The sequence below is a fragment of the Micromonospora palomenae genome (assembly GCF_007829925.1).
In the GTDB taxonomy this organism is placed as follows: Bacteria; Actinomycetota; Actinomycetes; order Mycobacteriales; family Micromonosporaceae; genus Micromonospora; species Micromonospora purpureochromogenes.
The window spans coordinates 1587549-1643943 of the sequence record NZ_VIXA01000002.1 but is presented as its reverse complement, the minus strand read 5'-3'; the positions used below and the strand labels follow the sequence as shown (position 1 = coordinate 1643943).

The window sequence follows — 56395 nt, the reverse complement described above, 5'->3', positions numbered from 1 at the left end:
AGCAGCTCGGCACGCGCGCGGCGGCGGCCGAGCGGCGCCTGCGGAAGTCGCTCGGCGACTCGCCGACGATCTGCCGGAACGTCCGGCTGAACGTCCCGAGGCTGCTGAAGCCGACCGCGAAGCAGATGTCGGTGACGTCCCGCTCGCTCTCGATGAGCAGCGACATCGCGCGTTCCACCCGCCGCCGTTGCAGGTAGCGGTGCGGGGTCTCGCCGAAGGTGGCGCGGAAGGTCCGGATGAAGTGCGCCTCGGAGACGAGCGCTATCCGGGCCAGCGCCGGAATGTCCAGCGGCTCGGCGTACGCCCGGTCCATGGCGTCCCGGGCGCGCAGCATGGCCCGGTTCGACTCCTCCACCGCACGACTCATCGGCCCCCACCCGTCGTCCCCGCCGTCAGCGCCAGGCTATCGCCGTCGGCTGGCGACGGGACCGACCGCCGGTGGCGAAGTGACCTGGTCGACCGGCCGCCGGCCGGCGGGAACCACTCGGGCCCGCAGCCGGCACCGAGGGGCAACGCAACGGTATCCATCGATGCAACAATCTTTTATTGTGAACGAGGTTTCCGAATTCCCCACCGTCCGGTACTTCGCCACGGCGAACCCCGTCGGGCCCGGCCAGGACGACGTGCCGGCGCTGCTCCGGCGGGTCGCGGACACCATCGAGGAGCTCGGGCCGGTGTGGATCCAGGACGTGACCTTCGAGAACGAGATCAACGAACACGGTGACTGGTACTCGCTCACCGTCTACTTCCACGAGGAGTCGAACGGCGGCGAGTGACGCGGTTCCCACGCGCGGCCGCCCGGCACCGGCGGCGCGGGCGTCAGCACTCGATCGAGGAGGACCGGACGATGGCCGCCAGCTGGGACCGGGAGGTGATGCCCAGCTTGGGGAACGCCTTGTACAGGTGGTAGCCGACCGTCCGCGGGCTGAGGAAGAGCTGGGCGCCGATGTCGCGGTTGGCGGCGCCACCGGCCGCCAGCCGTACGACTTCCCGTTCCTGGGGAGTCAGGACACTGAGCGGGTCGCCGGCCCTGCGGGGCGCGGCCGGCACGTCCCCGGTCGCACGCAGCTCGGCACGGGCCCGCCCGGCCCACAGCTCCGCACCGAGCCGATCGAAGGTCTCCAGTGCGCCGCGTAGCTGTGCCCGGGCGTCCGCCCGCCTTCGGGACCGTCGCAGCCACTCGCCGTAGGCGAGCCGTGTCCTCGCCTGTTCAAATGGTTGATCGCCGCTCTCGTGGACACGAACGGCCTCCACGAAGTGCGCCTCGTCCTGCTCGACGAGGGCCCGGCAGCGGAGGGCGATCGCGTCCGACGCCGGTTGACCGACGTGCCGCGCCCAGGTCAGGTAGCGCTCCAGCGGCTCCTCGGCCCGTTCCGGCTGGTCACTGCGGACGGCTGCCTCGATCTGGTCGGCGGCGCAGAGGACTCCGATTCCCGTCGGCGGGATCGCTGCCAAGTGCCGCAGGGCGGCCTCCGGGTGTCCCAGGCCGAGTTCGAGCCGGCCGAGCGCCCAGCGCCCGATGCTCGCGGCGAGAACCAGCCCCTGGTCGTCGGCTCGCCGGACCCCTTCCTCGGCCTTCTCGCGGCACCCCGGCACATCCGCCTGATGGGCGAGCACCCAGGCGATGCAGCAGGTGAGGTGGGTGACCCGGTGCTCGTGACCCAGCTCCGTCGCCAGCCGCAGCCCCGCGTCGAGCGTCGCCAGCGCCTCGCCGTACGAGCAGAGCAGCCCCTGTGCGAACCCATGGTCCTGCAGCGCGAACGACAGCCAGCCGATCATGCCGCTCTGCTGGCATTCCGCCACCACCCGTCCGGTGATCTCTGCGCACAGGGCGGCACGGCCCGCGGGGAGGCAGACACCGGCGGTGAAGGTCAGGCCGGGCACGCCCAGCCCGGCGAGCGCAGGTACGTCGAGCACCTCGCTGATGAGCCTGATCCCGCCGGGGATGTCGCCGCGCAGCAGCCGGGTCAGCCCGATCGCCTGGCTGACCAGCGGCGAACCGGGAAGCGCATCAAGCTTCGCGGCTGCCTGCTCCGCCAGCCGCGGGTCACCGGCGAACCAGGCGCAGCGCACGGCCTCCACCAGCAGCCAGTGCGCCTGCTCGGTGGCGTGGGCCGCTACGCGCGGAACGGTGTCCATGATGATTCGGCCCGCCGCCAGCGGGGTGCCCAACTCGAATTCCCGATGGGCGCGTACCTGGGTCAACGCCAGGATCATCGTGGGGTCGTCCACGTCGGGGGTGGCGCGGTCGGCGAGGGCGGCGGCACGGCGCATCAGGCCGGCGTCGCTCGCGGCCAGTGCGGCGGCGGCCAGCCGCGCGGATCGGCGTACCGGATCGGCGGTGAGCTCGGCGGCCCGTTCGTAGGCGGCCGCCATCGCGGCGTGCCCACCACGGGTACGGGCTCGCCCTGCCGCCTCCTCCAACTGTTCCGCGACGTCCTCGTCGGGACCGAGCGCGGCGGCGGCCAGGTGCCAGGTCCGCCGGTCAGCGGCATCCGGCGCGGTCGAACTGGTCAGCGCGTCGGCAAGGGCGCGATGTGCGGCGAGGCGTCGGCTGACGGGGGCACCGTGATAGGCGGCAGCCCTGATCAGGGGATGACGGAAACCGACGATCGACCCTCTGATCTCGATCAGCCGGCTCCGCTCGGCCGCTTCGAGACCGGGGAGGGACGCGCCGGCAGCGACCAGCGTCGCAAGCTCACCGGAGCCGCCCGCCGCCGCGATCAGCAGCGCGGTGCGCGCGTGCTCGGGAAGCTCCGCCATCTGCGCGTGGAACGCCGCTTGGACGCGATCGGCCACCGGCATCGCGCCCACCGGCGACAGTCGTCCCGCCCGCTGTTCGGGGCTGAGCGCGGCGGGCAACTCGATGAGCGCCAGCGGGCTGCCGTCCGACTCGTGGATGAGGCGCTCCCGCACCTGAGGCGGAAGGTCGGCCGGGAGCAGGGCGGCGGCTGCGGTGCTGTCCAGGCCGCCCAGCCGCAGCTCGTCAAGCCCCGGGGCAGGGAAACCCGGGCGAGCGGCGAAGATCATGGCGATGCCGTCCGCCTCGAGCCGGCGCGCGGCGAAGACGAGGGCGTCGGTGGACGCCTGGTCGAACCACTGCGCGTCGTCGATGAGACAGAGCAGCGCGCCGTCGCCGGCCAGCTCGGACAGCAGGCTCAGCGTGGCCAGTCCGACCAGGAACCGGCTTTCCGGCGGGGCGTCGCCCAACCCCAGTGCACCGCGGAGCGCGGCGGCCTGCGGGTGGGGCAACGCGTCGATCCGGTCGAGCCCGGTGCGCAGGAGCAGGTGGAGTGCGGCGAACGGCAGGGCCGCCTCGGACTCGACACCGACGCCGCGCAACACCCGCATGCCGGCTGCCCGCCCGGCGGCGTACTCGAGGAGCGCCGACTTGCCGATCCCCGCCGGACCGCGCACCACCAGCGTGCCGCTGTGACCGTTCCGGGCGCCTTCCAACAGCCGTTCGATCTGCGCCTGTTCCCTGGCCCGCCCGTGCAGCACGCCTGGCAACCTACCGTCACGACGACTGATTCGCCGATCGCGCCGACCTTCGTAGCTTCGTGATGAGACGCACGTCAGCACCACGAAGGGACCTTCGAGATGGTTACCGCCGCCAGCACCGTCCAGACCGCCGACGACGCCAAGCTGCTCCGCTTCGCCCTCAAGCAGGACGCGATCGGCTCGGGCGCCAACGGGGTCGTCTACCTCGCCGCTGCGGCGATCTTCGGCGAGATGTTCGGCCTTCCCGCCGCGTTCCTCTACCCGATCGGCGCGTTTCTGGTCGCTTTCGCGGCCGCGCTGCTCTTCCTCGCGTCGAAGCCGACGGTGAGCAGGCCCGCCGTGAGTGTCGTGATCGCTGTCAACACCGCATGGGTGGTCGCGAGCGTGGAGCTGCTCATCGCCGGGTGGTTCCCGCTGACCGGCCTCGGTACCGCACTTGTGATCGCACAGGCGGTGGTGGTCGCCGGCTTCACCGCTCTGCAGCTCGCCGTCCTCCGCAGGACGGTCTGAACCCGCTGCGCATCCGGTGCCCGCCCCGGGACGAGCGGGCACCGGTGCGCATCGGGACGCTGAAGCCACCGCCAGGGTGGCATCGGCGCTGAGGGCGGGATGTAACAAGGACCTGATCAGCCGCGCCTGTAGCGAGGTGAAGTCACGCCTGGGTGAAGGGCACGACTGTGCCTGATGTTTCCGCGATCGCGCGCGAGCGGGCAGCGCTGACGACCATTGCCGACGCGATCGTGGCAGCGTCCGTCGGCCGCGGCCTGCGGGTGGCCTTGGACTGCCCGAATACGCACCTAGCCCTTGTCGACTACCTGGCGCAGGCGCTACACGCCCGCGGCCGGGCCTGCCACTGTCAACCCAACGAGCCGAGCCCCGACGACGCAGGTGGTTCGCCGCGGGATCGGCAAGAGCACGGTTCGACCATCGTCGTGATCACGAGCGGGTTGGCCACCGAGACCGACCGCTTCGCGCAGCGCATCAACATCAGCGTGACTGCCCCTACCACCAAGGCACCCGGCGGGAACGCCGGCTACCAGGAGACTGGCGGCGCCCCTTCGGAGGAGAGCGGTGAACCCCACATCATCCTCGACTACCGCGATCCCGACGGGCCCACCATCCGCTACATGGCGTCCCACCTGAGGACGGGCGACGGGCAGTAACGCCTCGGCGCGCTGCCCCAGCCCGGCCGCGGCGTTCGCCCACCGGCCGTCGGTGTCGGCGGTCGCAACGATCAACGTCCGCAACCGATGCCACGGCCTGAGCGACGCCGACCACGGGCCGCGTCCACTCCAATGTGAAGTCTCTTCCAAAGGTTTGCCCTGCTAGCTGCGGGTAGGAACCAGATGCAAGGCAACCGACAGGAACGAAACAGCTCATGCGCTTGGCACGCCTCGGCATCACTGTCGCTGCGCTCGCGGCGGGAGCGGGTCTCATCCTCGGCGGAGCCGGAGTGCTCAAGCCGCCCCGGTGACGCAGCAAGCTCCAGCCGTCGCACCCACCGCGTCCGATCCTGTCCCTGCTCGGCTGAGCATCAACACAGCACAGCACCACTCGGGGAGCTGAGGGTAAAGGCCGCCGGCAAGAGCCGGCGGCCCTTACCGCGTCCGCGGCGAGCTGGTCGGGTCTGGCCATGTGGTGGATCTGGACGATGACAGCGTGGACCACCGGACGTCGTCCGCTGATCTCCGCCAAACCGCCATCCGGAGGGGATCCGAACACGGGATCCTCCGCTGACGTGGGTCGTGTAAGGCTGCGCGGACACGAGTCGCTGCACGGGCCGACGGGCCGGTGGAGCCGGCGGGCACCGGGGGGGCGACGTGAGCGGCGACGAACGAATCGGCGGGCCGGCCGGGGCGAACGGAGCTCGGCCCGCTTCGCAGGTCGGTCCCGCCCTGGGGCAGGCGGTCGTCGTCGGTGCGGTCGGGCTGGCCGCCCTTCCAATGGTGCTCTTCTTCTGGCTGCTCGTGCCGTCCTACCCTCAGGCTCTGCTACTCGGCGCGGCGGTGCTGCTCGTCGAACTCTTTGGCCTCGGGACGGCCATGCGTCAAGGGTCCGCGCTCACCGCCACGCTCGGGCGCCGGGTCGGCTGGACGCTGCTGGTCGCCACAGGCGGTATCGCGCTTGGCGGCTACTGCCTGGCGCGGCTGCCCGACCTCCTGCCCGGCCTCGGCGGCTCCATGTCCATGTTTCTGCTGCCCGCGTTGGGGCTGGCGCTGGTCTCGGCGGCACTCACCCGGCCCCGCGTGGTCCGGCTGCCGGCCGTCGCGTTGATCGTGCTTCTCGTCAGCGGGATGGCCCTGGCAACGGTGGACCGACGGGCCGACGAACTCGCACAGCGTCTCGACCACGCCGGCGTTGAGGCCGACCTGGTGTTCGTCACCGCGTTGCCCGGCTACAGCGAAGCCGGGCAACGCGCGGTGACGCCGACGAACAAATTCGCCGTCACGTACTCGCCGGTGGACGGGTCGGGTGGCCGGATCATCGTGTGGGCAACCCGTGGTGGGATGCCGGACTGCCTGCCGGAGCCGCCGGGCGGATATCCCGATGGGTACCCCCTTCACTGCGTGCGGGAGGCGCCGGAGCGGTCGTACCAGGCGATACCGCCGGATCTGCATGAATACCTGGCAAGCCGGGGTGACCGGGTGGTGCACGTGCGCGCCACCCGCGACGTGGACCGGGAGACGCTGCGGGTCGCAGTGGACAACGTCCGGCAGGCGACACCCGACGACCTGGAACAACTGCTGCCGCGGTTGCCGCTCCACCTGCGCCGCTGAAGACCGTGCAGCGGGTTGCCGGTCAGCTCACCCTGCTCGAACGACCCGTTCGGCAACCGGATCCGCATGGGCCAGATGCTCCCGCAGGCCTGAGCCGGGCGGACCGGGGCCCGGCGGATCTCCGCCGGGCCCCGGTGACGTTCAGCCGACGGCGGGTGCCTCGACCACGGTGACAGGCGCGGCGGCGCTGTTGTTCTCCGTGACCATGTCCAGCCCGTTGCGGCCCTCGATCCTGGCGATGGCGGTGAGGACGTCACCGGGAACGGCCTGGTCCACCCGCATGGTCAGGGCGAGTTCGGACGCGCTGGCCCCGGCCGGCATCAGGCCCGTGTAGCACGACCAGACGTCCTGGTTGAGCTGCAAGTCCCGGCCGAGGTTGCAGTCCCAGTCCTGCCAGTAGAAGACGTCGACGGGCGTCATGCCGGTCGGGACGTAGATGTTCACCTTCATGTACTCCGCGTCGGGGCCGTTGTTGACGGCGCCGACCTGGTAGGTGACCTGCTCCCCGACGGCCGCGCCGGCCCGGTCCGGGGTCAGGGCGACCGCCAGGTCGGGTTCGACGTACGGCAGGGCGACCTCGTCGCTGTTGTTGTCGAGCACCGGCTCCGCACTGGTGGTGGTCGCCACCGCACCGACCACCGCCGTGCTGCCGGCCTCGCCGGCTGGGAGGGAGAGCCACAGTGGCAGCTCGTCAGCGACCGCGCCCGCGGCCAATGGTCCACGCCGGCAGATCCAGTCGGCATCCCCCACGGCGCAGTCCCAGCCGGGCGGGCTGGTGCTCTCGCCCCAGCCGCCCCACACGGTGCCGGCCGGCCGGGAGATGCTGACGGCGACGCCGTCAGCCGTGGCGGTGCCGACGTTACGCAGGTCGATGGTGAAGTCACGCCAGCTGCCCTGGGTGGGGACGCCGGGCTGGACGGCACTGACGGTGACGCTCAGGTCCGCGCGTTTGGGCGCGGCGGTGGCCGGGGTGACGTGGCCGGTCAGGACGGCGCCCAGGCCGAGGGTCGAGGCCGCCGCGAAGGCAAGGCGACGACGGGTACGGATCGATTTCATGTCTTCCTAACGTCGTGGACTACGGTCGGCAGGATCTTGCCGACATCCATGAGGCGTCGATGGCATGCAGAGGGTTACGGGCGTCGGCCCGCGCCCGATCCAGGCTGGAGTGTCTGATGGATGTCTCGCCTGCTCTACCTGGCCCGCCACGGCGAACAGGAGAACGCGGAGGTGAAGTCGCCCCACACCGGACTCTCCGAGCGAGGCCGCCGGCAGGCGACGCTGCTCGGCGAACGGCCGGGGGGGCTACCGATCGACGCCGTCCACCACGGATCGCTGGGCGGGGCCGCGGCGGGTTATCGCTTTCGCGTCGGCTCAGGGGCAGGCGCTGCGGGTGACCCGGCGTGCGGTCGCGCCATTTGCCGAACTTGACCTATAGCAATTGATTGCCCGCGTCTGCTGCTGCGGGGCACGATCCTGGTTACCACGCGAAGGGGGCAGCGATGAGGCTGCGTATCGGGATCGCCGTCTTGCTGTCCACGCTGGTCGGTGCGTTGGTTGGGGCCGCGCCCGCCCAGGCGGAAGACCTGTCGGTGACGATCACGTCGCCGGCCAACGGGAGCACCGGGCCCAGCGACATCAGCGTCACTGGTACCTCCAACGCCGATCCGAGCGCCTACCGCCTCATCCTGGTCGTTAACGGCGAGGACCGCTACGGCACCCTGCGCGCTGACGACACCTGGGAAATGGTGTACCAGCAGTTCGACTACGGCTGGAACACCTTGTGCGCGCAGATCCGCAACCTCGACCTCAACGTCACCTATGCCAGCTACTGTTCGGCCTACCGGGTGCTGCCGCCGCCGCTTGAGTTGTACATCAACTGGCCCTACGACGGTGCCATCGTTGACCCGACCGTGAAGATCACCGGCTACGTCAACTACGAGTCCAACATGAAGGTCTACGTCAACGGCAGTGGGCCGACCCTGCTGAGCGGCGTCTCGGGTTCCTTCGTCTACGGCGGCGGCTACATCATCGACGGGACGTACACGACGGTCTTCGAGGCCACGGACATCTACGGCAGGACGGCGACGGCCAGCGTCACGTTCACCGTCGACGGCACCGCGCCGCCGACGCCCGTCGTCAGCTCGCCGTCGACGAAGAAGATCATCACGACGAAGACGTTTACGATCAGCGGTACCGGCGAGCCGTCGACCGAGGTGCGGATCCAGCCCGAGTCGGGCCAGGCAGCCACCGAGTCCATCGGGGCCGACGGGACGTGGGCCCATACCTTTGGTAACTACGACCTGGAGTCCTACTACACCGGGCGGCGCACGCCCTTCACGTTCACCGTCGCCGGCTACGACGCGGCCGGAAACTTCTCGCCCGCGGCGTCTTACACGTACACGCTGAAGATCGCGCCGTGACCCGGCAGCAAGGCGGTCACCAGGCTCAGCATCAGCAGGTCGACTGCCAGGCCGGGCACGGCAGCGAACCGGTGGACGAAGGACTTCGCCAGCGGTGTGATCGACCTGGAGAAACGGCGAAGCCCAGGTCATTGACCTGGGCTTCTGCACCAGGCCGCCTGACGGAAGGCGGGGCTCCCAGACGTCCGCTTCCACGATCCGCGGCACACCTGTCTGACGCTCCTGCTCATACCGGGATGGCGGAGCAGACGGAGGCCCTGCGCAAGCTCGGCGAGGCGTCGGCCCGGTCGACTGATGTCAGACATGGATGTCAGCCACCCGCCCGCCAGCCCTTGACGGGCACGCCAGGTGGGATTTGGCTGGTGAAGATCTAGAGCCCCCGGCCGGGATCGAACCGGCGACATCTCGCTTACAAGGCGAGTGCTCTGGCCAGCTGAGCTACAGGGGCGCGTGTGCCGACGTCAGCATAGCGACTGGTGCCCGAAAATCCCGCTCGGCAGGTGTCCCGAGCACGGAAAACGTCAATTTCCCGACCCCTGGGGCCGACGCATCGCCGTGGCCCGCGCGGGTGCCGGTGCCGATTGATGCCCGGCCGTGCCCGACTGACCGGAATGCGTATGCGGTCCATCCCACCCGCCGTCCCCTGTCTTGGCAGGGTGGGCAAAGCCGTTTACCGTGCAGTGACACGGACGACACCCCCGATCGGCTCCGGCCGCCCGGGGACGTCGCCCGAGGACCGGCACCGAGGGTGCCGGTGGCTCCTTCACTCGGATCGTCCGGCACGTTCCTGCCGGTGAAAGGAAGCGCTCCACCATGGCTACGGTCACGTACGCGAAGGCGTCCCGGATCTACCCGGGCACCGAACGCCCCGCGGTCAACCAGCTCGACCTCCAGATCGGCGACGGGGAGTTCCTCGTCCTGGTCGGCCCGTCGGGTTGCGGTAAGTCCACCAGCCTGCGGATGCTCGCCGGCCTCGAGGACGTCGACGACGGCGCGATCTACATCGACGACCGGGACGTCACCCACCTGCCGCCGAAGGCCCGCGACATCGCGATGGTCTTCCAGAACTACGCCCTCTACCCGCACATGTCGGTGTACGAGAACATGGCGTTCGCGCTCAAGCTGCGCAAGACCTCCAAGGACGAGATCGACCGGCGGGTCAAGGAGGCGGCCGGGCTGCTCCAGCTGGAGGAGTACCTCAACCGCAAGCCGAAGGCGCTCTCCGGTGGCCAGCGCCAGCGGGTCGCCATGGGCCGCGCGATCGTCCGCGAGCCGCAGGTCTTCCTTATGGACGAGCCGCTGTCGAACCTCGACGCCAAGCTCCGGGTGCAGACCCGTACCCAGATCGCCTCGCTGCAGGCCAAGCTCGGCATCACCACGGTCTACGTCACCCACGACCAGGTCGAGGCGATGACGATGGGCCACCGGGTGGCGGTCATGCTCGACGGCGTGCTCCAGCAGGTGGACACCCCCCGCGCGCTCTACGACACCCCGGCCAACGTCTTCGTCGCCGGCTTCATGGGCTCCCCCGCCATGAACATCAAGACCGTGCCGCTGAACGAGCAGGGCGCCGCCTTCGCCGACCTGCACATCCCGCTCACCCGGGAGCAGATCGCCGCAGCCAAGGAGGAGGGTGGCAACGGCAAGGTGACCGTCGGCTTCCGCCCGGAGGACTGCGACCTGGTCAGCCCGACCGAGGGCGGCATGCCGGTCGTGGTCGAGCTGGTCGAGGACCTCGGCTCGGACGCCAACGTCTACGGACACGCCGCGCTCGAGGGCGCGAACGAGCGGTTCGTGGTCCGCACCGACCGGCGCACCATGCCGAACATGGGTGACACCGTGTTCGTCAAGCCGCGCGCCGGCCGCAGCCACGTCTTCCACGCCGTCACCGGCAAGCGGATCTGACGTACCGGCTGCACTGACGTACGCGAAAGGGGCGGTCCGCTGTCGGCGGGCCGCCCCTTCTCGTCTGCGTGGGCGCGGGTCGGTCAGACCTCGGCGGCGCGGCGGCGGGCCACCTCGGCGAGGGTGACCGCGGCGGCGACGCTGGCGTTGAGCGACTCCACGTCGGAGATCATCGGGATGCTGACGGTCAGGTCGCAGGTCTCGCCGACCAGCCGGGACAGCCCGCGCCCCTCCGAGCCGACCACCACGACCAGCGGGCCGACGGCGGCTTCCAGGTCGTACAGGTCGGTTTCGCCGTCGGCGTCCAGGCCGACCACCATGAAGCCGGCGTCCTGGCAGGCCTTCAGCGCCCGGGTCAGGTTGGTGACCTGGGCAACCGGCACCCGCGCGGCCGCGCCGGCGCTGGTCCGCCAGGCGGTCGCGGTGATCCCGGCGGCCCGCCGCTCGGGTACGAAGACACCCTGCGCGCCGAACGCGGCGGCGGACCGGATCACCGCACCCAGGTTGCGCGGGTCGGTGACCCCGTCCAGCGCCACCAGCAGCGGGGCGGTGTGCTCCACCGACGCGGCGATCATGTCCTCGAACGGCTGGTAGGCGAACGGCGGCACCTGGAGGCCGACGCCCTGGTGCAGCACCCCGCCGGTCATCCGGTCCAGCTCGGCGCGGCTGATCTCCAGGATGGCGATGCCCCGGTCGGCGGCGGTCCGGATGATCTCGTTGACCCGGTCGTCGACGTCGATGCCCTGCGCGGTGTAGAGCGCGGTCGCCGGCACCTGCGCGCGCAGCGACTCCAGCACCGGGTTGCGGCCGACCAGCAGCTCCGGGGTGTCCTTCGACGGGTTGGACTTGCGGCCCGGCGCGACCCGGGGGCCGGAGCGACCGGTGGGCTTACCACCCCGGCCGCCCGTGCCACGGGCCGCCGGAGCACCCCGGCCACCGCCGCGACCCCAGGTGGTGTCCTTGCTGCCCGGCTGGCCGATCTTGGGGGCGCGCCCCTCCTCGGCCGCCGCCCGGCGCTCCTTGTCCTGCTTCCAGGCGGTGCGCTGCGGCAGCTTCTCGGTGCCCGAGTACGCCTTGTGCCAGGGCCGCTCGTCGGCGGGCAGGGTCCTGCCCCGACCCGCGAGGGAGTCCTTGTTCTTGCCACCGGAGCCCTTGGGGGCACCTGCCTTCGGCGTCAGTCGCCGGCCACGGCGCTGCGAGTTGCCGGCCATCAGTCCTGCTCTCCAATAGTCCAACGGGGGCCCTGGGGGGTGTCCTCGACCACCACGCCGGCCTGCTTGAGCTGGTCGCGTACGGCGTCAGCGGCGGCCCAGTCCTTGCGGCCGCGGGCCTGGGCACGCTGCTCCAGGGCCAGCGCGACCAGGGAGTCGACCACGCCGCGCAGGTCGTCGGCGCGGTCGCCGCCGGTCCAGGCCGGGTCCAGAGGGTCAACCCCCAGGATATCCAGCATGGCGCGCGTGGAGGCCAGGGTCGTGCGGACGGTCACATCGTCGCCGGCGGTCAGCGCGGTGTTGCCGTCCCGGACCACCTCGTGCAGCACCGCGAGGGCGGCGGAGGTGTTCAGGTCGTCGTCCATCGCCGCGACGAACCCGGTCGGCAGCTCGCCGAGCTGCCCGCCGCCGACCCGCTCGGCGGCCCGCTGGACGAAGCCCTCGATCCGCCGGTACGCCACCGCGGCCTCGCGCAGCGCGTCCTCGGAGTAGTCGATCCGGGAGCGGTAGTGCGCGGCGGCGTAGTAGTAGCGCAGCTCCACCGGGCGCACCCCGAGCGAGTCGACGTACGTCAGGTCGAGGGCGTTGCCGAGCGACTTGCCCATCTTGGCGCCGCCGATGCTGAGCAGGCCGTGGTGCACCCAGTACCGGGCGAAGGGCAGCCCGGCGGCCTGGGACTGGGCGATCTCGTTCTCGTGGTGCGGGAACGTCAGGTCCAGCCCGCCGCCGTGGATGTCGAACTCGGCACCCAGGTAGCGCCAGCACATCGCCGAGCACTCGATGTGCCAGCCGGGGCGACCCCGGCCCCACGGCGACGGCCAGTAGGCGTCGGCCGGCTCGTCCGGCTTGGCACCCTTCCAGAGCGCGAAGTCGCGCGGGTCGCGCTTGCCGCGCTCAGGGGCGTCCCCGGCGGACTGCATGTCGTCGGGCGACTGCCCGGACAGCGACCCGTACGCCGGCCAGGAGGCCACGTCGAAGTAGACGTCGCCGGATCCGTCGGTGGCCGGGTACGCGTGCCCGGTCTCGATCAGCTCGGCGATCAGCTGGTGCATCTCCGGGACGTGCCCGGTGGCGCGCGGCTCGTACGTCGGCGGCAGCACGTTCAGCGCCCGGTACGACTCGGCCAGGATCTGCTCGTTGGCGTACGCGATGGACCAGAACGGGCGGCCGTGCTCCATCGCCTTGACCAGGATCTTGTCGTCGATGTCGGTCAGGTTGCGGATGAAGGTGACCTCGTAGCCGGCGGTGAGCAGCCAGCGGCGCAGCACGTCGTAGTTGACGCCGGAGCGAAGATGGCCGATGTGCGGCGGGGCCTGGAGGGTGAGACCACACAGGTAGACCCCCACCTTGCCGGCTTCCCGCGGGACGAAGTCCCGCACCGATCGGGTGGCGGTGTCATACAGGCGTAGCGTCACCGTACAAGGGTAGCCGTCCACGCATTCCGGGGCCGCCCGGAGCCGGGTCGTACGCTGCGTGCTGTGGAGACGACGGCGAGGTCCGGCGAGCCCGGGGACGCGGCGGTCCGGCCCGGAGCCGGTACGACGGCCCGGGTCGGCGCCGGTGCGACGGAACGGGTCGACGCCGGGGCGACGGAACGGGACCGGACGGCGGGCGGCGAGACGGCGGGCCGGCCCGGCGAGACCGCGCAGACCCTGGACCGGGGCCTGCGGCTGCTGCACCTGGTGGCCGACGCTTCCGCCGGGCTGACCGTGACCGAGGCGGCGAACCGGCTGGGCATCGGCCGGGCGGCCGTCTACCGGCTGGTCGGGGCGCTGACCGGGCACGGGATGCTGCGTCGGGACGGCGACGGCCGGCTGCGCCTCGGCGCCGGCGTGCTGCACCTGGCCCGTCGGGCCCAGCCGCTGCTCGCCGAGGGAGCGCTGCCGGCGCTGCGCCGGCTGGCCGAGCAGGCCGGCGCGACCGCGCACCTGACCGTGGTCGAGGGCGGCGAGGGGGTGGCGCTGGCGGTGGTCGAGCCGAGCTGGACGTCGTTCCACGTGGCGTACCGGACGGGTGCCCGGCACCCGCTGGAGCGCGGGGCGGCCGGCCTGGCCATCCTCGCCGGCCGGTCGGGAGTGGCCGACCCGGTCAGCACCGTCGGGGAACTGCAACCCGGGGCGTACGGGGTGGCGGCGCCGGTGCTGGGGGTGCCGGGTCTGGAGGCGAGCGTCGGAGTGGTGGCCCTGGCCCCGCTGGACGCCGACACCGTCGGCGCGCAGGTGCTCGCCGCCGCCCAGTCGATCGCCGCCGCACTCTCCTGACCCACCGACCCTCGGCCCCCTCGCGTTTGCGGCGTGTCGGGGTGTCCCAGGGGCGTCGACACCCCGACACGCCGCATATCGAGTGGATCAAGCGCGGCACCCATAGCAGAGCCGGCTTGTCGGTGGGCACTTTCCACAGGGCAGCCAGAGGGGCGGCGCGTTGTCCACAGGGGTGTCGGGAAGCCGGTCCCGGTACCCACGCTGGTCGGCATGCCTCCTCTCGCACACCGGCCGCGCCTGCTGGCCTGGCAGGTCTTCCGTGGCTCCGACGCGGTCCGGCACGGGGTGCTGAGCCCTGACCAGTTGCGCAGCTCCGCGTGGGTGCGACTGCGTCACGACGTCTACGCCGACGCTCGCCTCGAACGGGACCACCGGTTGGTCTGCCGCGCGGTCTCCCTGCGGGTGCCCCCGGGAACGGTGCTCGCCGGTCCGTCGGCGGCCTGTCTGCACGGCGTCGAACACGCGGCGGGGTTCGCCGACGACGTCCATGTCCTCGCACCGTGGGCGACGAGCATCCGCACTCAACGAGGCCTGCGGGTGCACACGACCCTGTCGCCACGACGGGCGGGCGACGCCGTCGCGGCGGGCCGGCTCGGCCGACGACTCATGCCGGGTGCGGTGGTCGACGGCCTGCCCCTGTCGCCCGACGGGCTTCCGCCGGGCGACGCACCGTCCTTTCACGCGACCGACATGTCGCCCTGGTCGCAGCCGGCCGTCGCCGCCTGGGAGACAGGCGCCTGGCTGGATCCGGTGCGGGCGGTGGGCATCGTCGACTCGATGCTCGCCAGCGGTCTGACCGACCCCGACGCCCTCGCCGAGGTCGCTGGGCGCTTCGCCGACCGGCCCGGTGGTCGACGGGCCCGCCGGGTCTTCGACCTGGCCGACGCAGGAGCGCAGTCCCCGCCGGAGTCCCACCTGCGGGTACGCCTGGTCCTTGCCGGTCTACCCCGGCCGGCCACCCAGCACCCGGTCCGGCTGCCCTCCGGCCTCGTGCTGCACCCCGACCTGTCCTGGCCGGAGTTCCGGGTGGCGATGGAGTACGACGGCCAGTGGCACGCCGACCCGGACCAACTGCACCGCGACCGACGACGCCTCAACCAGTTTGTGGCCGCCGACTGGATCGTGCTGCACGTGACCAGCCGCCGCCTGCGGGACGACTTCCCGGCAGTCCTCCGCGAGATCCGAACCACTCTCGCCGCGCGGGGCTGGCGGCGGTGACGGGTGCCGTTTGCGGCGTGTCGCGCCCTCCGCTCACCAGGACACCCCGACACGCCGCAAACGGGGGCGGACGGCGGAGGGCCCGGGCGACGACGTCGCCCGGGCCCTTCCTGAAGATGCGTTACGGCTGGACGTGCGGCTTGAGCGGGCTCTTCACCGCGGCGTACGCGTCGACGACGCCGTACCCGTAGAAGCCGTTGAAGTTCAGCGAGCCGGCGCAGTACGCGTCGAACTCGGCCGGACGGCCCTCGTTGGTGTAGGTCTGCAGGCGCGGCTCGGGGCAGGCGTGCTCGGCGGCGGTCCGGTAGAGGTGCTGCTCCACCAGGTCCGGCGCCAGGCCGAAGCCGTTGCGGCCCTGCTTCTTGCCGAACTTGCTGACGATCAGGCCGGCGACGCCGCTGACGTGCGGCGACGCCATCGAGGTGCCCTGCAGGTAGGTGTAGTACCCGCACTCACCGTCGGTCGTGCACTGCTTGAAGACCGAGTTCTCGAAGCCGGCGACGATGTTGCCGTCCTCGTCGACCGACCCCTCCTCCTGGAGCACCTTCTTCGGGTACGTGGAGAGGATCATGTTGGCGTCGGTGCGGTAGGTGTCGGTGCCGAAGCCGTCGCGGAACCAGCCACCCGGCGCGGAGACGGAGATCTGCTCGGTGCCGTAGTTGGAGTAGTCGGCCTTCTTGCCGGACGGGCCGAGGGCGGACACGCCGATCACGTTCGGCCCCTCGACCGGGAGGTCCCAGCAGCTGTTGTTGTCGATCGGCCGCGGGTACGGAGTGGAGCCGTAGTCCGGGCTGGAGACGTCGGTCCGGGGCGCACCGAGGTCTTCGTGGTTGTTGCCGAGCGAGCCGACCAGGGTCACACCCTTGCGGTGGGCGTAGTTCAGGGCCCGGGTCATGGCCTTGATGATCGCCCGCTGCTCGGCCTGCGCCTCCGGCGAGTCGGCCGGGTTGGCGGTGCAGTTGTAGAGCCACGGGTCGACGTAGAAGGACATGTTCACCACGTCGATGCCGGCCTTGCCGGCGTACACCAGGGCGTTGACCACCGGGTCGAGGAAGAAGTAGCCGGAGTCCTGGCCGCCCTTGAGCTCGACCAGCGAGACCTTCGGGGCGACACCGGAGAGGCCGAAGCCGTTCGCGGCGGCGCCGATCGTCCCGGCGACGTGGGTGCCGTGCCCGCCGTCGTCGGTGCCGACCGGGTCGAGGCAGCTCGCCACCTCGCAGGCGCCGTCGACGTCCGTCTTGTCCGGCGCGAAGTTGCGCGACAGCGACCAGTTGAAGTTCGGCGCGAGGTCCGGCTGGCTGGCGTCGACGCCGGTGTCCAGGATGCCGACGGTCACCCGCCGGTCACCCGGCTCGATCTTCCGGGCCTGGTCGGCCCGGATCATGTCGAGACCCCAGAGCTTGTCGTCCAGCGGGTCGAGCTTCTTGCCGTGCCCCTTGGCGACCCCCTTGGCCTGGGTGAGCAGGTGTTCCTGCTCGACCCGGTCCAGCTTGGGCTTGCGGCCGATGGCCTTCTGCTCGGCGGCGCCGATCAGCTCGCCGGCGGCGGTCGCCCGGCTGGCGAAGTCGGCCCGGTCGCTGGTCACCTGGAACAGGCCGACGTCGTCGGTACGGGACACCACGGTCCCGCCCGCCGACCGGATGGCGGCGATGGCCGCGTCCGCCGAGACGCCGTCCTCGGCGACCACGGTGAAGGTCCGGGTGCTGGTCGGCTCGGCGTTGGCCGGGGCCACCAGTCCGGTCACCGTGAGTGCCAGGGTCGCCGCGGTCGCGACGGCCCCGGCGGTGAAGCGCTTGCTCACCACATCAGATCCTCTCGTTGAGGGACGTGGCAGCCATCACACAACACCGATGCGGGTTGCGCCAGACGGGCGTCCGGAATGGACGCTTATCCGGCTTTGACCGGCTGGAGGGCGGCCAGCGCGGCCGGGAGCGCGCCCAAGCCGGTGATCTCGGCGTCGGGTCGTACCCCCGGCGGGCAGGGCAGGCCGAGCCGGTTGAGCCAGATCCCGCGCAGGCCGGCGCGCTGCGGGCCGACCACGTCGTGGGCGGGCGAGTCCCCGACGTACGCGATCTGCTCCGCCGGCACGCCCGCGGCCTCGATCACCGCCGCGTAGAACCCGGGGTCGGGCTTCTTCGGCAGGCCGTCGTCGTGCGCGTACCGCTCGAAGGCGAACTCGCCGGCGAGCCCGCAGCGTTCGGCGCGGCTGTTGCCGTTGGTGGCGTAGCCCAGCCGGAACCGGCCGCGCAGCGTGGCCAGCGCGGGAAGCACGTCGGCGTAGGGCCGGGTCAGCGCGAACCGCCGGGCGAAGAAGAGCGCCGCCAGCTCGTCGAGGCGCTCCGCCAGGCCGGCCCGCGCCAGCGAGCGGGCCAGCGCGGCCCGCCGGATCTCCTGCACCGGCGCCGCGCTCATCGCGCCGAAGACCGCGCCCCAGTCCGACTCCAGGTCCGCGAGCGACACTCCGGCCGCCGCCGGGGTCAGCCGCCGCATTTCTTCGAGTACGGCCACCAGGCCGCCGGTGACCGCCGGGCGCAGGTCGAGCAGGGTCTCGTCGGCGTCGAACACCAGCACGGTCAGCACGGCACCGACCATCTCACGTCAGGGCGGGTTCCTCGGCCGGGGTGTCCGACCGTTCCACGCGGTCGCCGCGCAGCTCGTCGAGGCGGACCAGGGCCACCCCGGCGACGATCAGCGCGCCGCCGAGCAGCTGCACCACGGTGGGCAGTTCGCCCAGCACCAGCCAGGCGATGAGCACCGCGAACATCACCTCGGTCAGCCCGACGAAGGACGAGAGCCGGGCGCCGAGGATCCGCGTCGCCGCGATACCGGCCTGGTACGCGATCACCGCGGCGACCAGCGACAGCCCGACGATCGGGACCAGCCAGCTGGTGTGCTGCCCGGCGAACTCGACGTCGCCGAAGGTGGCCCGCAGCGGCAGCACCCCGACCAGCCCGAGCAGGGCGAGGACCGCGGCGCCGATCGCCATGCCGCCGCTGGCCATGGCGACCGACGGCAGCGCGGGATCGACCCGGGCGGCGAGCACGAAGTAGCCGGCCAGCCCCACCCCGGCCCCGAGCCCCCAGAGCACACCCACCGGGTCGAGGCGGCCGGCGCCGGTCAGGTCGAGCACGAAGGCCAGGCCGGCCAGCGCGGCGACCGAGCCGACCACGGTGAGTCGTCGGGGGCGCTGCCCGTGCACCAGCCACATCCAGGCCACCACCAGGATGATGCCGAGGTACTCCAGCAGCAGGGCCACGCCGACCGGCAGGTAGCGGACGGCGTTGAAGAAGCACGCCTGGGCGGTGGCGACGCCGAGCAGGCCGAAGACGCTCACCGGGCCGAGGGTGCGGCGCAGCACGGCGCCCTTGCCGCGCAGTGAGAGCACGGCCGGCACCGCGAGCACCAGGGCGGCGATCCCGACCCGGGCGACGACGACGGCCTCGGCCGACCAGCCGGCCTCGATCAGGGAGCGGGCGAAGGTGCCCGAGGTGGCGAAGGTGACGGCTGACAGCAGGGCCAGCCCCAGGCCCGCGCCGGCGGATCGTTCGTGCATCGGGCTCTCCTCGCCGGTAGTTGTCATGACTGAACAACGCCTATGCTGGTGACGCTAACGGCCGGCTCTGACAGGAGTCAAGTTGCTTTTTGCCCATGACACCGAATGTGGGTTGATCGCCGCGACCGCCCTGGTGAACACCGACGACCCGGCGGACGAAGGGCTGCCCGACGTCGCGGCGCTGGACCGGTTCGTCGTCACCTACGGCTGGACCGGTCGGCACGAACACACCGAGGCCGAGCTGCGGGCGGTACGCGAGCTGCGCCCCCGGCTGCGCCGGATCTGGCACGCCGACGTCGACGAGATCGTCGCCGTCGTCAACGAGCTGCTCCGCGAGTCCCACGCGCTGCCGCAGCTCATCCGGCACGACGACGAGCCGTACCACCTGCACGCGGTGCCCCGGGACGCGCCGCTGGCCACCCGGATGGCGGTCGAGGCGGCGATGGCCCTGGCCGACCTGGTCCGCGCCGGCGAGCTGGGCCGGCTGCGGATCTGCGCCCACCCGGACTGCGAGAACGTGCTGGTCGACCTGTCGAAGAACCGGTCCCGCCGGTTCTGCGAGGCGGGCTGCGGCAACCGGGCCGCGGTCAGCGCGTACCGGGCGCGGAAAGCGGCCACTCGCTCCTGAGCAGCTCGTACTCCACCTCGCCGTGCTCGGTCCCCGGGACCGGGTCGTCGAAGTGCAGGTGGAAGGTGCGCACGTACCGCAGGCCGGACTTCGCCATCACCTGCCGGGAGCGGGTGTTCACCGCCATCGTCTCGGCCCAGATGCGCCGAACGGCCAGCTCGGTGAAGGCGTACCGGATCAGCGCCCGGGAACCCTCGGTGGCCAGGCCGCGCCCCCACGCGCCACGACGCAGCCGGTAGCCCAGCTCCGCCTCCTTGCCGTCGTCGGACGGGTCGAGCGCGAACCAGCCCAGGAAGTCGTCGCTCTCCCGGTCCTCCGCCGCCCAACGCCCCAGGCCGGGGTGCTCGTCGTACTGGCTCAGCAGGCGGGGCAACTGCTCGTCGCGCACCGTGGCGCGCGGGGTCGGCCGGCCACCGGTCAGGAAGCGCATGACCTCCGGGTCGCTGTCCAGCTCGACGAGGTGGTCCACGTCGTCGGGGGTGAACCGGCGCAGCCGCAGCCGCTCGGTCTCCAGCAGCACGTCAGCGGTCATGCCGGGATGATGCCGCGTCCCACGCGCGCCGGTCGACCGATATCCCGCACCGCCGCGTCGTCAGCCCCAGATCCGGCTCCACTTCGGCGACGTGGCGGTATCACCCTGCTCCGGACACCGCCAGATCGGCGCAACGGAGTGGATCAGGTGCCGGTCGGTCCGGGGGTCAGGGGTGGGTCATGCGGAGGAGGTCGAGGGCCTCGTCGAGCTGGGTCTCGCTGAGCTTGCCGGAGTCCACGTGGCCCCGGGCGATCACCACCTCGCGGATCGAGATCTGCTTGGCCAGCGCCTCCTTGGCGATCGAGGCGGCCTCGTCGTACCCGAGGTGGCGGTTGAGCGGGGTGACGATCGACGGCGACCCCTCCGCGTACGCCAGGCAGACCTCGGCGTCCGCGACCAGGCCGACCACCAGGCGGTCGGCGAAGAGCCGGCTCGACGCGGCCAGCAGCCGGATCGACTCCAGCAGGTTGCGGCCCATCACCGGGAGCATCACGTTCAGCTCGAAGTCGCCCTGGGAGCCGGCGAAGGCGACCGTCGCGTCGTTGCCGATCACCTGCGCGCAGACCTGCCGCATCGCCTCGGCGACCACCGGGTTCACCTTGCCCGGCATGATCGACGAGCCGGGCTGGAGGTCGGGGATGCGCAACTCGCGCAGGCCGGCGCGGGGGCCGGAGCCCATCCAGCGGATGTCGTTGGCCATCTTGTAGAGCCCGACGGCGACGGTACGCAGCTGCCCGGAGGTCTCCACCAGCGCGTCCCGCGCGCCCTGCGCCTCGAAGTGGTTGCGCGCCTCGGTCAGCGGCAGTCCGGTGGAGGCGCGCAGCTTCTCGATCACCTTCCCGGCGAAGCCGAGCGGGGTGTTGATGCCGGTGCCCACGGCGGTGCCGCCGAGCGGCAGCTCGGCCAGCCGGGGCAGCGCCCCCTCCAGCCGTTCCACGCCGTAGCGGACCTGCGCGGCGTACCCGCCGAACTCCTGCCCGAGGGTGACCGGCGTGGCGTCCATCAGGTGGGTACGGCCGGCCTTGACCACCGTCTCGAACTCCGTCGCCTTCTCCTCCAGCGCGCCGGCCAGGTGCTTCAACGCGGGCAGCAGGTCCTCGACCACGGCCTGGGTGGCGGCCAGGTGGATGGAGGACGGGAAGACGTCGTTGCTGGACTGCGAGGCGTTGACGTCGTCGTTCGGGTGCACGTCCCGACCCAGCTCGCGGCTGGCGAGGGTGGCGATCACCTCGTTGGTGTTCATGTTGGACGACGTGCCCGAGCCGGTCTGGAACACGTCGATCGGGAACTGGTCGTCGTACCCGCCGTCGGCCACGTGCGCGGCGGCGGCGGCGATCGCGGCGGCAACGTCCGCGCCGATCACGCCCAGCTCCCCGTTGACCTGTGCGGCGGCACCCTTGATCTGGGCCAGGGCCTTGATCTGGGCCGGCTCGATGCCGCGCCCCGAGATCGGGAAGTTCTGCACCGCACGCTGGGTCTGCGCCCGCCACAGCGCCTCGGTGGGCACCTCCACCTCGCCCATCGAGTCGCGTTCGATCCGGTAACCCGCTGCCTCTGGAGTCGTCACGCGTACCATCCTGCCGCGCCCACCGCGGACTCGCAGATGATCGCTCAGTCCAGCTCCGCCAGCAGCCGGACGACCTCGTGCTGGTCCGGCGACTCGACCTGGCGGAACAGCGCCAGCGCCCGCATCCAGTGCGAGCGGGCGGCGGCCGGGTCGCTGGTCCGCAGGCAGCGGGCGATGCCGTCGAGCGCCCTCGCCTGCTCGTAGCGGGCACCCAGCCGGGTGGCGTCGGTGAGCACCCGGCGGTGCAGGTCCAGCGCGCTGGAGACGTCACCCTGGTCGAGGATCGCCCGGGCCAGCAGGTTGCGCGACGCGCACTGGCCGATCCGGTCGCCCACCTCCATCATCGCCACCAGCGCCTCCCGGTGCAGGGCCGCGGCCCGCTCGGGCCGCCCGTCCTCCCGCTCCATCACGCCGATCTCGTTGCGCACCTCCCCCTCGCCGTACCGGTTGCCCGTCTGACGCTTGAGGTGCAGCGCGACCCGCAGAAGTCGGCGGGCGGGTGCCAGGTCGCCCATCCGGTGCCGGATCATGCCGAGGTGCCCGACGGCGTGCGAGGTCTGCCGGATGTCCTGCGTCTGGCGGGCCAGCAGGAGGTGCAGCCGGGCGGTGTGCAGGGCTTCCTCGTACCGGCCCCAGCCGAGCAGTGCCAGGCAGAGGTTGTTCTGCAGGTTCGTCAGCTCGGCCGCGTCGTTCAGGCCGGTGATCAGGGCGAGTGCCTCGTCGAACTTCGCCTTGCCCTGCCGGTACTCGCCGTTGCCCGCGTACGAGGCGCCGAGGTTCCACAGCGTGCTGAGCACCTCGCCCCGCAGCCCGAGCCGGCGGCGCAGGTCCAGCGCCACCTCCATCAACCGGATCGCCTCGGGGAAGCGGGCCAGGCGGTAGTACGCCGAGGAGAGGTAGTTCAACATCATTGCGATGGCCACCTCGTCGCCGAGCTCCTCGGCGACCCGGAGGCCGATCGTGTGGGTCTCGATCAGCTCGTCGAGGTGCCCGCCGTCAAAGTTGGGCCGCCAGCAGGCCCGGGCCAGCTGCCAGCACCGCGCCGGGAAGCCCTCCTCCTCGGCCAGCCGGACCAGGGCGGTGAGCGCGGCCAGGTTCTCCTCGAACCAGGCCCGCCCCCCTGCGGCACAGGCGGCCACCAGATCGGGCCGGGTCGGCGTGACGGCCGGGAGGGTGGGGCGGCTGCCGGCCGCCTCCACCGTCCACGCGATCGCCACGGCCACGTGCAGGTGGTGATCGAGCAGGCGGGCCAAGGCGTCCCGGCGCTCGGCGGCCCGGTCCGCCTCGGCGAGCAGCAGCCGGGCGTACTCCCGGATCAGGTCGTGCAGCCGGTACCGGCCCGGCTCGACCTCCTCGGCCAGGTGCGAGTCGACCAGCTCGTCGAGCAGGTCCTGCGTCTCGGGCAGCGGCAGCTCGGCGAGGGCGGCGGCGACCCGGTTGTCGAACCGTACGCCGGGGTGCAGGCCGAGCAGCCGGAACAACCGCTGGGCCGCCGGCGACACCTGGGCGTACGACAGGGCGAACGCCTGCCCCACCGAGCGCTGCCCGGCGGCCAGCTCGGCCAGCGGGCCGCCCCCGGTGACCAGCCGCTCGGCCAGATCGGCGACCCGCCAGCGGGGCCGGTGCGCCAACCGCGCGCCGGCCAGCCGGATCGCCAGCGGCAGGTACCCGCAGCGGCGCACCACCTCGGCCGCCGCCTGCGGTTCGGCCGCCACCCGCTCCTGGCCGGCCACCCGGCCGAGCAGTTCGATTCCCTCGTCCGGGTCGAGGACCGGCAGGGACGAGGGCCGCCCCTCGTCCAGGCCGACCAGCCGACGGCGGCTGGTGATCAGCACGAGGCAGTCCGGGCCGGTGGGCAGCAGCGGCGCCACCTGGTCGGCACCGGCGGCGTTGTCCAGCACCACCAGGGCCCGCCGGCCGGCCAGCTCGCTGCGCCACACCGCGAGCCGGTCGTCCAGGTCCAGCGGGACCCGTTCCGCCGGCACCCCGAGCTGGCGCAGCAGCGTGGCCACCGCCGCGGCGGGCGTCAACGGGGTCCGTTCGCTGTGCCCGTGCAGGTCCACGAAGAGGTGCGCGTCCGGGTAGCGGTCCGCCAGGGCGGCCGCGACGTGCACCGCCAGGGTGGTCTTGCCGCTGCCGGCCATCCCGTCGATCAGCTGGATCCGGGCGCCCTCCTCCTCGATCTCCTTCACCAGGCGGGCCATCGTCTGCTGCCGGCCGGTGAAGTCGCTGATCGCCCGGGGCAACGACCGGACGGGGGCGACCGCCCGGTTCTCCGGCCCGCCCAGCGCCAGGTCACCGGCGAGCACCCGCTGGTGCAGCTCCTGCAACGCCGCGCCAGGTTCGATGCCCAGTTCCTCGGCGTAGATCCGCCGGCCCTCCCGGTAGACGGCGAGGGCGTCGGCCTGCCGGCCCATCGCGGAGAGGGCTAGCATGAGCTGGCCGCGCAGCCGTTCCCGCAGCGGGTGCCGGTCGACGCTCTCGGCCAGCTCGTCGACCAGGTCGGCGGCCTGCCGCAACCGCAGCTCGACGTCGACGCACTCCTCCAGGGCGGCGAGCCGCTGCTCGTCGAGGGTCTGCGCCCGCCGGCGCACGGCCCGGCTCCGGATGCCGCTCAACGCCGGCCCGCGCCACAACCCGAGCGCCTGCCGGTAGTGCCGGCGCGCCTCGGCCGGCTGCCCGGCCGCGACCGCGGCGCGGGCGGCCTCGACCGTACGGGCGAAGACGTCGAAGTCCAGGTCGGCCGGTTCGACGCGGATGCCGTAGCCGACCGGGTCGGTGACGATCACGTCGGCCGGCAGGCCGAGCGCGGCGAGCCGCTGGCGCAGCCGCGAGACGCAACTGTGCAGCTGGGCCTTGGCGGTGGCCGGCGGGCGTTCCTCCCAGACCGCGTCGACCAGTTCCTCCACCGGTACGACCCGACCGGCGCGCAGCAGCAGCATGGCGAGCACGACCCGGTCCCGGCCCGCGGTGACGGTGGCCTCGCCGCCGCCGACCCGCAGAGGTCCCAGGATCCCGAACCGCATCCGCTCCCCCCGCGCGCCGTGGTGCATCTTCCGCAGCGTAGCCCGCGGGTGCCGGCTCGCCCCGTCCAGGCGATAGCGATCCGATAGCGGAACGACAGCATCGGGACCGACACTGGTCCGGGTTGTCGGTGACGGCATCCGACGGGGGCGGTGCGCCCGTCCGGGTGGGATTTCCGGGCGGGCGCACCGATGTCGATATACGGCAGGCGAGCAGGGACGCTCGGCGTCCCGCCGTCCACCTCCCCGGGGTCCGTGAAGCGCCGGCGTCCGGCCGAAAGTCGAGCCCGCTAGCCTATTCACCCACTTAAGATCATCACGATCCTCTCACTCCCACCGGAGGCTTGCACCTTGCCCGAAAACGGCGGTTCCATCGGCGTGCCCACCGCACGCCGCCGACGCGTACCGCGCCGGTTCCTCACGGCAGGCCTCGCGGCCCTGCTCACCACCACGGGCGCCTTGGCGGTCACCGGCCAGCCGGCGTCGGCCCTGCAGAACTACGTCCAGCCGGTCGAGGTGACCTGGACCGACAACGCCCGGCCCACCCGGTCCTTCCAAGCCGAGGACGCCGCCCTTCCGGTCGGCAGCTGGCAGAGCGCCACTGGGGACAAGCACACCTCCCGGGCGTACTTCACCTTCGACCTCAGCCCCTACCTGGGGCAGCGGATCATCAGCGCCCGAGCGGTGGCCGGCGAGCGGTCGGTCAACGACTGCGACAAGCCGCGCGAGCTCCAGCTCTGGCGGACCGAGAACCCAACCACCGCACCCACCTGGAAGTCTGCGCCCGCTGCCGTCAAGAAGCTCGCCGACCTCGACGTCCCCGGTGCGCCGTGCCCGTCGACCTACCTGACCACTCTGGTCACCAACGAGGTGCGCGCGGCGATCGCGGCGAGGCAGAGCAGGATCACGTTCATGCTCCGCATCGGCGAGCACGAGGACGGCCTCCAGTGGGGTCGGCGGGTGAACACGCTCGGCGTCTCGCTGGAGCACAACCACGCGCCGAACGCCCCCGGCAAGCTCAGCGCCGGTGGCCTCGCCTGCCGGGACGACCTGTTCATCGGCACCACCCGGCCGGAGTTCCGGGCCGAGGTGACCGACCCGGACGTCAACGAGACCGGCGGCGTTGACCAGCTCAAGGCGACCTTCGCCTGGTGGCCGACCGACCGGCCTGCCGAGCGGACCGAGTTGGAGTTCCCCTACACGCTGCCCTCCGGGTCCCGGTTCCAGTACACGATTCCCGACGGGGTCATGACCCACGGCGGCACGTACGCTTTCACCGTCCGTGCCACGGACCAGTACGGCGACACCTCGGACTGGGCGCCGGAGTGCCGGTTCACCGTCGACACCCGGATCCCGGCCCGGCCGGTGGTCACCTCCACCGACTATCCAGCGGCGCCGTATGAGCCGACGGCCTTCGGGCCGGGCATCCCCGGTACCTTCACCTTCTCGCCGAACGGCTCGGACGACGTGGTGAAGTACGAGTACACGAGCTGGGACAGCGGCTTCGGTACGGTGCCCGCCGACGGTCCCGGCGGCACGGCAACCGTTACCTACACCCCGAAGAACCCCGGTTACCACCGGCTCGAGGTGTCCAGCATCGACCGGACCGGCAACCACTCCCAGACCACCCTGTACGAGTTCTACGTCCGGCAGACCGCCCCGCGGATCACCGACGGGAACCCGACCGGCGGATTCGGCGAGCCCCGCGAGCTGACCCTCAGGCCCGGCATGGAGAACGTGGTCGAGTACAGCTGGCAGCTCAACGACGGCGAGCCGACCACCGTGCGGGCCGACGCTGACGGCACCGCGAAGGTGACCGTCACGCCCCGCCGGGGCGGCGCCAACATGGTCACGGTCACCAGCCGAACCTCGGACGACCTGCCCAGCGGCACCGGCGAGTACTACTTCTACCTGGCCAGCACGCCGACCATCTCCTCGCCGGACTTCCCGCTGGACGGCAGTGACGGCCCGCTCGCCGGCACGCCCGGCACGTTCATCTTCGCCCCTGGCATGCCCGGCGTGACCGAGTACGTCTGGTCGGTCGGCGGCGGTGCGCAGCACACGGTAGCGGCGAAGGAGGACGGCACCGCCACGGTTTCGTACACACCGACGGAGGCCGGCTTCCAGTGGATCGAGGTGTTCAGCCGGACCGCCGACGGAGACGAGTCGGAGACGGCCTCAGGGTACTTCGTGATCTTCTCGCACGCCCCCGAGGTCACCTCGTCGGACTATCCCGCCTACGGGGAGAGTGGCGGACCGGGCGTGGCCGGCCAGTTCACCTTCCGCCCGGCCCGCGACGGCGTCACCGGCTACGTCTACGACTTCGGCGACGGCCCGAAGACGGTGACGGCGGCGGCCGACGGTACCGCCACCATCGATTGGACCCCGCAGTCGTACCGGGTGGACACGCAGGGTCTGGTGCGGCTGAAGGTGCGCGAGAAGATCGGCGACATCGTCTCCGACGAGACCGAGTACGGCTTCTACCTCGGCAAGCTGGCACCGACGGTGACCAGCCAGGACTACCCGCCGAGCGGCGAGGTGGGGGGCCCGGGGATCGCGGGCAGCTTCACGCTGACCGCCCATGTGCCGGGCTCCACCGAGTTCGTCTACCGACACGGCACCGAGGAGAAGACCGTGTCGGCCGGTCCGGACGGCACCGCCACCATCACCCTCACCCCGACCGAGGTCGGTGGCAACTACCTGTACGTCTCCAGCCGTACCGACTCGGGCATCACATCCGGTGAGGGTGTCTACTACTTCACCGTGGCCAACCCGAACTAACGGGCCACGCGAAAGGGGCGCCGGGCGGAACTCCGCCCGGCGCCCCTTTCGCGTACGTGCGGGGTCAGCGCCGCCCGACGGTCAGCACCGGCTTGGTGACCTCGGCGAAGAAGTCGTTGCCCTTGTCGTCGACCACGATGAACGCCGGGAAGTCCTCGACCTGGATCTTCCAGACCGCCTCCATGCCCAGCTCCGGGTATTCGAGCACCTCGACGTGCTTGATGCAGTCCTGGGCGAGCCGGGCCGCGGGGCCGCCGATCGAGCCGAGGTAGAAGCCGCCGTGCTGCTGGCAGGAGCGGGTGACCTGGCCAGAGCGGTTGCCCTTGGCGAGCATCACCTGGGAGCCGCCGGCGGCCTGGAACTTCTCCACGTAGGCGTCCATCCGGCCGGCGGTGGTCGGGCCGAACGAGCCGGAGGCGTAGCCCTCCGGGGTCTTGGCCGGGCCGGCGTAGTAGACGGCGTGGTCGCGCAGGTACTGCGGCATCGGCTCGCCGGCGTCCAGCCGCTCGGCGATCTTCGCGTGGGCGATGTCCCGGGCGACGACCAGTGGGCCGGTCAGCGACAGCCGGGTCTTCACCGGGTACTTCGACAGCTCGGCGCGGATCTCGTCCATCGGCCGGTTGAGGTCGACCTTGACGACCATCTCGGCGTCCAGCGTCTCGTCGGTGACGTCGGGCAGGAACCGGGCCGGGTCGGTCTCCAGCCGCTCCAGCCAGACGCCGGACGGGGTGATCTTGGCGACGGCCTGCCGGTCGGCGGAGCAGGAGACGGCGATCGCCACCGGGCAGGAGGCGCCGTGCCGGGGCAGCCGGACCACCCGGACGTCGTGGCAGAAGTACCGGCCGCCGAACTGCGCGCCGATGCCGAAGTTGCGGGTCAGCTCCAGCACCTCCGCCTCCAGCTCCAGGTCCCGGAAGCCGTGCGCGGTCATCGAGCCCGAGGTGGGCAGCGCGTCGAGGTACTTGGCGGAGGCGTACTTGGCGGTCTTCAGGGCGTACTCGGCGGAGGTGCCGCCGATGACGATGGCCAGGTGGTACGGCGGGCAGGCCGCGGTGCCGATGAGCCGCAGCTTCTCCTCCAGGAACTGCATCATCCGCGTCGGATTCAACAGCGCCTTGGTCTCCTGGTAGAGGTAGGACTTGTTGGCCGAGCCGCCGCCCTTGGCCATGAAGAGGAACTTGTACGCGTCCGGGTGCCCGTCCGGGTCCTCGGCGTAGAGCTCCACCTGGGCCGGCAGGTTGCTGCCGGTGTTCCGCTCGTCCCACATGGTCAGCGGGGCGAGCTGCGAGTAGCGCAGGTTGAGCCGGGTGTACGCCTGGTAGACACCGCGCGAGATCGCCTCGGCGTCGGCGCCGTCGGTGAGCACGTGCCGGCCGCGCTTGCCCATCACGATCGCGGTGCCGGTGTCCTGGCACATCGGCAGCACGCCGCCGGCGGCGATGTTGGCGTTGCGCAGCAGGTCGAGCGCGACGAACCGGTCGTTCGGCGAGGCGGCCGGGTCGTCGATGATCGACCGGAGCTGGGCCAGGTGGGCGGGGCGCAGGAAGTGGGCGATGTCGTGCATCGCCTCGGCGGTCAGCGCGGTCAGCGCGGCGGGCTCCACGGTGAGGAACCGACGGCCACCCGGACCGTTGACGACATCGACGCCCTCGTCGGTGACCAGGCGGTACTCCGTCTGGTCCGGACCGGTCGGCAGCAAGGGGGCGTACGAGAACGCGGCGGCACTGCTCATGACGGGAAAGCCTAGGGCAGACCCGTCGATCGGTGGCACCCGCCGGGTGCGTCGTGGGATGCCGCTCTCACCCGGGGCGGGACCGACGCGCTCAGCCGTCGTCGTCACCCGGGTCGGGGCAGAGTTCCCGCTTCGGCCCGCAGTCCGGCTGGTCCCCGGGGCCGCCCCCGGTGGCAGGGCCGGGGGAACCCCCGGTGTCGGGGTCGGGGTCGGGCACCCCGCCATCGTCCGGCGGCGGCTCGGCGCCACCACCGCCGAACCGGACGTACCCGATCTCCCGCCCCTCCCCGATGATCATGCCGTTCGGCCCGACCGCGAGCGCGTTGGCGCTGGTCCGCAGCACCACCAGTTCCCGACCGGTCCGCGGGTCGAGCGCGGCCAGCCGGTTCGGTTTCTCCTGGGTGACGATCGCCGCGTACGGGGTGAGCGCCGCGCCCGGCCGGTCGCCGGCGGGACGGTTCCAGCGGACCCGGTCGACGCCCAGTTCCCGGCCGACGACGGTGTTCTTGTCGGCGGTGCGCACCAGCGCGTACCGGTCGTCGACGGCGAGCAGCTTCTCGCCCTCCGCGTCGACGAGCAGCAGCCGCCCGTCGTACCCGTCGATGACCGCCTCCCGGCCGTCCGGCGCCACGCCGATCAGCACGTTCCGCGCGCCCTGCGGGTCCTCCCGCTGCACGCAGCCGGCGCTGTCGGCGGTGCGCAGGTTGACCCCGGCCTTGCGCCACGCCTCCTGGCCGGTGGCCGGGTCGCGGGCGGAGATGACGTACTGGCAGGTGCCGTCCCGGGAGACCGCGTTGATCCGCAGCATCCGGCCGCCGATCACGGCGAGCCGTTCGTCCCGCCCGGGCTCGACGTTCTGCACCACCCGCCCGGTGGCGGTGTCCACCACGTGCACCCGGCCGTCGACCGGGAAGCCGAGCAGCGGCGGCACCGACTCGGGGCCGGCCACGCCGCCGTCGATCCGGGGCGCGGTGAGCCGGCGGGTGCCGAGCAGGTTGGGGTTGTCGGCGAACAGGCCGGTGCTGACCCCGGGCAGGAACGCCGTCCAGAGTGGCCGGGTGCCGCGCGGGTCCCAGGCGGTCAGGGTGCAGTCGGTCGGCTCGACGCAGTGCGCGTCGAGCAGCATGTTCCGGTACGTCCAGACGGCCACCGCGTCGTCGTCGCGCCGGCGCACCACCCCGGTCGTCGGGTCGAGCAGTTCGTACCCCTTGACCAGCAACTTGCCCACCGCGACGACCGGGTCCCGGGTCCCGCCGGCCACCGCCGCCCAGTCCGCCTTGCGCTCCCAGAGCTGGGTGCCGGTGGCCAGGCTGCGCGCCTCGACCCGGGTCCGCTGCTCGATCACGACGGTGTCCCCGGCGATGGTCACGCTCTTCGGGGTGCCGCCGATGCGCTGCTGCCAGACCACGTCCGGGTCGGAGATCGGCTGTCGGCGGTCGACCCAGTCCCAGATCGCGGGGAACGGGTTCCAGACCCCGGTGGCGGCGAGCACGACCACGGTGACGAGCCCCAGCAGCAACCAGCCGCGTACGCCAAGGCCCTTCACACCGCACACGGTAGCGACGATCACCGAACTCCCCCGACCCCGCGCCGGAGTGTCGCCGCCCTTTCTGCGCGCCGGCTCCGGGCGCCGGGGCCGCCCGCGCGGGAGCGCGGGGCGTCAGCGGGGTGCGGCGGCGGAGCGGACCAGGGGCAGGACGCGGTACGGGATCTGCTCGGCCAGCGCGATGATCGTGGAGGCCCGGCGGATGCCCTCGTAGGAGACGATCTGGTCGATCACCCGCTGGAGGTCGGTGTTGGACCGGGCGACGATCCGGCAGAGCAGGTCGCTGGAGCCGGTGATGGTGTGCGCCTCCAGCACCTCGGGGATGGCCGCCAGGTGGGCGGTGACCGCGTCGTGGCCGTGCCGCTGGCTGATCTCCAGGGTGACGAAGCTGGTCACCCCGAAGCCGATCGCGGCCGGCGAGACGTCCGGCCCGAAGCCGCCGATCACCCGCCGCTCGACCAGCTTGTCCAGCCGGGCCTGGACGGTGCCCCGGGCCACCCCGAGCCGGCGGGAACACTCCAGCACCCCGATCCGCGGCTCGTCGGCGAGCAACTGGATCAACCTGGCGTCCAGCTCGTCGAGCTGTACATCCTGCCCAGCGTTCATGTTTCAACACTCTACCGAATGTGCAGGATGACCAGCGGAAACGACGACGGTTGCCCAGTGCGCCGGATCACGGCGATCCTCCTGGCAAGAGCATCGGAACCACCGCGGCGGCCCACGAGGCCGGCCGGTACGCAAGGGAGGACACCATGACCCAGGCGATCGACCGACCCCAGTCGACCGAGGAGGTCGACGTCGACGCCCTCGTCGGCGCCGTCGACCACGACATCACCCGGGACCCGTTCCCGGTCAAGGGCCTCGACCACGTGCACTTCCTGGTCGGCAACGCCAAGCAGGCCGCGCACTACTACTCCACCGCCTTCGGCATGACCTGTGTGGCGTACCGGGGGCCGGAGCAGGGCTACCGGGACCACGCCCAGTACGTGCTGACCAGCGGCTCGGCCCGGTTCGTGCTGACCGGCGCGGTCCGCCCCGACGCCGCCGGCGCCGACCACGTCGCCAAGCACAGCGACGGCGTCTCCGACATCGCGCTGGAGGTGCCGGACGTCGACGCCGCGTACGCGCACGCCACCGCGCAGGGCGCGACCGGCCTGGTCGAGCCGCACGACGTGACCGACGAGCACGGCACCGTGCGGATGGCCGCCATCGCCGCCTACGGCGACACCCGGCACACCCTGGTCGACCGGTCCCGCTACACCGGCCCGTTCCTGCCCGGCTTCGTCGCCCGCGGCCCGATCGTGGACCGCCAGCCGATGATCGACGCCGGCATCCAGCCGAAGCGCTTCTTCCAGGCGGTCGACCACGTGGTCGGCAACGTCGAGCTCGGCCGGATGGACGAGTGGGTCGAGTTCTACAAGCGGGTCATGGGCTTCTCGAACATGGCCGAGTTCATCGGCGACGACATCGCCACCGACTACTCGGCGCTGATGAGCAAGGTCGTCGCCAACGGCACCCGCAAGGTGAAGTTCCCGCTCAACGAGCCGGCGATCGCCCGCAAGAAGTCGCAGATCGACGAGTACCTGGAGTTCTACCAGGGCCCGGGCGCCCAGCACATCGCCGTGGCCACCAACGACATCCTGGCCAGCGTCGACGCGATGCGGGCCGCCGGCGTCGAGTTCCTGGACACCCCGGACTCGTACTACGACGACCCGGAGCTGCGCGCCCGGATCGGCGAGGTCCGGGTGCCGATCGAGGAGCTGAAGTCCCGCAAGATCCTGGTCGACCGGGACGAGGACGGCTACCTGCTCCAGATCTTCACCAAGCCGGTGCAGGACCGCCCGACCGTCTTCTTCGAGCTGATCGAGCGGCACGGCTCGCTCGGCTTCGGCAAGGGCAACTTCAAGGCGCTCTTCGAGGCGATCGAGCGGGAGCAGGAAGCGCGCGGCAACCTGTAACACTGTCGAGCGTGACGCAGCCTCCGACGTACCCGACGCCGCCGGCCGGTGGGCCCTCGCCCGCCGCCGGCGGCTTCGCGCCGCCCTCCGGTCCCACCCCCCAGGGGTACGCCGTGCCGCCGCAGCCCGGCCCGTACTCCGGCCTGCCGAGCTATCCGGCGGGGCCGCCCGGCACCCCGTTCCGGCCCGGCCTGCCCGGGGTGCCGTTCGCCCCGAACGGCCAGCCGCTGGCCAGCTTCGGCGACCGGTTGCTGGCGGTGCTGATCGACGGGCTGGTGCTCGGCGCGGCCAGCCTGGTCGTCATGGTGCCCGCAATGATCCTCATGTTCGCGGTGGTGACGCCCGACCTGACCGCCACCACGCCGGACGGCACCTACACCGAGCCGGACCCGATCTCCGACATCCTGCTGCCCCTGCTCGCCCTGGAGGCCGGGTTGCTCCTGCTCATCTTCGCGATGTCGTACGTCTACCAGGTCGAGCTGATGCTCAAGACCGGGCAGACCGTGGGCAAGCGGGTGATGAAGCTGCGCATCGTGCCGCTCGACCCCACCACCGCGCTGGACCGGAGGATGGCGGCCAAGCGGTGGGCCGCCCAGCAGGTCGGCGGATCCATCATCCCGGGCTTCAGCTACGTCGACGGCCTCTGGCAGCTCTGGGACAAGCCCTGGCAGCAGTGCCTCCACGACAAGTTCGCCCGCACCGTCGTCGTTAAGGTGTCCGGGTGAGCGTTGAACCAGGCTGGTACGTCGACCCCGCCGAGCCCACCACCAGGCGTTGGTGGGACGGCGAGGGTTGGGTCGGCGCGCCCGTCCCGGTCGATGTCACCCCGCCCGAGGGCCCACCGCCGCCGGAGCCGCCGCCCGCCCCCGAGCCGCCCGCCCCACCGGCCGCGCCGGCCACCGGGTTCCCGGTGCCGCCCGGCCCCGGCCCGGGGGCTGTCGGCGCACCGCACGGCCAGGGCGTCCCGCCCGGCGTCGGGCTGCCGCCCGGCCCGGGCGTCGGTCATCCCCAGGGCCCGCCGCCGGGCTGGCCGTACCCCACCTGGCCGGGGCGCCCGCCGGAGCCGCGCCCGCACGGCCTGCCGCTGGCCGGCTACGGCTCCCGACTGGTCGCCCGACTGATCGACCTCGGTCTGGTCTTCCTGCTCAACGTGCTGGTCAACGGCTGGTTCGTCTACCGGTACGTCCGCGAGCTCTCCCCCGCCCTCGACGAGGCGTGGCGCCGGGCCACCACGGGCGACACCACCAACGCGCCACTGCCGGCCCCCGGTGAGCAGGCCGCCGGCCTGCTGATCGCCATCCTGGTGATCGCCACCGCGCTCTGGTTCGCGTACGAGGTGCCGGCGATGGCCGCCAGCGGGCAGACCTTCGGCAAGCGGGTGATGCGCATCCGGGCGGTGCCCGTCGAGGCGGACCAACCGCTCGGCTTCGGCCGGGCGACCCGCCGGTGGAGCACGCTGGGCATGCCCACCCTGCTCTGGTACTGCTGCGGTTTCGGCCTGCTCCTCCAGCTCGTCGACGCGGTCTCGGTCCTCTTCGACCACCCGCTGCGCCAGGCGCTGCACGACAAGCGCGCCCAGACCGTCGTGGTGCGGCTGCCGCAACCCGGCGGCCCCGCCACCCCCGCCACCCCGCACGACCGTGCCGACTCCCCGGGAGACACCCCATGACCGACACCGGACGTCACCAGCCCGCGCTGCGGCTGACCCGCGCCGACCTGGACGCGCTGCCGAACTACGTGCCGGGTCGCAGCCCCGCCGACCTGGCCCGGGAGCTGGGCCTGCCGGAGGCGATCAAGCTGGCCAGCAACGAGGTGCCGTACGGGCCGCTGCCCGGCGTGGTCGAGGCGGTCACCGAGGCGGTCACCGGCTCGCACCGCTACCCGGACATGGGCGTGGTGGCGCTGCGCCAGGCGCTGGCCGAGCGGTACGGGGTGGACGCCGACCGGATCGCCACCGGCTGCGGGTCGGTGGCGCTGGCCGAGCACCTGGTCCGGGCCACCTGCCTGCCCGGCGACGAGCTGCTCTACTCGTGGCGGTCGTTCGAGGCGTACCCGATCATCGCGGCGACCAGCGGCGCGACCAGCGTGCGGGTGCCCAACGACGCCGGCCACGGCCACGACCTGGCGGCGATGGCCGCGGCGGTGACCGACCGGACCCGGATGGTGCTGGTCTGCAACCCGAACAACCCCACCGGTACGGCCGTGCGCAAGGCGGAGCTGGACCGGTTCCTCGACTCCGTCGGCGAGGACGTGCTGGTCGTCATCGACGAGGCGTACCGCGAGTTCGTCACCGACCCGGAGGTGCCGGACGGCCTGACCTACCTCGACCGGCCGAACGTGGTGGTGCTGCGCACGCTCTCCAAGGCCTGGGGGCTGGCCGGGCTGCGGATCGGCTTCCTGGTCGCCGCCCCGGAGGTGGCCGCGGCCGTGCGCAAGGTGGTCACCCCCTTCTCCACCAGCATGGCCGCCCAGGCCGGCGCGCTGGCCGCGCTGGCGCAGGCGGACGAGGTCGAGCGGCGCTGCGCGCTGGTCGTCGCCGAGCGGGACCGGGTCACCGAGGCGCTGCGCAAGCTGGTCCCGGACGTGCCGTCCAGCCAGGCCAACTTCGTCTGGCTGCCGCTGGGCGACCGGGCGGTGGACTTCGGCAAGGCGTGCGAGGCGCGCGGCGTGATCGTCCGGCCGTTCGCCGGCGACGGGGTCCGGGTCACCATCGGCACCCCGACCGAGAACGACGCCTTCCTGGCCGCGGCGGAGGCCGCGCTGGCCTGAGCCCGGGACCGGTCCGCCTCCGCCAACCCCGATCGGAGGCGGACCGACACCGGCATGTTATGCAGCTTTTGCCGGATTTGGTCCTATTTGTCGGTCATTCGGTCAGGTCACCGCGAGCAGGACCGGCTCGGCCATCAGGAAATACCCCTGGTCGTCGTCGTCCGGGCGGGCCCGCTCGCGCAACCGTTCCACGGCCACGTAGCCGTCGGCCGCGTACGCCAGCCCCGGCACCCAGCCGATCCCGTCCTGCCCGAGGGTGAGCGGGAAGCGGGACCGCTGCGCCCCGGTCCTCGGGTCCAGGGTGATCAGGTCCCGCTGCCGGCTCAGCACGTGCACCCGACCGGGCTCGACCGCGATGACCCGCACCTCGCCCAGGTCGCCACGCCGCCACCGCTTCTCTCCGGTGCGCGCGTCCCAGCCGGTCAGCACGCCCTCGGTGACCCCGATGGCGAACTCGCCGGAGAGGGTGACGTCGTCGGCACCCAGGGCCGGCGCGGGACGCGGCTCACCCGGGCCGACCAGCCAGCCCTGGCCGCCCGAGGTGCGCAGGCCCCGGCACTGCGAGCGCGGGGTCAGGCAGCCCAGCGCCGTGACGGCCAACTCCGGGCCGGCGCCGGGAGGACGCCAGCGGGTGCCCACCGCGCCGGTCGTCGCGTCGCGGAACTCCACGGCCGCCGGGCCGGCACAGGCGTCCACCGACAGCACCTGGCCGGCGGCCGTGGTCCCGATATCGGTCCGGCAGTCGGCATCACCGGCGGCCCGCCACAGCTCCCGGCCGTCGGCCAGCGCGTACCCGCGCAGGTCGCCCGCGCCGGACGCCACCAGCGTCGTCCGGCCGCCCGGACCCGACGCGAGGAAGATCCCCCGCGGGTCCCAGACGATGGCCGCGCCGGTGCGCCGGGCCGGGAAGCCCTTCCCCGGCGCCGGGCCGTCGGCCCGCCAGGCCACCTTCCCGGTACGGCCGTCCAGCGCAACGATCTTCCCGTCGGACCAGCGGCTCACCACGGTGGTACCCGCCACCAGCACCCCGTTGAGCTGAGCCGGCCACCGCCGGTACGACCAGAACGGGGTGACCCGGTGCTTGCTGTCGGCCGGCCGGTCCGCGTAGACCTGGCGCTGCGCCGCGTACACCCGGAGCCGACCGTCGACGATCAGCGGTGCGGCGGGCAGTCGACCCACCACCCCGGTCGCCGGAGTGTCCAGAGGCGGCAGGTCGCCCTGGGCGGGCGTGACGACCTCGGCGGGGGCCAGCACCCGGTAGCCGATGACGCCGACGACCCCGAGGGCGAGCAGCGCCGCGACCGCGACGGTGATCCGTCGCCGGCCCTTCGGGACACCCATGCGCACCTCCGCCCGGCACCCTACCGAGGCAGCCCGCCGCCGCCCCGCGCAGGTCGCGGCGACGGGGTACGGCGGTTCAGGCGGCCTCGGCGCCGCTGGCACGCCGGGCGGCGGCGGCGAGGTCGGCGAGGTCGCGCCGGATGGCTCCCTCCACCGCCCGCGCGGCCAGCCCGCCGAAGAGCAGCGCGACCACCCGCCCGTACGGGGCGATCGGCACCGCCTGGTGCTCCACGGTGACCGCGGTGCAGCCGCGGCCCCGACGCCGCACGGTGCGCAGGGTCCAGGTGATCCGGTAGTCCACCCCGATGCCGGGAGAGCTGAGCACGAGTCGGTGCGGCGGCCGGGCCTCCAGCACCACGAACTCCTCCGCCTGGTCACCGCCGTCCGGCCTGGTGCGGGTCTCCCGCCAGGCGGTGCCCGGCCCCAGCCGGCCCTGGGTCAGCAGCTCCACGCCGCCGACGGTGCAGAGCCAGTCGGCCCGGACCGGCAGGTCGACCAGGAGCGCCCACACGTCGTCGGCCCGCGCCTCGATGAACTCGGTGACCGTGACCGTCGACATGACACCTCCCGTGGCGTCCACGGTACGGCGGGTGAGGGCGACACGGGGGGTCCTGCGGCGGAATTTCCGTCACCGGTGCCCCGGATCGGGGCACCGGTGCGGTCCCGCGGCGCGGATCAGGCCCGGATCAGGCGCGGGTCAGGGGCGGAAACCGCCGTGGCGGATCGCCCCGACGAACGCCGCCCAGCCCGGCGGGCCGACGACGAGCACCGGCCCGTCCGGGTCCTTGGAATCACGTATCCCGACCACACCTCGGTCGCGCGCGAGGTTGTCCGCCACCTCCACGCAGAGCCCTTGATCGTTCGACCGACTACTGGTGCGCCAGACCGCGCCCACGAGATCGTCCATGCTCGTACCTCCTGTCCGCTGGGATGTGCCAGGCCGGTCACGACCCACGCCGCCCCGGGACGGGACGGCGTGGGGTGGTGACCGAATCCGGTCGATCAAACGCGGCAGGAGGGCCGGCCGGTCGCACAGCCGGTGCGACCGGCGGATATGCGACGTCAGCGGGCCGGCAGGATCCGCCCGGTGACCTCGCCCAGGGCGACGGTGGTGCCGTCCGGGCCGGGGGCGGTGGCCCGGATGGTGACGGTGTCGCCGTCCTCCAGGAAGGTGCGGGTCTCGCCGCCGCCGACCTTGACCGGCTCGGCGCCGCCCCAGGTCAGCTCCAGGAACGAGCCGACCTGGCCGCGGTCCGGGCCGGACACGGTACCGGAGGCGTAGAGGTCGCCGGTACGCAGCGAGGCCCCGTTGACGGTGAGGTGGGCGAGCTGCTGGGCGGGCGTCCAGTACATGGTCGCGAACGGCGGCTCGGCCACCCGCTCGCCGTTCCACTCCACCGCGAGGCGCAGGTCCAACCCCAGGTGCGGGGTGTCGCGCAGGTAGTCCTGCACCGGCGGGTCCTGCTCCGGCGCCGGCACGAACGCGTCGGCGAGCGCGTCCAGCGGGGTCACCCAGGCCGAGATCGAGGTGGCGAAGGACTTGCCCAGGAACGGGCCGAGCGGCTGGTACTCCCAGGCCTGGATGTCCCGGGCGGACCAGTCGTTGACCAGCACCACACCGAAGACGTGGTCGGTGAAGTCGGCGGCGGCGACCCGGTCGCCGAGGGCGCTCGGCACGCCGACCACGAAACCCACCTCGGCCTCGATGTCGAGGCGTACGGAGGGGCCGGCGGTCGGGCCCTGCGCGGTGGCGCGCTGCCCGGTGGGGCGGACCACCGGGGTGCCGGAGACGACGACCGTGCCGGCCCGGCCGTGGTAGCCGATCGGCAGGTGCTTCCAGTTCGGCAGCAGCGGCGGCTGGCCGGGGCGGAAGATCTGGCCGACGTTCGAGGCGTGGTGCTCGGAGGAGTAGAAGTCGACGTAGTCCGCCACCTCGAACGGCAGCAGCAGCTCCGCCTCGTCGAGCGGGACCAGCAGCGGCTCCACCGCCGCCCGGTGCGCGGTGTCGGTGAGCAGCTCGACGATCCGCTGTCGCACCGACGTCCACTGCGGACGGCCGAGGGCCATGAAGTCGTTGAGGGTGGGGCGACCCAGCGCCCCGGCGGCGAGCACCAGGCCGGCCGCCTCGGCGCCGGCCAGGTCGAGCACGAAGTCGGCGACGCGTACGCCGATCCGCGGCCCGCGGCCGCCGGCCCGGAACACCCCGTACGGCAGGTTGGTCACCCCGTACGGCGAACCGTCCGCGCCCGTCACCCAGCTCATCGGTCGTCTCCCACGTTCACCAGCCCCAGCCGGATCAGATCGGTCAGTGGTTCCAGGATGCTGCACGAGCCGAAGCCGACCCAGAGCGGGCGCTCCTCGTCACGCCGCGCCCGGGCCTGCTCGACCAGCGGCAGCGGGTCGGTCGCGGCGAGCAGGGCGGCGACGGCGTCCACCTCGGCGCCCTCGGCGGCGGCGAGCGTCGCGGCCAGCACGTTGCCGAAGCCGTGGTGGGTGAAGCCGGTCTCCGGGTCGATGTGGCGCAGCGCGTGGTGCAGCCCGGCGGTCAGCTTGAACGGCAGGCCCCGGTCGCGGCAGGCGCAGATCACCGCAGCCAGCTCGACCGGGGTGGGGAAGAGTTCGGCGGCCAGTCCGCCGGTGCGGAACTTCGCCGCGACCGGCGGCCCGCCGGCCCGCGCCGCGGCCAGGGTGTCCAGCGCGCCGGTGAGCCCGAAGGTCAGCGGGACCTCGGCGTAGACGTCGACACCGGTCAGCCGCTCGGCGAGCTTCAGCAGCTCGGCCAGGCCGGGCTGCGGGTCCTCGCCGCGCTTGGCGACCGCCGCCTCGACCTGGCGGACGGTGATCCGGGGATCGGTCCCGGCGAGCGCCGCGTCGAGCTGCCCGATCGGCAGGTCACCGATGACGCCGACGGCGATCCGCTCGCCGGGGCCGAGCAGGTCGGCCAGGGCCGGCAGCGTCGAGGCGGGCAGCAGCAGCGGGCCGACCAGGTCGGCGTACCAGGCGTCGCGGTGCTCGCGGTGCGCGGCGACGGCGTCCGGCAGGGACGCGCTGCCGGGCGGGAAGACGGCGGCGTCGTCGACGAGGCCGGCGAAGAGGCGGGGCACCTGCGTTGACACGAGACAAGAATCTACGGGACGCTACAAGGAACGGACAACAGCGTCCGATTATCGGACGTCATTGGCCGGAGAACGGGACATAACGGGAGGCGACATGCCGTACTACCGCAGCGTCGGCGAGGTGCCCCGCAAGCGGCACACCCAGTTCCGCCAGCCCGACGGCAGCCTCTATGCCGAGGAACTGATGGGCCAGGAGGGCTTCTCCTCCGACTCGTCCCTGCTCTACCACCGGTACCCGCCCACGGCGATCGTCGCCGCCGAGGAGTTCACCCCGCCGACGTACACCCGGGTGCCGAACCTCCCGCTCAAGCCGCGCCACCTGCGCACCCACAAGCTCGACGGCACCGGTGCCGACCCGGTCCTCGGCCGGCGCTACCTGCTGGCCAACGACGATGTCCGGATCGCGTACGTGCTGGCCGACCGGCCGTCCCCGCTCTACCGCAACGCCACCGGCGACGAGTGCCTCTACGTGGAGGCCGGCACGCTGCGGGTGGAGTCGACCTTCGGCGTGCTCGACGCGGTCGCCGGCGACTACGTGATCATCCCCACCTCCACCGTGCACCGGCTGGTGCCGACCGGCGACGCCCCCGCCCGGCTGCTCGCCGTCGAGGCCAGCGGCCACATCGGCCCACCCAAGCGCTACCTGTCGGTGCGCGGCCAGTTCCTGGAGCACTCGCCGTACTGCGAGCGGGACGTCCGGGGACCGGACGCGCCGCTGCTGGTCGACGGCACCGACGTCGAGGTGCTGGTACGCCACCGGCGCGGGTGGACGAAGCACGTCTACGCGAACCACCCGTTCGACGTGGTCGGCTGGGACGGGCACATGTACCCGTGGGCATTCTCCATCCACGACTTCGAGCCGATCACCGGCCGGATCCACCAGCCGCCGCCGGTGCACCAGACCTTCCAGGGCCCGAACTTCGTCATCTGCTCGTTCGTCCCACGCAAGGTCGACTACCACCCGGACGCCATCCCGGTGCCGTACAACCACCACAACGTCGACTCCGACGAGATGCTCTTCTACACCGGCGGCAACTACGAGGCCCGGCGCGGTTCCGGCATCGAGCAGGGCTCCATCTCGCTGCACCCGTCGGGCTTCACCCACGGGCCGCAGCCGGGTGCGGCGGAGCGCTCCATCGGGGTCGACTTCTTCGACGAACTGGCCGTCATGGTGGACACCTTCCGCCCGCTCGACCTCTGCGACGCGGCCGGCGAGTGCGAGGACGAGGGGTACGCCTGGACCTGGGCGCGTCGGGGCTGACGCGCGGAGGGGGCCGGGCCCCGCCCGGGACCCGGCCCCCTCCGCCGACGGCTCAGAACGTCGAGGCGTCGATGACGAAGCGGTAGCGCACGTCGGAGGCGAGCACCCGCTCGTACGCGTCGTTGATCTTCTCGGCGGGGATGACCTCGATCTCGGCGCCGATGCCGCGCTCGGCGCAGAAGTCGAGCATCTCCTGCGTCTCGGCGATGCCCCCGATCATCGAACCGGCGAACGACCGCCGGGCCGGGATCAGCGAGAACGCGTGCACCGACAGCGGATCCTCCGGCGCGCCGACGTTGACCAGGGTGCCGTCGACGGCGAGCAGCCGCAGGTACGCGTCCAGGTCGATCTTCGCGCTGACCGTGTTAATGATCAGGTCGAACGAGCCGGCCAGCTTCGTGAACGTCTCCTCGTCACTGGTGGCGTGGTAGTGGTCGGCGCCGAGCCGCAGCCCGTCCTCCCGCTTCTTGAGCGACTGCGACAGCACGGTCACCTCCGCCCCCATGGCGTGGGCCAGCTTGACCGCCATGTGGCCGAGGCCGCCCATCCCGATCACCGCCACCCGGGTGCCGGGCCCCGCGTTCCAGTGCCGCAGCGGCGAGTACGTGGTGATGCCGGCGCAGAGCAGCGGCGCCGCCGCGTCCAGCTCGATGCCGTCGGGGATGCGCAGCACGAAGTCCTCGGTGACCACGATGGCCTGCGCGTACCCGCCCTGGGTGGGTCGACCGTCCCGGTCGACCGCGCCGTACGTGCCGATGTTGCCGTTGAGGCAGTACTGCTCCAGGCCCTTGCGGCAGTTGTCGCACTCGCGGCAGGAGTCGACCATGCAGCCGACGCCGACCCGGTCGCCGACGGAGAACTTCGAGACCTCGGGGCCGACCTCCCGGACGACGCCGGCGATCTCGTGGCCGACCACGATCGGGTACGTCGTCGGGCCCCACTCGCTGCGCGCGGTGTGGATGTCGGAGTGGCAGATGCCGGAGTACCTGATGTCGATGAGCACGTCGTGCGGGCCGAGGTCGCGCCGCTCGATGGTGGTCGGCGCGAGGGGTTCGGTCGCGGACGTCGCCGCGTAGGCCTTGACGGTGAGCACGATTCTCCGCTTCCTGGAGACGGGGTTCCTTCTCGCCGGGGCCGCCGGAGGCGGCCGCACCGGCCAGGGGCACAGTTTTCGCCCCTCGTACTCCTACCCTCGCCGCGCCCCCACCCACACGTATCGAGCCTCACCGCGCCGAGCGGGAATACCGGTCAGCCGGCCGGCGACTCGTACACCAGGGCCACCGCAATCCCGGCCAATCCCTCGCCGCGTCCGGTGAAGCCGAGCCCGTCGCTGGTGGCGGCGGAGACGCTGACCGGCGCGCCGACCGCCGCGGAGAGCACCCGCTGCGCCTCCTCGCGGCGCGGCCCGATCTTCGGACGGTTGCCGACCACCTGGACCGAGACGTTGCCGATCTCGAAGCCGGCCGCGCGGACCCGCCGGGCCGACTCGGTCAGCAGCGTCACCCCGGAGGCGCCGGCCCACTCGGGCTGGTCGACGCCGAAGTTCGCGCCGAGGTCGCCGAGGCCGGCGGCGGAGAGCAGCGCGTTGCAGGCGGCGTGCGCGACCACGTCGGCGTCGGAGTGACCGGCCAGGCCGTCCTGGCCCGGCCAGTGCAGTCCGGCCAGCCAGCAGGGCCGGCCGGGCGCGAAGGCGTGGATGTCGGTGCCGACGGCCACCCGAGGAACGATCATGAGCCGAGGGTACGCGTCAGTGCCCGGCGGCCAGCAGGTGCTCGGCGAGCGCGAGGTCGAACGGGCGGGTGACCTTCAGCGCGTACTCCGAGCCGGGCACGCAGAACACCGGTACACCCTGCTTCTCGACCAGCCCGGCGTCGTCGGTGAGCGGATCACCCGCCGCAGCGTGCGCGGCGGTCAGCACGCTCCGGCGGAAGCCCTGCGGGGTCTGCACCGCGCGCAGCGCGGACCGGTCGACGGTGCCGAGGACCACCTCGCCCGCGCCGACCTCCTTGATCGTGTCGACCACCGGGAGCACCGGGATCACCGCGTGGTGCCCGGCGCGGACCGCCCCGGCCACCGACTCGACCAGCTCCGGTGGGGTGAGCGCGCGGGCGGCGTCGTGCACGAGCACGATGTCGGGCCCCGGTGGCACGGCGGCCAGGGCGGCCGCCACGGACGCCTGCCGCTCCGCGCCGCCGGGTACGACCAGCACCGGCGCCACGGGTGCCAGCAACCGCCGGACCGCATCCAGCTCGGCCGCCGGGGCGGCCACCACGATGGTGTGCACCGACGGCGCGGCCGCGATCCGGCGTACCGCGTGCACCAGCAGCGGCTCGCCGCCGAGCAGGCGCAGCGCCTTCGGGGCGCCCGGGCCGAGGCGTACCCCGGCACCGGCCGCAGGCACGAGGACCGCGACGTCACCGCGCGGATTCAGCTGCGCGGTCACGTCGCGGTCCTGGTGGTTTCTTTGCTACGGGACGGGTACGACGATCCGGTGGGATCAGGCCTCGGTCAGGACCTTGTCGAGCAGCGTCTCCGCCTCGTCCTTGGTGCTCTTCTCGGCCAGCGCGACCTCGCCGACGAGAATGTCGCGGGCCTTGGCGAGCATGCGCTTCTCGCCCGCGGACAGGCCCCGCTCCCGCTCCCGGCGCCACAGGTCGCGGACGACCTCGGCGACCTTCAGCGGGTTGCCGGAGGCCAGCTTCTCCAGATTCGCCTTGTAACGCCGCGACCAGTTGGTCGGCTCCTCGGTGTGCGGTGCACGGAGCACGTCGAAGACCTTGCCGAGGCCCTCTTCGCCGACCACCTCGCGCACGCCCACGATCTCGGCGTTCTCAGCGGGCACCCGGACCGTCAGGTCACCCTGCGCGACCCTCAGGACGAGGTACTGCTTGGGCTCGCCCTTGATGACCCGAGTCTCGATTGCCTCGATGAGTGCGGCCCCGTGGTGGGGGTAAACAACGGTCTCGCCGACACTGAAAACCATAGGTTCGAAACCCCTTTCGCTGTGTCTAGGGTAACACGCTCAGGCACCGATGTCCCACCGCTGTCCTGACCGTTGGCGCAGCTCAGGGGCCATGTGAGAGGTATTTCTTCAGCTTGACAGGCAGTCAAACCGATGGTTCAAGCACGCTCCGTGACGAACGGATGACAACCCGGTACGGGTGATCGGAGCGTGGATTTCTCGGGCTACGCGCTTTTCCCATGGTAGCCCGGCAGCGCCCGGCCCGCCCAGGTCTGGCGGCAGGAGGGGCGGTGCGGGACGCTGGAGGGGTACCGCCGTCCGCTCACGAGCCACTTCCCCGGGGGTCCGATGGGCATGCCTGACGCAGAGGGCCACGGCCCGTCCGACGGGCTGCCCGACCTGCCACCGGAGTGGGGTCGGGTGGTCGTACCGGACGACGCGTCGGCGCTGGCCGAGGAGGCCGAGCAGCTCCGTCGCGAGCTGCGGCGCCGCAGCTCCGGCGCGCGCTGGCGCCGGCGGTTGGGCCTGACCCCGCGCGCCGACGGCCGGCCACCCCTCGCCGTGCCCGTGCTGATCCTGGTGGTGGCCCTGCTCACCACCATCGGCGGCCTGCTCGCCGTCACCTGGCCCCGCTCGCCCCGGGGCACCGAGCGGCCGACCGTCCTGCCGTATCCCTCGTCCGCCTCGCCCGGCACGTTGACCGGCCGGCCGCTGCCGGCGCTAGACCTGGTCGACGCCGGCCAGTCACCGGTGCCGCTGCGGCGGCTGCTGCCCGCGATGATCATCCTGGTGGACGCCTGCGCCTGTGCCGAACAGGTCGCCGCGGCGGAGGCCGCCGCACCCGCGGGCGTCTCGGTGGTCACCGTCGCCGGCGGCCGTACGGTCGGCCCCGACCCCGTTCCCGGCGGCCCGGTACGCGCCCTCGCCGACCCCGCCGGCGGCGTACGGGCGGCGCTGCACCTCGACCCCCGCCCCGGCATCGCCACCGCGCTGCTGGTCGACCGCTCCGGCACGGTCCAGCGGGTGATCCCCGACCTGGCCATCGCCGGCGACTACCGCGCCGACCTCGCCCGCCTGGTCCGCTGACCCCTGCTCGGAGCCTGCGTCGCGGGCCCGCCGCGGCCCGGCGCGGCCGATCACGCGACGCGACCGGGATGCTCGGCTCAGGGGACGGCTACGAGCTGCGCCTGCACCTGGACCGGCCGGGGGCCGACCGCGGAGAGCTCGATCCGGGTCGGCGCCGACTGCGCGGGCAGGGCGGGCCCCGGCTCCATCGGGTGAGGCAGCTCGAGCTCACCCCGCTCGCCGTCGCAGGTCGTCCAGGCGGTGTCCGTGTCAGGACCATGGACGATCGAGATCAGCAGCTCGCCCGGGCCGGTGCAGCGGTACTGCAGCAGGTGCCGCGCCCCGTCGGGCAGCGACTCCCGGCGTACCGGTTCCTGACCCGGGGTCAGCGTCAGGTGCTCCCGCCAGAGGGTGTCGGTGAACCGGGGCAGTGCCAGGTCGCTCGCCTCGCCCGGCAACTCGGTCGCCTCGATGACGCGGCCGGTCTCACCGTCGATGTGGACCCGGACGGCCGTGCCGGGGTGCGCGGCCAGCACCTCGTCGAGGGTCTCCGGCGAGCGGGACGGGATGACGCCGCGCGGTGCCGGGCTCGCGCCGACCGACACCCCGTGCGGGCCGGTGGTCGGCGAGTTCGCCCACCACCAGGCTCCGCCCGCCGCCACGGCGAGCAGGGCGGCCGCCGCCAGCAGCCCGCCACGCAGCCGGTCGTCGGCCCGGTCGTCCACCCGGCGAGCCTAACCGCGACGTTCCAGCAGGGCGGCGTAGAGGGTGAGGCCCGGCCCGAAGGCCAGCATCACGATCCGCCGCGGCGGCACGGCGGCCCGCACCAGCCGGTCCAGGATCAGCAGCACCGTCGGGGACGAACAGTTGCCGTGCTCGTCCAGCGTCGCCCGGGAGGCCCCGAGGGCCTCCGGCGGCAGGGCCAGCTCGCGCTCCACCACGTTGAGGATGCGCGGGCCGCCCGGGTGCACCGCCCAGCCGTCCACCTCGGCGATGCCCGTGCCGTGCCGGGCCAGCAGGTCGTCCACCAGCCCGCGAACGTGCGTGGAGAGCACCTGCGGGACCTTCGGCGACAGGCCCATCCGGAAACCGGTGTCGGTGACGTCCCAGGTCATGTGGTCGGCGGTGGAGGTGTCGGTGACCGAGGTGACCTCGCGCAGCGCGTACCCGACGGGCGATCCGGGGCCGGCCGCGCCGGGGACCACCACCGCGGCGACCGCGGCGTCGGAGAAGAGCGCGTGCGAGACGATCTGCTGGGTGTCCATCCGCGCGCTGGCCGGCTGGATGTGCAGGCTGGTCAGCTCGGCGCAGAGCAGCAGCGCCGGGCGCCCCCGCGCGGTGACGAAGTCGGCCGCCGCGCCGAGCCCGGGCAGCGCGGCGTAGCAGCCCATGTGCCCGACGAACATCCGCTGCGTGTCGGGGGCCATGCCCAGGTCCCGGGCGAGCAGGATGTCCAGCCCCGGCGTGGCGTACCCGGTGCAGGAGCAGACCACGAAGAGCCCGATGTCGCCGGCGGCGAGACCGGCCGAGGTCAACGCCCGGCCCACCGCCTCCTTGCCCAGCGGCAGCGCCTCGACCTGGTAGCGACGCATCCGGCGCTCGGTCGGCCACTCGGAGACGTCCTCCAGCAGCGGGTTGACCGCCGCCTGCCGTCGGGTCACCCCGGAGTTGGCGAAGATCCGCTCGGCCAGCGCCCGGGTGGTGCCGGAGAAGTGCCGGGAGAAGAAGCCCTCCCAGAGCTCGTCCTGTGCGGCGCCCGGCGGCTGTGCCGTACCGAGTCCCGCGATCACTGGCACGGCCATGTCCCCCACCTCTCGTCCACGACTGCACGCCCGGCGACCGCCCCCGCCCCAGGAACGACCACCCCCACCGCCTTCACCGTGCCGCTCTCCGCCCGGGCTGCGGGGCTCGCAGACCCGGCGAACTCCTCGCCCTCACCGTGCCGTCCTCCGCTCGGGCTGCGGGGCTCGCAAACCCGGCGAACTCCTCGCCCTCACCGTGCCGTCCTCCGCTCGGGCTGCGGGGCCCGCAAACCCGGCGAACTCCTCGCCCTCACCAACGAGGGGTCGATCCGTCGCGATCCGGGTCCCCGCCCAACGCCGCGATGCCGAGCCAGTCCGCGCAGACGTCCGAGGTCGCGGGGTGCAGCGACCCGCAGCGGGCGTCCCGGTAGAGCCGCTCCAGCGGGTGGCCCCGTCGGGTCGCCGACGTGCCGGCCGCCTCCAGCACGGACGCCGCCACGCGATCACCGTCATGTCGCCCCCTCCTGCGTCCCTGTACCCCCCGCGCGGTCCGGTTACCCGTGCCGCACCCCGTGTCCCTGGTAGAGCACGGCGACCGACCGGGTCGGCTTGATCCGGGGCTGCCGCCCGTCGACCGTCCCGGAAGGACGGCCGCGGGCCCGCCGGACGAGCCAGGCCAGCGTCCCGCGCAGACTCGGCCGGATGCCCCGGATCCGCAGGTGGACGCCGTGCCGCGCGCACTCGGCCACCAGCTCCCGAGCGTCCACGAACAACCGTGGATCGTGGATGCCCCGGGGCACCGTCGGCAGCCGCTCCCCGATGCGTACCGCCACCAGCCGGGCCAGCGCGGTGTCGTTGAGGGTGTCCAGCACCAGCAGGCCGCCGGGGCGCAGCAGGCGGCACGCCTCGGCCACCACGCGCCGCCAGTCCGGTACGTGCTCCAGCAGCTCGCCGGCGGCCACCACGTCGGCACAGCCGTCGACCAGCGGCACCGCCGTGGCGTCGCCGTTGACCACCGTCACCCCGTGCGCGGCGGCCTGCACCAGCGCGGACCGGGTCAGGTCGACCCCGACGTGCCGGTAGCCCTTGCCGGCCAGGTGCGGGGCGAGCAGCCCGGCGCCGCAGCCCAGGTCGACCAGCAGGGCGTCGGGCCGGGTGGCGGGCGGCACCAGGGCGGCGCGGGACCGGGCCAGCCAGTGCAGCATGGCGAACGCGCCGTCTGGTCGCCACCATTCGCCGGCCAGGTCGTCGTACTGGCGGGGGTCGTTGGGAGGCAGGACGCGCGGCGGAGTCGACACGGGACCGTTCCGCATGGACCGAGCGTGGCACGACTCCCCGGTAACGACCAGACTTCCCTTATGTCGTCGACGGTGTTAGGGCTGGTCAGGGCGAGCCATCCGGAGCCGTCCGCAGCGGTCACCGCGGTCTCCGGTCTGCTCGCGTGGGGGGCCGGGCACACCCCGACCGGCGTCGCCGCGGTCACCGCGACGGTGCTGGCCAGCCAACTCGCCGTCGGCTGGACCAACGACGCGCTGGACGCCGGGCGGGACGCCGCGGTGGGGCGTACCGACAAGCCGGTCGCCGCGGGCGCGGTGAGCCGGCGCACGGTGGCGGTGGGCGCGGTGCTCGCGGCCCTGGCGACCCCGCTGCTGGCGCTGACCACCAACCCGACCGCCGCGCTCTGGGTCTCGATCGCCCTGGTCTCCGCGCTGCTCTACGACTGGCCGCTGAAGTCCAGCCCGGTCTCCGTGCTGCCGTACGCGGTCTCCTTCGGGGCGCTGCCCGCCTTCGTGGTGCTGGCCCTGCCCGGCGCGCCCGCGCCACCGGCGTGGCTGGTCGCCGCCGGGGCCTGCCTCGGCGCGGGGGCGCACTTCGCCAACGTGCTGCCGGACCTGGCCGACGACGCGCGCACGGGGGTGCGCGGGCTGCCGCACCGGCTGGGGTCGGCGGGCAGCCGGGTCGCCGCCGCCGGGCTGCTGCTGGCCGCGACGGTCGTCCTGGTGGTCGGGCCGCCCGGGCCGCCGTCGTGGCTGGGCCTGTCGGCCGTGGCGGCCGCCGCCGTGGTGCCACCGCTCGGCTGGTACGGCGGGCGGCGCGCCGCGAGCGGGGCCGGCGGACGGCCGGTGACGGCCTTCCGGGCGGTGATGGTGGTGGCCCTGATCGATGTGGTGCTGCTGGTCGCGAGCGGTCGGGTGATCTGACCGGCACCCGGCCAGGTGGCAATACCGGGTCGCCGTGCGACCGTCGATCAGCCCCAACTACCCTGGAGCGCGGTCTGCGCGGGTATGACCACCCCGCGCCCGGGGTACGGCCGGGTGGGGATCGTGACGAGGAGGACCGACGTGACGCGCTCGATCAGGGGTTCCCGGCGGGCGGCCCTGCTGCTGTCCGGCATGGCGGCGGCGACCGCCCTGCTGGCGACGGGATGCGGGGCCGGCCAGGTGGCCGAGACCGCCAACAAGGAGCCGTCGATCCAGGGCATCAACGTCCAGACTCCGGACAACGCCTACAAGGTGCGCGGCCTCTACGTGGAGTACCCCGGCACCGAGGGCCTGCGCACCGGCGCGAACGCCGCGCTCAACACCGTGATCTACAACGACACGCGGGACCCGGTGACCGTGACCGTCACCACGGACAGCGCGCGCGAGGTCGTGATCACCGGCAAGCCGGGCTCGACGCCCCCGCCGGAGGGCACCGAGCCGTCGGAGAGCGCGTCGCCGTCGGAGAGCGGCTCCCACGCCGAGAGCCCGTCGCCGTCCGAGAGCGCGTCGCCGTCGGGCTCGGCCTCGGCCAGCCCGTCGGAGAGCGCGCCGGCCAGCCCCTCGGCCCCGGCCGGCAAGCCGGCCCGCTTCGAGATCCCGGCGCAGAGCTACGTGCAGCTGAACGTGCAGGGTGGCCGTTTCCTCCAGCTCGTCGGGCTGACCGAGGCGCTGCGCGTCGGCCAGCAGGTCGAACTGACCTTCGACTTCGGCAACGGCAGGACGATCCAGACCGGCGCTCCGATCGGCGTGCCGCTGACCCCGGCCGCCCCGGTCTCCCCGATCATCGAGCGCGAGGGCGGCCACGAGGGCGGTGGCGAGGAGGGCGGCTCCGGCCACGGCGGCTGATCCCCGCACGGAACTGTCGACACCGTCGGCGTGGTGACCACCACGCCGACGGTGTTTTCGTCGTACCAGGGGGTTAGCGTCCTGTGGTGACCACCTCCCGATCGACCCCGGCACGGGGTGGCGCGGCCTCCGGCGCCTCCCGCGGCCGGGCCGCCCGCGAGCCCCGCCCGGCCTACGAGTGCGACGCCTGCGGGCACCAGCCGCCCAAGTGGGTGGGGCGCTGCCCCGAGTGCGGCGAGTGGGGCTCGGTGGTCGAATGCACGGTGACCGGGCCGATGGTCTCCGGCCGGGTGGTCAGTTCCCGGCTGCCGGCCGAGCCGGCCCGGCCGATCGCCACGATCAGCGCCGCTCCCGCCCGGGCCCGGCCCACCGGGGTCAGCGAACTCGACCGCGTCCTCGGCGGCGGCCTCGTGCCCGGCGCGGTGGTGCTGCTAGCCGGCGAGCCCGGGGTCGGCAAGTCGACGCTGCTGCTCGACGTGGCCCAGCAGTGGGCCGCCGGCGCGGGCAGCCCCTCCCTGGTGGTCAGCGGCGAGGAGTCGGTCAGCCAGGTCCGGCTGCGCGCCGAGCGGATGGGCACCCTGCACGACCAGCTCTACCTGGCCGCCGAGAGCGACCTGAGCGCCGTGCTCGGCCACCTCGACGCGGTGAAGCCGGGGCTGCTGGTGCTCGACTCGGTGCAGACCATCTCCACCACCGGCACCGAGGGGGTGCCGGGCGGGGTCACCCAGGTCCGGGCGGTCACCGCCGCCCTGGTCGCCGTCGCCAAGGAGCGCGGCATCGCCACCGTGCTGGTCGGCCACGTCACCAAGGACGGCCAGGTCGCCGGTCCCCGGGTGCTGGAGCACCTGGTCGACGTGGTGCTGCACTTCGAGGGCGACAAGCACTCGTCGCTGCGGATGGTCCGGGGCGTCAAGAACCGGTTCGGCGCCGCCGACGAGGTCGGCTGCTTCGAGATGCACGAGGGGGGCATCAGCAGCCTCGCCGACCCGTCCGGGCTCTTCCTGACCCGCTACTCGGAGCCGGTGCCCGGCACCTGCGTGACGGTCGCGATGGAGGGGCGGCGGGCCCTGGTCACCGAGGTGCAGGCGCTGATCGGCGCGACGGTCGCCGGCTCGCCCAGGCGGACGGTCTCCGGGCTGGACGGGGCCCGGCTGGCCATGGTGCTGGCCGTCCTCCAGCGCCGCACCGAGCGGCTGACGCTGCACGACCGGGAGGTGTTCGCCGCCACCGTCGGCGGCATCCGGGTGGTGGAGCCGGCGGCCGACCTGGCCGTCGCCCTGGCCGTCGCGTCCGGCGGGCTCAACCTGGCCATCGCGCCCAACCTGGTGGCGATCGGCGAGGTCGGCCTGACCGGCGAGGTGCGCCGGGTGGGTGCGGTTCCCCGCCGGCTGGCGGAAGCGGCCCGGCTCGGCTTCCGGGTGGCGCTGGTGCCGCAGGGCTGCGGACCCGGCAGCACCGGGGCGGGCCCGGAGAACATGCGGGTGATGGAGGTCACGGACGTGCGCTCGGCGCTGCAGTGTGTCGCCCGCGCATCCGCCGAATGACCGACGGTGGCCGCCGGGCCGGACCGCGCGGGCCATACCGGACAGGCCCGGCACAGCCGCCGGCACTTCAGGGATCCGACGCCGTGACACATCACAGTAACCACGACAGCACCCACCGCACGGCAGTCCGTAGACTGTGCGCGTGCCGATCGACCGCGATACCACCAAGCCTGCCGGCGCGACGCCCCACGCCCGCACCGGTGCCGTGGGCTCGCCCGCCCGCCCGATCAGCGTGAGCGTGACCGGGGGCGCCGGGAGCGCCGGCGATCCGCTGCGGGCGAACCTCGCCCTGATGGCGCCCGGCACCGCGCTGCGCGACGGCCTCGAGCGGATCCTGCGGGGCCGCACCGGCGCCCTGATCGTGCTCGGCTACGACAAGGTCGTCGACCAGATCTGCACCGGCGGATTCCCGATGGACGTCGAGTTCTCGGCCACCCGGGTCCGCGAGCTGTGCAAGATGGACGGTGCGGTGGTGCTCTCCAGCGACGGCACCCGGATCGTCCAGGCGGGCGTGCACCTGATGCCCGACCCGTCCATCCCGACCGAGGAGTCCGGCACCCGGCACCGCACCGCGGAGCGGGTCGCCCGGCAGACCGGCTATCCGGTCATCTCGGTCAGCCAGTCGATGCGGATCATCAGCCTCTACGTCAACGGCCAGCGGCACGTCCTGGACGACTCGGCGGCCATCCTGTCCCGGGCCAACCAGGCGCTGGCCACCCTGGAGCGCTACAAGCTCCGGCTGGACGAGGTCTCCGGCACCCTCTCCGCGCTGGAGATCGAGGACCTGGTCACCGTCCGCGACGCGGTCGCGGTGGTGCAGCGGCTGGAGATGGTCCGCCGGATCGCCGACGAGATCGCCGGGTACGTGGTGGAGCTGGGCACCGACGGCCGACTGCTCGCCCTCCAGCTCGACGAGCTGATGGCCGGCGTGGACGCCGACCGCACCCTGGTCATCCGCGACTACCTGCCCACCGGCCGCAAGTCGCGCACCCTCGACGAGGCGCTGGTCGAGCTGGACCTGCTCGGCGCCACCGAGCTGATCGACCTGGTCTCGGTGGCCAAGGCGATCGGCTACCCGGCCGCCTCCGACGCCCTCGACGCGGCGGTCAGCCCGCGCGGCTTCCGCCTGCTGGCCAAGGTGCCCCGACTGCCGGTGGCGATCGTCGACCGGCTGGTCGTGCACTTCGGCAGCCTTCAGCGGCTGCTCGGCGCCACGGTGGAGGACCTCCAGGCCGTCGACGGGGTCGGCGACGCCCGGGCCCGGGGCGTACGGGAGGGCCTGTCCCGGCTCGCCGAGGCGTCCATCCTGGAGCGGTACGTCTGACCGGTCCGGTCAGCCGGTGATGACCAGCTTCACGGGCTCGCTGAGCTTGGTGCCGACCCGGGCGAAGACCTGGTACGTCCCGGCCGGCGGGGTCGGCCCGGCGGCCACCCCGCCGGCGCACCGGCTGACGTCCTTGCCGTTCCAGGTCAGCTGGTAGGAGCGCTCGAAGCCCGGGGTGAACGACTGCACGTCCGAGCCCTTGCCGGTGCCGCAGGTGTCCGACGACCAGACCTTCTCCGCGCCCCGCTTGACGTAGAGCTCCTGGAGGTCGGCCCCGACGTCCCGGCTGCAGGTCCGCTGGGCGGTGTTCTTGACCCGCAGCGTCAGGTCGACCAGGGCGCCCCGGCGCACCTCGGACGGGAGCGCCTGCGACGTCACGCTGAGCTCGGCGTCCGTGCAGGTGCCGTCGTCGACCACGGTCGGCCCGGCGGGCACGACGGGCGGCGCGGCCGGCGGCGCGGTGGTCGTACCCGGATCCCCGGCCGGCCCGCCCCCGGAGTCCGGCGCTTCCGGCGTGGCCGACGGCGCGGCGGACTCGGACGCCGAACCGGTCGGTGCCGGATCGACGGCCGGCGACGTCGGAGTGGACCTGGCCTGCGGTGTCGTGGCGGTGTCCCCCGACTGGTTGCAGGAATAGAGCAGGACAATCAGGAAGAGAAGCCCCGCTCCGAGCACGACGGCGCGACGCCGCCAGTACACGGCGGATGGCAGGGGACCGACCGTCAGACGCATGATGCCCCCACCGTAGCGGCGCACCGCGCTCCGGCCCGTCGCGACGCGCCGGAAACCGCCCCGATCACCCCTCCACCCTCCACTCACGACAGCCGGCGGCCGCCGGTCACAGGTAGACCTTGCGCTGGTAGACGGCGTGCGCGCCGGCGACCCGATCGAGGAAGAGCAGCCCCGAGCAGTGGTCGATCTCGTGTTGCAGCGCGCGCGCCTCGAAGCCGTCGGTGACCAGCCGCACCGGCTTCCCGGTACCGGGCAGGTCGCCCTCCACCACCAGCCGGCTGGCCCGCTTCACGTCCCCGGTCAGGTCCGGCACCGACATGCAACCCTCCCGCCCCGGCTTCCACCGGGTCGCCTCGACCACCCGCGCGTTGCAGAGCACGAAGGTGCCGTGCACGGTGACCGCCTTCGGGTGACCCGTCACGTCCACGGCGAACACCTGCGCGCCCACGCCCACCTGTGGGGCGGCCAGTCCCACGCAGCCCGGCGAGACCCGCATGGTGGCGACCAGGTCGGCGGCCAGCTGGACGGTCTCCACCGCGGTGGGGTCGACCGCGCCACCGGGCCGGCTCAGCACCGGGTGCGGGGCGGCGACCACCTGACGTACCTCGCCGGGCACGGCCAGCGTCTCCGGAGTCCAGTCGCCGAGGCCGGCGTACTCCTCCTCGCTCACAGCAGGTCCGGGTCGGCCGGCCGCAGGGACACCTCGACGCCCAGCTCGGCGGCGGCGGCCGCGAGGCGTCCGGCCAGCTCGTCCGCGCTGCCCGGCGGCAGGTCCACCTCGGCCACCACCACGTAGAGCGAACCGGCGAGCCGGGTGCTGAGGTCGGTCACGTTGCCGCCGGCGTCGGCGAGCACCCGGGTCATCGCCGCCACGATGCCCATCCGGTCCGCGCCGTGCACCGCCATCACGTACGGCTCCCCGGCCCGCGCCGCCACCCCGTCGGGCGTGACCGCGCGTACCGTGGCCAGCAGCTGGCCGTCGGCGGCGAGCGGGGCCAGGGCGGCCTCCACCTCGGCGGCGGCCGGGCCGACGCAGATCAGGGTCATCGCGAAGTGACCGCGCAGCCGGGTCATGGTGGAGTCGGTGAGGTTCGCGCCGAGCCGGGCGAGCACCTCGGCGACGTCGGCCACGATGCCCGGCCGGTCCCGGCCGATGACGGTGATCGCGAGCTCGTTCATCCGGGCATTCTGCACGATCCGCGCCGGCGGGCCGCGTCGCCCCGCCCGGGTCGCCCATCCAGCGGGACCGTCCCGCGTGACATCATCGGCGACGCGATGACTGAACCGACTTTCGCCACCCTGGTCAGCCGGTGGTACGAGGAGAACGCCCGCGACCTGCCCTGGCGCGAGCCCGGGGTCGGCGCCTGGGCGATCCTGGTCAGCGAGGTGATGCTCCAGCAGACCCCGGTGGTCCGGGTGCTGCCCGCCTGGCGGGCCTGGCTCGACCGCTGGCCCGACCCGGCCGCGCTGGCCGCCGACACGCCGGCCGAGGCGATCCGGATGTGGGGCCGGCTCGGCTACCCCCGTCGGGCGGTACGACTGCGCGACTGCGCGGTGGCGATCGTGGAACGGCACGGCGGCGCGGTGCCCGACAAGCTGGACCAGCTGCTGGCCCTGCCCGGCGTCGGCACGTACACGGCGCGGGCGGTGGCCGCCTTCGCGTACGGGCAGCGGCACCCGGTAGTTGACACCAACGTCCGGCGGGTGGTGTCCCGGGCGGTGGCCGGCGAGCCCGACGCCGGACCGGCCACCCGACCGGCCGACCTGGTCGCCTGCGAGGAGCTGCTGCCGCGCGAACCGGCCGCCGCCGCGCTGGCCAGTGCGGCGTTCATGGAACTCGGCGCGGTGGTGTGCACCGCCCGCTCGCCGCGCTGCCCGGCCTGCCCGGTCGAGTCGGTCTGCGCGTGGCGGGCCTCCGGCCAGGAGGCGCCCGCCGGCCCGACCCGACGCCCCCAGCGGTACGCCGGCACCGACCGGCAGGTGCGCGGGCTGCTGCTCGGAGTGCTCCGGGAGGCCACCGGCCCGGTCCCGCACCAGCGCCTCGACCAGGTGTGGAGCGACGACGTACAGCGAGCGCGGGCGCTGGCCGGGCTGGTCACCGACGGACTGGTGGAACCGGTCGGCGAGGCCGCCTTCCGCCTGGTCGGCGACGGCCCCGCCACCCCACTCCCCCTCCCCTGACCGGACCTGGGTGCCGGGCCCGGGCCGGGTGCCCGACCCCCCGTTTGCGGCGTGTCGGCGTGTCGGGTGCCGAGGACACCCCGACACGCCGCAAGTCGTGACGATCGGTCCCCCGGGCCGCCCCCGCCCGCGCCGCCTGGCACGGCCTCGACCCCGTTCGCGGCGCGTCGGGATGTCGGGTGCCGAGGACAGCCCGACACGCCGCAGAGCGGGGTCGGGCACGCGGCCGGGCACGCAGGGTTCGGGCATGGCAAAAGGCGGCGGCCCCGGATGGCTCTCGCCGTCCGGGGCCGCCGCCCTCGTGCTGTCGTCCTTACTCGTCCGCCCCCGCGGTGGCCGCGCCACCGAGGTCGGCCGGAACGGCGTCCGGCACCTCGGCCGGCCGGTCCGAGCCGCGGAAGACCAGCTTGGACTTGTCGATGTTCTCCGGGTCGCCCTCGCAGTCCACCACCACGATCTGACCCGGGGTCAGCTCGTTGAAGAGGATCCGCTCCGAGAGGTTGTCCTCGATGTCGCGCTGGATCGTGCGACGCAGCGGACGGGCGCCCAGCACCGGGTCGAAGCCCTTCTTCGCCAGGTACTTCTTGGCGTTGTCGGTCAGCTCCAGACCCATGTCCTTGTTGCGCAGCTGCGTCTCG

Annotated in this window: 52 protein-coding genes, 1 tRNA gene and 1 pseudogene (2 of these 54 only partly in view); 22 read left to right on the top strand and 32 right to left on the bottom strand. The window is 73.0% G+C overall.

What is annotated here, in order from left to right; translation table 11 throughout:
• Nucleotides 1–367 carry the 5' portion of a helix-turn-helix domain-containing protein gene (locus FHX75_RS18750; protein ID WP_154941457.1) on the bottom strand. It extends 38 nt beyond the left edge of the window, so only the first 367 of its 405 coding nucleotides appear in the window; it begins with the start codon at nt 365–367; its stop codon lies beyond the left edge, outside the window.
• Nucleotides 368–548: 181 nt separating this feature from the next.
• Here FHX75_RS18750 and FHX75_RS18745 point away from each other — a divergent pair, with 181 nt between their 5' ends.
• Nucleotides 549–776: a hypothetical protein gene (locus FHX75_RS18745; RefSeq protein WP_210773739.1), complete on the top strand. Its 228-nt coding sequence runs from the start codon at nt 549–551 to the stop codon at nt 774–776.
• 43 nt (nt 777–819) lie between these two features.
• Here FHX75_RS18745 and FHX75_RS18740 read toward each other — a convergent pair whose 3' ends face one another.
• The gene (locus FHX75_RS18740) at nt 820–3501 is read right to left on the bottom strand and encodes a helix-turn-helix transcriptional regulator (protein ID WP_154941453.1); all 2682 of its coding nucleotides are present in this window, start codon (nt 3499–3501) and stop codon (nt 820–822) included.
• Nucleotides 3502–3600: 99 nt separating this feature from the next.
• Here FHX75_RS18740 and FHX75_RS18735 point away from each other — a divergent pair, with 99 nt between their 5' ends.
• From FHX75_RS18735 to FHX75_RS18725, 3 genes are all read left to right on the top strand, one after another.
• On the top strand, nt 3601–4011 hold the full coding sequence (locus FHX75_RS18735; RefSeq protein WP_154941452.1) for a hypothetical protein: 411 nt from the start codon (nt 3601–3603) through the stop codon (nt 4009–4011).
• Nucleotides 4012–4163: 152 nt separating this feature from the next.
• A complete protein-coding gene (locus tag FHX75_RS18730) occupies nt 4164–4664 on the top strand; it encodes a hypothetical protein (protein WP_154941450.1) in 501 nt (166 codons plus the stop codon).
• Nucleotides 4665–5321: 657 nt separating this feature from the next.
• Nucleotides 5322–6278, top strand: coding sequence for a hypothetical protein (locus FHX75_RS18725; RefSeq protein WP_154941448.1), 957 nt, complete (start codon nt 5322–5324; stop codon nt 6276–6278).
• 141 nt (nt 6279–6419) lie between these two features.
• Here FHX75_RS18725 and FHX75_RS18720 read toward each other — a convergent pair whose 3' ends face one another.
• Nucleotides 6420–7334 (bottom strand): DUF11 domain-containing protein, encoded by a 915-nt coding sequence (locus FHX75_RS18720; protein ID WP_154941446.1) that lies wholly within the window; start codon nt 7332–7334, stop codon nt 6420–6422.
• A 120-nt stretch (nt 7335–7454) separates the two neighbouring features.
• On the opposite strand from FHX75_RS18720, the gene FHX75_RS18715 reads away from it, so the two are divergent.
• Nucleotides 7455–7706, top strand: coding sequence for a histidine phosphatase family protein (locus FHX75_RS18715; RefSeq protein ID WP_154941445.1), 252 nt, complete (start codon nt 7455–7457; stop codon nt 7704–7706).
• A 71-nt stretch (nt 7707–7777) separates the two neighbouring features.
• Nucleotides 7778–8698 (top strand): hypothetical protein, encoded by a 921-nt coding sequence (locus tag FHX75_RS18710; RefSeq protein ID WP_154941444.1) that lies wholly within the window; start codon nt 7778–7780, stop codon nt 8696–8698.
• Nucleotides 8699–9072: 374 nt separating this feature from the next.
• Here the strand turns inward: FHX75_RS18710 and FHX75_RS18705 are convergent.
• Nucleotides 9073–9146: transfer RNA gene (locus FHX75_RS18705), tRNA-Thr, on the bottom strand.
• Between the two features lie 365 nt (nt 9147–9511).
• On the opposite strand from FHX75_RS18705, the gene FHX75_RS18700 reads away from it, so the two are divergent.
• On the top strand, nt 9512–10603 hold the full coding sequence (locus tag FHX75_RS18700; protein WP_154941442.1) for an ABC transporter ATP-binding protein: 1092 nt from the start codon (nt 9512–9514) through the stop codon (nt 10601–10603).
• Nucleotides 10604–10686: 83 nt separating this feature from the next.
• Here FHX75_RS18700 and rlmB read toward each other — a convergent pair whose 3' ends face one another.
• Nucleotides 10687–11814, bottom strand: a complete 1128-nt coding sequence (rlmB, locus tag FHX75_RS18695) for a 23S rRNA (guanosine(2251)-2'-O)-methyltransferase RlmB (RefSeq protein ID WP_154941441.1) — start codon at nt 11812–11814, stop codon at nt 10687–10689.
• Nucleotides 11814–13229 carry a cysteine--tRNA ligase gene (cysS, locus tag FHX75_RS18690; RefSeq protein ID WP_154941439.1) on the bottom strand — a complete coding sequence of 472 codons (1416 nt, stop codon included), beginning with the start codon at nt 13227–13229 and terminating at the stop codon, nt 11814–11816. The genes rlmB and cysS overlap by 1 nt, the downstream gene beginning before the upstream one ends.
• A gap of 63 nt (nt 13230–13292) precedes the next feature.
• On the opposite strand from cysS, the gene FHX75_RS18685 reads away from it, so the two are divergent.
• Nucleotides 13293–14075 carry an IclR family transcriptional regulator gene (locus tag FHX75_RS18685; RefSeq protein WP_425463499.1) on the top strand — a complete coding sequence of 261 codons (783 nt, stop codon included), beginning with the start codon at nt 13293–13295 and terminating at the stop codon, nt 14073–14075.
• A 210-nt stretch (nt 14076–14285) separates the two neighbouring features.
• A complete protein-coding gene (locus FHX75_RS18680) occupies nt 14286–15293 on the top strand; it encodes an endonuclease domain-containing protein (RefSeq protein ID WP_154941438.1) in 1008 nt (335 codons plus the stop codon).
• Nucleotides 15294–15414: 121 nt separating this feature from the next.
• On the opposite strand, the gene FHX75_RS18675 is transcribed toward FHX75_RS18680, so the two are convergent.
• The 3 genes from FHX75_RS18675 to FHX75_RS18665 all read right to left on the bottom strand — a co-directional run bounded on the left by FHX75_RS18675 (nt 15415) and on the right by FHX75_RS18665 (nt 18846).
• Nucleotides 15415–17094: a S8 family serine peptidase gene (locus FHX75_RS18675; RefSeq protein WP_170285402.1), complete on the bottom strand. Its 1680-nt coding sequence runs from the start codon at nt 17092–17094 to the stop codon at nt 15415–15417.
• Between the two features lie 86 nt (nt 17095–17180).
• Entirely contained in the window at nt 17181–17873 is a 693-nt protein-coding gene (locus FHX75_RS18670) for an HAD family hydrolase (RefSeq protein ID WP_154941434.1), read from the bottom strand.
• Between the two features lie 13 nt (nt 17874–17886).
• Entirely contained in the window at nt 17887–18846 is a 960-nt protein-coding gene (locus FHX75_RS18665; protein WP_154941432.1) for an EamA family transporter, read from the bottom strand.
• Nucleotides 18847–18928: 82 nt separating this feature from the next.
• Between FHX75_RS18665 and FHX75_RS18660 the strand changes: the two genes are divergently transcribed.
• Nucleotides 18929–19474, top strand: coding sequence for a CGNR zinc finger domain-containing protein (locus FHX75_RS18660; RefSeq protein WP_154941430.1), 546 nt, complete (start codon nt 18929–18931; stop codon nt 19472–19474).
• Here FHX75_RS18660 and FHX75_RS18655 read toward each other — a convergent pair.
• The 3 genes from FHX75_RS18655 to FHX75_RS18645 form a co-directional block, all read right to left on the bottom strand.
• Nucleotides 19434–20006 carry a GNAT family N-acetyltransferase gene (locus FHX75_RS18655; protein WP_154941429.1) on the bottom strand — a complete coding sequence of 191 codons (573 nt, stop codon included), beginning with the start codon at nt 20004–20006 and terminating at the stop codon, nt 19434–19436. The genes FHX75_RS18660 and FHX75_RS18655 overlap by 41 nt on opposite strands.
• Before the next feature lie 166 nt (nt 20007–20172).
• Nucleotides 20173–21582: a class II fumarate hydratase gene (locus FHX75_RS18650; RefSeq protein WP_211364496.1), complete on the bottom strand. Its 1410-nt coding sequence runs from the start codon at nt 21580–21582 to the stop codon at nt 20173–20175.
• 35 nt (nt 21583–21617) lie between these two features.
• Nucleotides 21618–24599 carry an AfsR/SARP family transcriptional regulator gene (locus FHX75_RS18645; RefSeq protein WP_154942034.1) on the bottom strand — a complete coding sequence of 994 codons (2982 nt, stop codon included), beginning with the start codon at nt 24597–24599 and terminating at the stop codon, nt 21618–21620.
• A gap of 375 nt (nt 24600–24974) precedes the next feature.
• Between FHX75_RS18645 and FHX75_RS18640 the strand changes: the two genes are divergently transcribed.
• Nucleotides 24975–27377 (top strand): hypothetical protein, encoded by a 2403-nt coding sequence (locus FHX75_RS18640; protein ID WP_154941426.1) that lies wholly within the window; start codon nt 24975–24977, stop codon nt 27375–27377.
• 64 nt (nt 27378–27441) lie between these two features.
• Here the strand turns inward: FHX75_RS18640 and FHX75_RS18635 are convergent, their stop codons facing one another.
• From FHX75_RS18635 to FHX75_RS18625, 3 genes are all read right to left on the bottom strand, one after another.
• Nucleotides 27442–29109, bottom strand: coding sequence for a fumarate hydratase (locus FHX75_RS18635; protein ID WP_154941424.1), 1668 nt, complete (start codon nt 29107–29109; stop codon nt 27442–27444).
• 91 nt (nt 29110–29200) lie between these two features.
• Entirely contained in the window at nt 29201–30628 is a 1428-nt protein-coding gene (locus FHX75_RS18630) for a hypothetical protein (RefSeq protein ID WP_425463519.1), read from the bottom strand.
• Between the two features lie 141 nt (nt 30629–30769).
• On the bottom strand, nt 30770–31261 hold the full coding sequence (locus FHX75_RS18625; protein ID WP_154941420.1) for an Lrp/AsnC family transcriptional regulator: 492 nt from the start codon (nt 31259–31261) through the stop codon (nt 30770–30772).
• Between the two features lie 146 nt (nt 31262–31407).
• Between FHX75_RS18625 and hppD the strand changes: the two genes are divergently transcribed.
• From hppD to hisC, 4 genes are read left to right on the top strand one after another with little or no spacing between them, the layout of a single operon-like run.
• The gene (gene hppD, locus FHX75_RS18620) at nt 31408–32613 is read left to right on the top strand and encodes a 4-hydroxyphenylpyruvate dioxygenase (RefSeq protein ID WP_154941418.1); all 1206 of its coding nucleotides are present in this window, start codon (nt 31408–31410) and stop codon (nt 32611–32613) included.
• 11 nt (nt 32614–32624) lie between these two features.
• Nucleotides 32625–33338 (top strand): RDD family protein, encoded by a 714-nt coding sequence (locus tag FHX75_RS18615; protein WP_154941416.1) that lies wholly within the window; start codon nt 32625–32627, stop codon nt 33336–33338.
• Nucleotides 33335–34282: an RDD family protein gene (locus tag FHX75_RS18610; protein WP_154941415.1), complete on the top strand. Its 948-nt coding sequence runs from the start codon at nt 33335–33337 to the stop codon at nt 34280–34282. The genes FHX75_RS18615 and FHX75_RS18610 overlap by 4 nt, the downstream gene beginning before the upstream one ends.
• Nucleotides 34279–35382, top strand: coding sequence for a histidinol-phosphate transaminase (hisC, locus tag FHX75_RS18605; protein ID WP_154941413.1), 1104 nt, complete (start codon nt 34279–34281; stop codon nt 35380–35382). Before FHX75_RS18610 ends, hisC begins: the two co-directional genes overlap by 4 nt.
• A 102-nt stretch (nt 35383–35484) precedes the next feature.
• Here hisC and FHX75_RS18600 read toward each other — a convergent pair whose 3' ends face one another.
• The 5 genes from FHX75_RS18600 to FHX75_RS18580 all read right to left on the bottom strand — a co-directional run bounded on the left by FHX75_RS18600 (nt 35485) and on the right by FHX75_RS18580 (nt 39839).
• Complete coding sequence (locus FHX75_RS18600; RefSeq protein ID WP_154941411.1) at nt 35485–36723, bottom strand: outer membrane protein assembly factor BamB family protein; 1239 nt, start codon at nt 36721–36723, stop codon at nt 35485–35487.
• 76 nt (nt 36724–36799) lie between these two features.
• Nucleotides 36800–37282 (bottom strand): SRPBCC family protein, encoded by a 483-nt coding sequence (locus FHX75_RS18595; protein WP_088959981.1) that lies wholly within the window; start codon nt 37280–37282, stop codon nt 36800–36802.
• Nucleotides 37283–37420: 138 nt separating this feature from the next.
• A complete protein-coding gene (locus FHX75_RS18590; protein WP_154941409.1) occupies nt 37421–37630 on the bottom strand; it encodes a DUF397 domain-containing protein in 210 nt (69 codons plus the stop codon).
• A 155-nt stretch (nt 37631–37785) separates the two neighbouring features.
• Nucleotides 37786–38985 carry a fumarylacetoacetase gene (gene fahA / locus FHX75_RS18585; RefSeq protein WP_154941407.1) on the bottom strand — a complete coding sequence of 400 codons (1200 nt, stop codon included), beginning with the start codon at nt 38983–38985 and terminating at the stop codon, nt 37786–37788.
• Entirely contained in the window at nt 38982–39839 is an 858-nt protein-coding gene (locus FHX75_RS18580; protein ID WP_154941405.1) for a hypothetical protein, read from the bottom strand. Before FHX75_RS18580 ends, fahA begins: the two co-directional genes overlap by 4 nt.
• Before the next feature lie 94 nt (nt 39840–39933).
• Between FHX75_RS18580 and FHX75_RS18575 the strand changes: the two genes are divergently transcribed.
• Nucleotides 39934–41100 (top strand): homogentisate 1,2-dioxygenase, encoded by a 1167-nt coding sequence (locus tag FHX75_RS18575; protein ID WP_154941404.1) that lies wholly within the window; start codon nt 39934–39936, stop codon nt 41098–41100.
• A 52-nt stretch (nt 41101–41152) separates the two neighbouring features.
• On the opposite strand, the gene FHX75_RS18570 is transcribed toward FHX75_RS18575, so the two are convergent.
• The 4 genes from FHX75_RS18570 to FHX75_RS18555 form a co-directional block, all read right to left on the bottom strand.
• Nucleotides 41153–42193 carry an NAD(P)-dependent alcohol dehydrogenase gene (locus tag FHX75_RS18570; protein WP_154941403.1) on the bottom strand — a complete coding sequence of 347 codons (1041 nt, stop codon included), beginning with the start codon at nt 42191–42193 and terminating at the stop codon, nt 41153–41155.
• Between the two features lie 155 nt (nt 42194–42348).
• Entirely contained in the window at nt 42349–42831 is a 483-nt protein-coding gene (gene ispF, locus FHX75_RS18565; protein WP_154941402.1) for a 2-C-methyl-D-erythritol 2,4-cyclodiphosphate synthase, read from the bottom strand.
• 16 nt (nt 42832–42847) lie between these two features.
• Nucleotides 42848–43543 carry a 2-C-methyl-D-erythritol 4-phosphate cytidylyltransferase gene (ispD, locus tag FHX75_RS18560; protein ID WP_154941401.1) on the bottom strand — a complete coding sequence of 232 codons (696 nt, stop codon included), beginning with the start codon at nt 43541–43543 and terminating at the stop codon, nt 42848–42850.
• Nucleotides 43544–43597: 54 nt separating this feature from the next.
• Nucleotides 43598–44083: a CarD family transcriptional regulator gene (locus FHX75_RS18555; protein WP_007073334.1), complete on the bottom strand. Its 486-nt coding sequence runs from the start codon at nt 44081–44083 to the stop codon at nt 43598–43600.
• 327 nt (nt 44084–44410) lie between these two features.
• Here FHX75_RS18555 and FHX75_RS18550 point away from each other — a divergent pair, with 327 nt between their 5' ends.
• Nucleotides 44411–45148, top strand: a complete 738-nt coding sequence (locus FHX75_RS18550) for a hypothetical protein (RefSeq protein WP_154941400.1) — start codon at nt 44411–44413, stop codon at nt 45146–45148.
• Nucleotides 45149–45225: 77 nt separating this feature from the next.
• Here the strand turns inward: FHX75_RS18550 and FHX75_RS18545 are convergent, their stop codons facing one another.
• The 4 genes and pseudogenes from FHX75_RS18545 to FHX75_RS18530 form a co-directional block, all read right to left on the bottom strand.
• Nucleotides 45226–45852: a hypothetical protein gene (locus FHX75_RS18545; RefSeq protein WP_154941399.1), complete on the bottom strand. Its 627-nt coding sequence runs from the start codon at nt 45850–45852 to the stop codon at nt 45226–45228.
• 9 nt (nt 45853–45861) lie between these two features.
• A complete protein-coding gene (locus FHX75_RS18540; RefSeq protein ID WP_154941398.1) occupies nt 45862–46929 on the bottom strand; it encodes a type III polyketide synthase in 1068 nt (355 codons plus the stop codon).
• A 250-nt stretch (nt 46930–47179) separates the two neighbouring features.
• A pseudogene (locus tag FHX75_RS18535) lies at nt 47180–47368 on the bottom strand (acyl-CoA dehydrogenase family protein); the annotation flags it as partial.
• 55 nt (nt 47369–47423) lie between these two features.
• A complete protein-coding gene (locus tag FHX75_RS18530; RefSeq protein WP_154941397.1) occupies nt 47424–48182 on the bottom strand; it encodes a methyltransferase domain-containing protein in 759 nt (252 codons plus the stop codon).
• A gap of 45 nt (nt 48183–48227) precedes the next feature.
• Between FHX75_RS18530 and FHX75_RS18525 the strand changes: the two genes are divergently transcribed.
• From FHX75_RS18525 to disA, 4 genes are all read left to right on the top strand, one after another.
• Nucleotides 48228–49070 carry a UbiA family prenyltransferase gene (locus tag FHX75_RS18525; protein WP_154941396.1) on the top strand — a complete coding sequence of 281 codons (843 nt, stop codon included), beginning with the start codon at nt 48228–48230 and terminating at the stop codon, nt 49068–49070.
• A 141-nt stretch (nt 49071–49211) separates the two neighbouring features.
• Nucleotides 49212–49976 (top strand): copper chaperone PCu(A)C, encoded by a 765-nt coding sequence (locus FHX75_RS18520; protein WP_154941395.1) that lies wholly within the window; start codon nt 49212–49214, stop codon nt 49974–49976.
• A gap of 86 nt (nt 49977–50062) precedes the next feature.
• Complete coding sequence (gene radA, locus FHX75_RS18515; RefSeq protein WP_154941394.1) at nt 50063–51520, top strand: DNA repair protein RadA; 1458 nt, start codon at nt 50063–50065, stop codon at nt 51518–51520.
• A 142-nt stretch (nt 51521–51662) separates the two neighbouring features.
• The gene (gene disA / locus FHX75_RS18510) at nt 51663–52844 is read left to right on the top strand and encodes a DNA integrity scanning diadenylate cyclase DisA (RefSeq protein ID WP_154941393.1); all 1182 of its coding nucleotides are present in this window, start codon (nt 51663–51665) and stop codon (nt 52842–52844) included.
• Between the two features lie 9 nt (nt 52845–52853).
• Here disA and FHX75_RS18505 read toward each other — a convergent pair whose 3' ends face one another.
• The 3 genes from FHX75_RS18505 to FHX75_RS18495 all read right to left on the bottom strand — a co-directional run bounded on the left by FHX75_RS18505 (nt 52854) and on the right by FHX75_RS18495 (nt 54755).
• Entirely contained in the window at nt 52854–53576 is a 723-nt protein-coding gene (locus FHX75_RS18505) for a hypothetical protein (RefSeq protein WP_154941392.1), read from the bottom strand.
• A gap of 106 nt (nt 53577–53682) precedes the next feature.
• Nucleotides 53683–54246: a peptide deformylase gene (locus FHX75_RS18500; protein WP_154941391.1), complete on the bottom strand. Its 564-nt coding sequence runs from the start codon at nt 54244–54246 to the stop codon at nt 53683–53685.
• Nucleotides 54243–54755: a glycine cleavage system transcriptional repressor gene (locus FHX75_RS18495; protein WP_154941390.1), complete on the bottom strand. Its 513-nt coding sequence runs from the start codon at nt 54753–54755 to the stop codon at nt 54243–54245. Before FHX75_RS18495 ends, FHX75_RS18500 begins: the two co-directional genes overlap by 4 nt.
• 96 nt (nt 54756–54851) lie before the next feature.
• On the opposite strand from FHX75_RS18495, the gene FHX75_RS18490 reads away from it, so the two are divergent.
• On the top strand, nt 54852–55757 hold the full coding sequence (locus tag FHX75_RS18490; RefSeq protein WP_154941389.1) for an HhH-GPD family protein: 906 nt from the start codon (nt 54852–54854) through the stop codon (nt 55755–55757).
• 313 nt (nt 55758–56070) lie between these two features.
• On the opposite strand, the gene FHX75_RS18485 is transcribed toward FHX75_RS18490, so the two are convergent.
• Nucleotides 56071–56395 carry the 3' end of an ATP-dependent Clp protease ATP-binding subunit gene (locus FHX75_RS18485; protein ID WP_154941388.1) on the bottom strand. 2207 nt of this gene lie beyond the right edge of the window, so the window shows 325 of its 2532 coding nt (coding positions 2208–2532); the start codon falls outside the window, past its right edge; its stop codon occupies nt 56071–56073.

Bases quoted from the DNA above. Each gene is read 5' to 3' on its own strand.
- FHX75_RS18715 (WP_154941445.1), top strand. From the start codon at position 7,455: ATGTCTCGCCTGCTCTACCTGGCCCGCCACGGCGAACAGGAGAACGCG.
- FHX75_RS18495 (WP_154941390.1), bottom strand. From the start codon at position 54,755: ATGAACGAGCTCGCGATCACCGTCATCGGCCGGGACCGGCCGGGCATC.
- FHX75_RS18650 (WP_211364496.1), bottom strand. From the start codon at position 21,582: ATGGTACGCGTGACGACTCCAGAGGCAGCGGGTTACCGGATCGAACGC.
- FHX75_RS18505 (WP_154941392.1), bottom strand. From the start codon at position 53,576: ATGCGTCTGACGGTCGGTCCCCTGCCATCCGCCGTGTACTGGCGGCGT.
- FHX75_RS18575 (WP_154941404.1), top strand. From the start codon at position 39,934: ATGCCGTACTACCGCAGCGTCGGCGAGGTGCCCCGCAAGCGGCACACC.
- FHX75_RS18665 (WP_154941432.1), bottom strand. From the start codon at position 18,846: ATGCACGAACGATCCGCCGGCGCGGGCCTGGGGCTGGCCCTGCTGTCA.
- FHX75_RS18600 (WP_154941411.1), bottom strand. From the start codon at position 36,723: ATGGGTGTCCCGAAGGGCCGGCGACGGATCACCGTCGCGGTCGCGGCG.
- FHX75_RS18645 (WP_154942034.1), bottom strand. From the start codon at position 24,599: ATGCGGTTCGGGATCCTGGGACCTCTGCGGGTCGGCGGCGGCGAGGCC.
- FHX75_RS18525 (WP_154941396.1), top strand. From the start codon at position 48,228: ATGTCGTCGACGGTGTTAGGGCTGGTCAGGGCGAGCCATCCGGAGCCG.
- FHX75_RS18490 (WP_154941389.1), top strand. From the start codon at position 54,852: ATGACTGAACCGACTTTCGCCACCCTGGTCAGCCGGTGGTACGAGGAG.
- FHX75_RS18655 (WP_154941429.1), bottom strand. From the start codon at position 20,006: ATGACCGCTGACGTGCTGCTGGAGACCGAGCGGCTGCGGCTGCGCCGG.
- FHX75_RS18595 (WP_088959981.1), bottom strand. From the start codon at position 37,282: ATGTCGACGGTCACGGTCACCGAGTTCATCGAGGCGCGGGCCGACGAC.
- FHX75_RS18530 (WP_154941397.1), bottom strand. From the start codon at position 48,182: ATGCGGAACGGTCCCGTGTCGACTCCGCCGCGCGTCCTGCCTCCCAAC.
- FHX75_RS18550 (WP_154941400.1), top strand. From the start codon at position 44,411: ATGGGCATGCCTGACGCAGAGGGCCACGGCCCGTCCGACGGGCTGCCC.
- FHX75_RS18700 (WP_154941442.1), top strand. From the start codon at position 9,512: ATGGCTACGGTCACGTACGCGAAGGCGTCCCGGATCTACCCGGGCACC.
- FHX75_RS18720 (WP_154941446.1), bottom strand. From the start codon at position 7,334: ATGAAATCGATCCGTACCCGTCGTCGCCTTGCCTTCGCGGCGGCCTCG.
- FHX75_RS18540 (WP_154941398.1), bottom strand. From the start codon at position 46,929: ATGGCCGTGCCAGTGATCGCGGGACTCGGTACGGCACAGCCGCCGGGC.
- FHX75_RS18710 (WP_154941444.1), top strand. From the start codon at position 7,778: ATGAGGCTGCGTATCGGGATCGCCGTCTTGCTGTCCACGCTGGTCGGT.
- hisC (WP_154941413.1), top strand. From the start codon at position 34,279: ATGACCGACACCGGACGTCACCAGCCCGCGCTGCGGCTGACCCGCGCC.
- FHX75_RS18735 (WP_154941452.1), top strand. From the start codon at position 3,601: ATGGTTACCGCCGCCAGCACCGTCCAGACCGCCGACGACGCCAAGCTG.
- ispF (WP_154941402.1), bottom strand. From the start codon at position 42,831: ATGATCGTTCCTCGGGTGGCCGTCGGCACCGACATCCACGCCTTCGCG.
- FHX75_RS18635 (WP_154941424.1), bottom strand. From the start codon at position 29,109: ATGAGCAGTGCCGCCGCGTTCTCGTACGCCCCCTTGCTGCCGACCGGT.
- rlmB (WP_154941441.1), bottom strand. From the start codon at position 11,814: ATGGCCGGCAACTCGCAGCGCCGTGGCCGGCGACTGACGCCGAAGGCA.
- FHX75_RS18625 (WP_154941420.1), bottom strand. From the start codon at position 31,261: ATGAACGCTGGGCAGGATGTACAGCTCGACGAGCTGGACGCCAGGTTG.
- FHX75_RS18555 (WP_007073334.1), bottom strand. From the start codon at position 44,083: ATGGTTTTCAGTGTCGGCGAGACCGTTGTTTACCCCCACCACGGGGCC.
- fahA (WP_154941407.1), bottom strand. From the start codon at position 38,985: ATGAGCTGGGTGACGGGCGCGGACGGTTCGCCGTACGGGGTGACCAAC.
- FHX75_RS18590 (WP_154941409.1), bottom strand. From the start codon at position 37,630: ATGGACGATCTCGTGGGCGCGGTCTGGCGCACCAGTAGTCGGTCGAAC.
- FHX75_RS18680 (WP_154941438.1), top strand. From the start codon at position 14,286: ATGCCTCCTCTCGCACACCGGCCGCGCCTGCTGGCCTGGCAGGTCTTC.
- hppD (WP_154941418.1), top strand. From the start codon at position 31,408: ATGACCCAGGCGATCGACCGACCCCAGTCGACCGAGGAGGTCGACGTC.